The sequence below is a fragment of the Pseudovibrio sp. WM33 genome, from assembly GCF_001623165.1.
Lineage (GTDB): Bacteria > Pseudomonadota > Alphaproteobacteria > Rhizobiales > Stappiaceae > Pseudovibrio.
Genome location: NZ_LMCK01000089.1, coordinates 1 through 57,671, shown reverse-complemented (window position 1 = coordinate 57,671; position 57,671 = coordinate 1). Strand labels below are relative to the sequence as shown.

The window sequence follows — 57,671 nt, the reverse complement described above, 5'->3', positions numbered from 1 at the left end:
TATGACCGGGAAACTGGTTGCCACTTTGCGTCGAAGAAATCGCCGCCTTAACAGCACCGCACTTCTCGTGCCCCAACACCATAATGAGCTGCGTACCCAGCACATCAACACAAAACTCAAGGCTCGCCAGCCCTTCCGGCGTCACAACATTGCCAGCAATACGAACCACAAAAAGATCCCCACGCCCGGTATCAAACGCCAGCTCCGGCGCCACACGGGAATCCGCACAGCCAAGGATCGCCGCAAACGGGTTTTGCCCAACAGCCAGTGCAGCACGGGTACTCTGGAAATCAGCAGGAGTGATATCACCCTCAACATAGCGTTTGTTACCATCCATCAAACGCTTAAGAGCAGCCTCACCACCAATCTCATTCTTAGGAATAGGCGGCTCCTGCGCACTGACAGACGAAACAGCACCAACACCACCCGTTGCCAGAGCAGCACCAAACACACCAGCCGTTTTCAAAAACTTGCGGCGCGCTGGTGATCCAACCAAACCCGCTTTGTCATTACACATCCAACACATAGGCTTCTCCTGGCCAAACAACAAAAGTTGCAGCCAGCCTAAAAGCCCATTCTGGACATTCTGTTGTTGAATTGGATGAAACAGCCCTAAACAAAAAGAACTCGCAATCGCGCCTAAATTTCTCTTTCCAGCCGCGGACCAATTTCTCTGAATTCGTTATTAAGATAAAAACTCAGCGTCGTTTTCCAGGCCGGCTGATGCGGCGCTCCCACTTCCAAATACGGCCAGTCCATCTCCTGCCCCTTCAACACCGCCTGCTGCAGCAGTATCTTACCAACCCCGGCACACCGGCCAGACGGCACAACGTAAAACTCAACAATTTCACCAAACCGGCCACCAGCATAAATGGCCTTCTTTTCCGCCAGTGTAATGAGTCCGAGAAGCTCCCCCTGAGACCGCGCCAGATAAGCCCAATAGCGAGAGCCACCATCCGACAGAATATCCTCAGCCGTCATTTTGAACTGCCCAACATCAAGCTCATCTTCCGGCCAAAGTTCGTTTTCCATCGCAAAGACGAGTTCACCCAAACGATGCGCATCCGCTTCTCTGGCAGGTTCCACTGTAATCTCATCGAATATCACGGACCCATCTCCCTGATCTCAAGTCGCAATGACCAGCCTACCAATTTTTAGAGCGTCGACCCATTCTCAAAACTGGGAGAATTTAGCCGTATAACTCTAATACTGTGAGGCTGCCTGATTATTCCCCTCAACAATGATGAAGCTATACTCGAATGGGTATTCCGACCAATGATAGTAAGGCGCAGCTTCCTTATGGATTTCACTGTTAGGGATCGGCTTGCCTTTAAGCTGCTGATAAAGGGCAGACATGTTCTCAGGGACAGCCTTGGAGTGCCCTTTCCAAAGGATAGCAACCGGATAGGCGTAGTTGATATCGATACCGGAATACTCCGGAATGGTTACTGCCCAACCCGGTTTCAGGTCGCCAATGTTACCCGCAATGCTGTGAGACGTGGTCAGAACACTTCGCACACCATACTGCGCCAGCGTATCAACAATTGCCTGAGAAGGAAGCGCGTGCGCACTTGGCTTCTTAAAACTGCCAAAGGCAAAGTTGAAGGGAATGAGCACAACGATCAGCACTGCCAGCACACTAGCCGTGCCAAGAATGATCTTGGCCTGACGTATTGAGACCTCAGCAAACAGCCACAGCGAAGCAACCAGCGGAGCAAGAAACAGGATTGGTTGAAGCCACCGGTCTTTCACATTGGTCGCACCACTTGCAACAACAGACACAGCAACAATAACCAGCCCAAAGATAACGACAAGCGTGAGAAGCTTGCGAATGGTCTCATTCACATATTGGTCGTGCTGCTCAGCATCCTTCCAATAAAAGCTCGTCGCCCATGCGCAAAAGAACAGGACCACGGCCACAATGACAAACTGCAAAGCTGCATTTATCAGAGAGATAAACCCGGTCAGAAAATGCCGTTCAACCTTTTCGATTCCGAACTTATGGACACGCGCGTAGATGAGGTCCTGGTTCTCAAACATCCAGAAAGCAGGAGGAAGCAAAAGCACGATAGCAACAGCAGCAGAACCAAGAATGTATTTTGAACGTAGAAACTTGCGACCGTCCTCAATGCAAAAACCTGCTGCGATCAAAGCAGCGAGCAAAAACATATAGTTGTATTTGGAAAGCGCACCTGCTGCGATCACAACACCAAACACAACAGCGCGCCACCAACTTGGCTTTTCGATGCAGGTCAGGAAGACATAAACCGTCCACGCAGAACACGCGAACATCAAAACTGAATGGCTCAACGCCCGCTGCGCCTCCCAGGAGATCTGCGGCAGAAAGATAAGTGAGTCCGTCCCGATAGCAGCCAACGTCGGATCAGAGGCCTTCCGCGCTGTGAGCCAAACACCTAGATAGCCAAGAAACAACAAGGTGTTTTTAAGAAGAGCAGTTGCAAAGAGCCCTTCTCCAAACACCCAGAAGAAAGCGATCGTCAGCCAAGTATAAAGTGGTGGCTGCGGGCCATATCCAAGCTGAAAACTCTGAGCTGCAATAATCTGCTCCGCTTCATCCAGGCCCAATACGGGAGACGCAAAATAACGAATAATGGTCTGGACGATGAAGTATCCAGCAAGAAGCCAGACAAAGTGTTTCGCGATGAACGTAGCCCAGTTATCCGAGACTATGGCGCGTTGAAGTTTGGGAAGGAAACCTTGATCTTGCAGCATCTGCACCATGCGCAGCTATCGACGCTTTTGCGCCTTGTTTTCGTTCCCTCCACCATAGCAATTACAACTAAGCATTGGCTTTCAGCTTTAATTAAAACCAGAGGCCAATAAAAAAGCCCTCGCAAGCATAACCTGCGAAGGCTCTGAATTTATAAGAGATGCCGCCCTTTAGTGACGGAAGTGGCGCATTCCAGTAACGACCATTGCCAAGCCAGCTTCATCAGCGGCTTTGATCACTTCATCATCACGCATGGAACCACCTGGCTGAATTACAGCAGTGGCACCAGCCTCAGCAGCAGAAAGCAAACCATCAGCGAACGGGAAGAACGCATCAGAAGCAACCACACAACCTTTAGTCAACGGCTCAGCAAGGCCGGCGGCCTCAGCGGCATCCTCAGCTTTGCGTGCTGCAATGCGAGCGCTGTCAACACGGCTCATTTGCCCTGCTCCGATGCCAACAGTCGCACCATCTTTGACGTAAACAATCGCATTGGATTTCACATGCTTGCCAACACGGAAGGCCATTTTCAGATCAGCCAGTTCCTGATCAGACGGAGCACGCTTTGTCACCACCTTCAGATCCAGATCATCAACAACACCGCTGTCGCGATCCTGAACCAGCAAGCCACCAGAAACAGTCTTCACAAACAGGCCCTTGGCGCGTGGATCAGAAAGACCATTAGTCAGAAGCAAACGCAGGTTCTTTTTCTTCGCAACCAGCTCAATCGCTTCTTCTGTCGCATCAGGAGCGATGATTACCTCAGTGAAGATCTTGGTAATCTCAGAAGCAGCATCCGCATCCAGAGTACCGTTGAGCGCAACAATGCCACCAAACGCAGAAACCGGATCACAAGCCAGCGCTTTCTCGTAGGCTTCCTTCAGCGTAGGCGCCTCTGCAACACCACATGGGTTCGCATGTTTGATGATAGCAACTGCTGCCGTACGAGCCGGATCAAACTCGGAAACAAGCTCAAACGCTGCATCTGTATCATTGATGTTGTTGTAAGAGAGCTGCTTACCCTGTACTTGACGAGCCGTCGCCACACCTGGGCGCTTCTCACCCGTCACGTAAAAGCCAGCTGCCTGATGAGGGTTCTCACCATAGCGCATCACTTCATTCAGCGTACCACCAATCGCGCGATAATCCGGAGCTGCCTCATCAATCTGCTCTGCCATCCAGTTGGAAACAGCAGCATCATAAGCAGCGGTACGAGCAAAAGCCTTCTGCGCCAGCTTCTTACGAAGAGCAATCGGAGACTGACCGTTATGCGTATCCAGCGCCACAACCACAGCAGCATAATCAGCTGGGTCAACAACAGTGGTTACATAGGCATGGTTTTTGGCAGCAGCGCGTGTCATCGCCGGACCACCAATGTCGATATTCTCGACACCGTTTGCGTAGTCAGCACCAGAAGTCACGGTGTCTTCAAATGGGTAAAGGTTCACACAAAGCAGGTCGATACCGATGATACCATGCTCATCCATCGCAGCAACATGCTCAGCATCATCACGAATGCTCAGCAATCCGCCATGCACCATAGGATGAAGCGTCTTAACACGGCCATCCATGATTTCAGGAAAACCAGTAACCTCGGAAATATCTTTAACTGGGAGGCCAGCCTCAGCAATCGTTTTGCGAGTTCCGCCTGTTGAGATCAGCTCAACTCCACGTTCGGAAAGCGCTTTCGCAAACTCAACAAGACCGGTTTTATCGGAGACAGAAAGAAGCGCACGCTTAACCGATACGATTTCAGGTATCGGAACGCCTTTGGAGACAACGGCCATGGGTAAAAGCCTACTCTCTTAGAGAAAATGGAAGGGTTTTGACGCCCGCCAAATAACACTTATTCACAGCTGTGGGAACCCATTTTATGGGGATTGAGAGCGGTTTGACGGGTAACCTTTAGGAGCAGTTTATATCCCCTAAAGGGCAAAGGCACAAATGACGTTAGGTCTTCCGCCGCGCCTTGGCAGAAGCTGTCTTTCTCAACATCCAGGTCACGCTCAACGCTTCTTTCACACCAACCGTAAGAACGATCTGCTGTGTCTGTCGATGACCGAATACGTCTGACAGATAAATTGATTCCTCAATGGAGAACTCAATCCCATCCGCAGAAAACTCCCAAGCTTCACCATCCGCACACCGCAAAACAGCAGCATCACCCAATGGCAACATGGTGCAACTCACTTGTGGATGTAGATGAAAACGGATCGTGACAATCTCTTCCTCTGCCTTGTCAGATGCTGGCTTGAACTGATCAATCCCATCCAGAACGGTTCCATCACGCGACAACGTCAGATCACGTTCATGAACAATACCATAGCGCTCTACATAACCGTCATGACTTGCAATCACACGGTCAGAAAGATCGGTATCCTGTCGCTCCGCTTCAACGTCTTTGGGACCAGACAGGACTGGGTTACCCAGCATCTTATCAAAACGGGAAGACGTCAGAAAACGACAAGAAGATGTATCGCCAATTCCTGCTGTCGAATGCGCAGCAGTTGAACGAGCCACCATCTTCCAGGCAACTTGCTCTCGTGTAGAAACGCCACAGTTCACAACAATACGGTTGCGCTTTGAGGAGAACTCAAAGGAGAGACAACCAGCATGCGTACTGCTGGAGAAGCGCGTTGGCGGCGGTGCTCCCACATCGATCATCACAAGGCTATCACCACCAGTAAGACGCTGATAGCCGGAATGCGGTGCACTAACAGGCGGTGTTCCACGTGCATCATCATAAGCAAGGATGGTCGCGACCACATCACCCGGAGTAGAAGCCATGCCATTGAAGTGAGCAAAGGATCCATCACCATGACGGAAGAAGCGGATCATCGGCATCATGCGGTCAATGGATTCCATCATGACTGGAGACACCGTTTGTCCCTGCATCACGAGCGCCTGGCGGATTGGAAGCAGATCAACAAGGATCTCAATAATCGCACCGGGATGTCGGGAGATATGACCACCATCCGGCAGGATTTGACGCTTCAACTCCTGATCAAGGCGTTTCAGAGCTTGTTTGACGTGACGCCCCTGCCCATCCATGGAAACCGTTGCACAAGCATTCGCCATGGCAACTGTCAGACGCGGCAAGCCATCCGGCGCTTTGTTCATAGTCCGGCGTAGATAACGCACCTGTCGGTACAGCGACCGCATGAAGGCACGATAGAAATCCGCTTCACATCCAGTCAGCAGTAAGGGAGATTGAGCCATCCAGCTCAGCACACGGCGCGCAACAACTTCCTGCTTCCAGCCGCCATCATGCCAGCGACCGCAGGATCTGATCCAGTCCTCAACCAAAGCACGGGCATTTTGCTGTGCCATGTTGGTCTCAGCAGCACGCAAATGGCGAAGCCATGAAAACCCATGCAGCGCTTTTGACCATTGGAGATTCGGCGGCTCAACATCAAACGGAGATTGCCCGCCCACCTCAACCAGATGCCCAGCAAACAGGAACCGGCCTGCATAAATGTCAGCGGCGTTTGTTGCATCTGCAGTGCGCAGATCCTGAGGAGCGATAAGCAGACGCGATGGCGCACTTCCAAACGAGAACACGCGGAACATAGATCCCCCTCGCGCCCAGTTCAGACTGTTTTGAGCCATGTTTTGTGTCAAAAGACTAAGGATTCTAAGTCTTTCAGACACCGTTGCGCCCGTCATACCCCTTCAGCACTCCATTGGAGCGTATCCCCGAAAAGCAGTTTCGGTTTCAGATAAGGATACGCACAAAAACAAAGATTTAGAGCGTGAGCAAGAAAGCGATTTGCAACAACACGCTCTAAACAAACTTAACAAATGGTTTGCGCCCAAGCTCTTTAAATCTCGTTAACCATGCCCACTTTGCGCAAATCCTTGGTGACATTCCACCAGCTCTTTTTAAGAGAGACGCAAACGAGCTGCGAAAAAGCCATCCAAACCGCCAGATGTTTTACCTGAGGATGGGTTCTGGCCTGGCATCGCACGGAAGTCGCCTTGAGAATTAATCGCCTCAGCAACGCCGCCCAGCTCATCAGCTGTTACAGGCACACGCTGCACCTCAGGATGCTCCAGCAACAAGCGCTGAACTTGCAATTCACCCTCTTCCTGTTCCAGCGAACAGGTGCAGTAAACAAGAGTTCCACCCGGCTTCAGCCAACCCAGTGCTTTTTCAAGCAATTCGTACTGTAGGTCAGCAAGCTTGAGCACATCATCTTCACGCTTCAGCCATGCCACATCTGGGTGACGGCGAATGGTACCGGTTGCAGAGCAAGGTGCATCCAGCAGAATTGCGTCAAACAGATCAACCGGCACAAATTCACGAAGATCAGAAACTTCAGTCTCAGCTTCCAAACCAACGCGCTTCAGATTCTGTGTCAGGCGCTGCAAACGACGGGCTGAGATATCGACAGCTGTCACATCAGCACCAGCAGCAGCAAGCTGCATGGTCTTACCACCGGGGGCGGCACACAAATCTGCAACCACTTTGCCTTTGATATCACCCAGCAAGCGGGCTGGAACAGCAGCTGCAGCATCCTGAACCCACCATTTGCCATCTTCAAAGCCTTCCAGCTTTTCAATCGGCCCGTCTGGCTGCAAGCGTACGGAATAACCCAGCTGAACTTCACCACCCAGCTTTTCCGCCCAATCATCACGATCTGCTGGTACGCTCAGGTCCAGATACGGCTCCTGCATATGCGCAGCGGACATCGCACGCGCAGCTTCTTCGCCATAAACTTCACACCAGCGCGCAAACATCCAATCAGGAGCATTCAGCTTCGCAGTATCTTGCTCAGCAATAATCGCTGCACCTTCACGTGTTGCACGGCGCAGAACGGCATTGACGAGGTTTTTATACGGCTTAGCACGTGCATCACGGCCTGCGAGCGTCACAGCCAGAGAAACCGCGGCGTGATCCGGCACGGACATAAAGAACAACTGCGCCATGGCAACATGGAGAATGTCCAGAACGCGACCGGTTTTCTCAGGAATAGGACGGTCAAGGAAGCGATCAACCACATCCTGAATCTGACCACGGCGACGCAGCGCGGTGCCAATAATTGCACGAACAAGCGCCCGATCATTCGGCTCAAGGCGTTTATAGCCCGGATGACCATTGTTCAGGTCAAGCTCACCATCCAGTGGCATGCGCTTGCTCAAAACTTTACCAATCAGATCGGTGGCAGCCTTACGAGCTGCGTAGCCGGGATCTTTAAAGGTGCCCTCTACGCTCTCCGTTTCGGAAGCTCTGTCATTGTCTCTTGGAGTCTTCGGTGCTCCAGAACGCTTTCTCCCCTTGAACTTGGAGTTTCTGTCCTGAGAGGATGTATTCTTACGCTCTGCGCTCATCGTTGATCCATGTATTCCAGAATGTGTCGCCAGACCTTCGGCGCCATCTATTCTTTTAAAGATGCATTCTTGTGTGAAGAGCCTCACTCAGAGGCCAACCGGTTTCATCAGGTTCCACTAGAGTTTCGGCGGATTACTGCCAGTTGTAACCAAAGGAGAACTGTCAAATCCTGCTCGGCTAACCACAGAACCTTTAATATTGCAAAGACAATTTGGGAAGCGCGAATAGTTATTCAGGTAAACACGGTACAATCAACAAAGCAAATGCGAGAGACGGTTCGCATTCGCAGATTTCCCTTGCTTTTAGCCCCATGGCCCTTTGGGCTTCCGAGGTTCATCACGACTAGGTTGGTCATGACCACCACGCTGCCCTGTTTGGCGGGATGCTCCCCATGGGCCACTTGGGCGAAGTGTTTCACGCCGCGGCTGAGCTTGTGACGTCTCGCGCACGTTAAAATGACCACCACCGCCAGAACTACGTGTTTCAGTAAAGCCAGCTTCAGAAGCCATCTGACGAAGCGCCGCAATCCGGTTATCTGTGTTCGGATGTGTCGAGAACAGGTTGTCCATGTTCTGACCGGAAAGCGGATTGATGATGAACATATGCGCCGTTGCAGGGTTATGTTCTGCATCTTCATTCACAACCCGTGCCGCGCCACCAGCAATCTTATGCAAAGCGGAAGCAAGCCAAAGCGGGTTACCACAAATCTGCGCACCCATACGGTCGGCTGCATATTCACGTGTTCTGGAAATCGCCATCTGAACCAAAGCCGCCGCCATTGGTGCAAGGATCATCATCAGGATAGACCCAATCAGACCAAGCGGATTGTTGCGGTTTCCGCCAAAGAAAAGCGCAAAGTTCGCCAGCATGGAGATCGCACCAGCGATCGTCGCAGTAATCGTCATGATCAGCGTGTCACGGTTTTTCACGTGGGCCAACTCGTGCGCCATCACGCCCGCAACTTCTTCTTTGGAAAGAGAGTTCAAAAGACCAGTCGTCGCTGCAACTGCTGCATTCTCAGGGTTTCGGCCTGTCGCAAACGCATTGGGCTGCGGGTTGTTGATCACATAAACCTTCGGCATCGGCAGCTCAGCACGCGCCGCCATAGTACGAACCATACCATAAAGCTCCGGGGCCTGTCGTTCATCCACTTCCTGCGCATGGTGCATGGCCAAAACCATGCGATCCGAATTCCAATAGGAGAAGATGTTCATACCACCGGCGATCAATAGAGCAATCAGCATGCCGGTTTGGCCGCCAAGCATGAAGCCAATACCCATAAACAAAGCGGTCATCGCCGCAAGCAGCATACCGGTCCGTACATAGTTCATGGTTTCAATGCTCCAATCTGTTCTCTTAGTTCGCCAATTCCGTCGGTCATCCACCAATGAACGCAGTGCCCATTGCAAAATACAGGCTCACGCGCCTATATCTAAGCCTACGCGATCATTGTGAAACTACCACTACCAGCTTAAGTGGTAGCTCCAAATGGCAAACGCAAGCTTACAACAGCGATAAGCAGCATCAGCCAACCGGGATTGAAATGGAAAAAGACAACAAATCAGCCGTCGAAAACTTTAAAACACAAGAAGTCGATACGACGGAGCAGATTGAAGAAGCGTCGAAAAAACGCCGGTTTGAAGAACTGCCCCCTGCCGCCCAACGCGCTTTAAAAGAAGCCGAAGAGCGCCGCGCAGAGATCGATGCTGCCCAAAAAGAAATGCCGAAAGAGCTCAATGGTCGCGGTGGTCTAGACCCTGCCCGCTACAGCGACTGGGAAGTCAAAGGCATTACCAGCGATTTTTAGAGCGCAATCGTCAATAATGGTTCCGGCTTTCAGATAAGTACACGCACGGAACCAGCTCTCTAGAAGATCTTAAACCATCGGACGACCGCAAACAGTCCCACACCGATAAAGATCAGAATCCCGCTAACAATACTAAACGCAACCGGATCATGGCTTCCCGGAATGCCGCCCACATTAACGCCGAGTAATCCAGTTACAAAGCTAAGCGGCAGAAACACAACGGCAATTGCCGCCATCATCAGCATATAGCGGTTGGTGTTCTCTGATCGTTTAAACATGATCTGGTCGTGAACTATTTCTGCGCGTTCACGGATAGCATCCATCTCCTCGGCAATTCGAAGGGCTCGGTCACCCGCTTCACGAACGCGGCGTTTGTTGATCCGATTGACCCATTCAAACTTCTCAATTTCAAAATTCCTCAAGATATCCAGATGCGCCAACATGCTGCGTCTAACAATGGTTGCCAACCGACGAACCTGCGCGAGTTCGCTTTCCCAAGGATGATCTCCTGTCTCCAGCACCACATCTTCAAGATGATCGATCCTGTCCTGAAGCACCTCAACCATTTCTTCAGCACGTTCCGCAATCGCCAGCACCAATCGAGCCCAGAATTCTGCCGTACTTTCCGGTGGCACACGGGCCTTGAACCCCTCAACCAAACTTTGAAAAACATCCAGTGGATCGTGCCAGATGCAGATCATCCGCTTAGCATCCACCCAGATCTGGGCACATTCCATGTCGCCGCTTTCCTGTTTCGGCAACTCATTGAAAACGTTGATGGCAATAAACGCCCCTTTTGTACGCACATGGCAATGCGGACGTACCTCTCGGGCCAGAAGACCATCAATATCGTTGTGTTCCAGCCCAATTTCTTCAAGAAACTCGCGGTTCTGAGCGGCAACCCGCTGCAAATAAGCCCAATAAAATTCGTCGGGCTCCAGCTCATAGTCACGTAACTGTTCTAACGTGAGTCTGCGCATGCCTTTTGACTTGGAAAAAACAATGACAAATGAGGAATCCAAATGAATATGGCTCGCCTCAATGTTTTCTGTGGTTTGTGCCATTTCGACAAATCCCGGCCCAAGTTCGATCCTAACTCAGCACACACATCAAAACCCACATTTCTAAAAATCAGATGACAAACCCCAGAAGAAACACCTATTCAGCTTAGCGCACAGTAAATTGGTTAACAGCCAATTTACCAAAAAACACTAGAGTTTTGGTGTTCCGAGCATTTGTTGTAAATCATTCCTGCGAGAATTCTTGTGTCCACGACAGAAATTGAGAAAAAATCTAGCGGAGGAAATCCGTTTCAGCGGCTGAATCAGCAGCTCGCTGGAATCGAACCGGGTCTTGATCCAATTGTCATGACAATCGGTGAACCGCGTCATGAACCTCCAAGCTACGTCATTGAAGTACTTGAAGAAAATCAGAACGGTTTCCGCAAGTATCCTGCAATTCGTGGTACAGATGAATTCCGTGCAGCTGTTGGCAAATGGGTTAAAAACCGTTTTCAACTCTCTGATGCCTTCGATCCGGACAAAAGCGTTATTCCGCTCAACGGCTCTCGCGAAGGACTTGTCTTTGGCTGTGTTTGCGCTCGCGACTATCTGAAGAAAGACGGCAAACCGGCTGTTATTTTGCCGAACCCGTTTTACCAATCCTATGGTGCAGGTGCTCATATTGCGGGTGCTGACGAAATTCTTTTGCCAGAACCAGCAGACGGAATTTTGCCTGATCTGGATGCTATCGATCCAGCTTTGCTCGACCGCACCGTCGCATTCTATTTCGCGTCCCCCGCCAACCCACAAGGCACCGTTGCGCCTATGGAATATTGGCAAAAGCTCATCAAACTGGCACGCAAACACAACTTTCTGCTCTTCGCTGATGAGTGCTATTCTGAGATCTATCGCGACACGCCTCCAACAGGCATTTTGGAGGCTGCAGAAGCTCTTGATGGCACGCTGAAAAATGTCGTGACATTCAACTCACTGTCCAAGCGCTCTAATCTCCCCGGCGCACGCTGTGGCTTTGCTGCCGGAGATCCGGAGTTCATTCAGTTCTTCGCCGATTTCCGCAATGTTGCAGCGCCTCAGGTTCCAATGCCTGTGCAGGCGCTCGCCGTTCGTGCGTTTGGAGATGAAGGACACGTGCTCGAAAACCGCCGCCTCTATAACGAAAAGTACGATGCCGCGGAGGAAATGCTATCTCCTCTATTTGGCTCAGTACGCAAAGATGGCGGCTTTTTCCTCTGGCTGGATGTTTCTCGCTGGGGTTCTGGAACACAGGTCGCTGAAAAGCTCTGGCGCGAAGTGGGCGTGAAGTCCCTCCCAGGAGCTTACATCGCCTCTGATATGCCGGATGGTTCCAACCCCGGTGACAAATATATTCGCCTCGCCCTCGTTGAATCTTTGGAAGTCAGCAAGGAAGCTTTCCGAAGAATTTTGGACTCTCTGGAGTAATTGAATGCGTCAGGCTGCTGCAATGCAACGACCAAAAGCAAACTCTGTTTCACTGGCTGATACAGAGAGCCCGATCAAGCGCTTTATCAAAAGCAACATAATCGTCATTGGTGGCGCGGTGATCCTCGTCATCGGTCTCTGTGTGGCGGCAGCCCTCGCAACATGGTCAACGGACGACCCAAGCTTGAATCACGCAACCAATGCGGAGATTCATAACGCTCTGGGCCAAACAGGAGCCATTGTTGCAGACGTTCTGATGCAGACAATCGGGCTGGCAACAGCTGTATTTCTGGTGCCCATCTTCCTCTGGGGGTGGCGCCTGTCTCTCAAATACACATCCGGAGTCACCCGCAAACGCTTCCTGACATGGCTTGTCGGAACCGTGCTATTTGCAGGTGGTTTAGCGGCGATTCCAATTCCATCAAGCTGGCCACTGCCAACAGGACTTGGCGGTTTCCTTGGCGATTGGATCTTCTCAGTTCCAACCGCAATCCTGCCAGAGCTCTCAACCGGCATGAGAACCCTGACTGGTGCTGTCGGTCTTGGTCTGCCTTCGATTGTGCTATTAGCTTACGCTGCTGGTCTCGTCGGCAAAGACCCAACCCCGGCAGAGTTCACCGAAGACGAAGCCGTTGAAGATGAATACACTCCTCACGAAGCGTTGCCGTTCACGGAAGATTCTGAGGAAGACTATGACGGCGAAAACAACCGCTACTATGCAATCATTGGCGCGCTAAGCCACTGGAAGCTCATGGCAACCAGCGCGATCCAGCGCACGGTCTTCAAGCGTAAGCTGGTCACTGAGCAAAATTGGCAGGAAGAAGATTATGCAGCAGCTCCGCATGATCCAAACCAGCCTCAGCAACCAGAATACTACGAAGAAGAACAGCACGACCAACAGGCAGATCAGCAGTGGGACGAGCACGTAGCTGATGAAGACGAGCCCGCTGAAAAAGACAGCCTAGTCTCTCGTTTAAGACGCAAAGTAGCATCCAAACTCATGCCTGTCGAAGACGATGGCCTCAGCGATTATTATCAGCAGGAAGATCAGGCTGAGCGGTCAGATGTGCAGTTTGACCCGCAACACGACAACACCCAACATTATGCCGCACCAAACGAGCACTATCCTGAAGAACAGTGGGAGCCCGTTCCCGCAGGCGAACCCGTTTATGATGAACAGGGATATGAGCTCGCACCAGAAGAATACCATGAGGGCGAAGACCTTAATCTCGGCCCTCAGCCACATGCACCAATCGGCATTGCAAGCCCTGATGAACAAGAACCGCAAATGCAGGCGGCGCCTCAACAACAGCCACCACGCCCTGCTCCAGGACGCTCTGTACCGCGCCCGTTTGCTCAGGAAAAGAGATCTACTGCAATTATCAAACAGCCACCGTTTGAGTTACCAAGCATTGAGCTTCTCGCTGAGCCTCAAGCCGACGGCAAACAGCGTCTGAGTAAAGACGCGCTTGAGCAAAATGCCCGTATTCTGGAAGGTGTACTGGGTGACTTTGGCGTCCGCGGCGAAATCATCGCAGTTCGTCCGGGGCCTGTTGTAACCCTTTACGAACTGGAGCCGGCACCGGGTATCAAGTCCTCACGCGTCATCGGTCTGGCAGACGACATCGCCCGCTCCATGAGCGCGATCTCTGCACGCGTGGCCGTTATTCCGGGCAAAAACGCCATCGGTATCGAATTGCCAAACGCTAAGCGCGAAACCGTATACCTTCGCGAACTTCTTGATTCTGAGGACTTTGACGCGTCCAAAGCCAAGCTGGCTATGGCACTCGGCAAAACCATTAATGGTGAAGCCGTCATCGCCGACCTTGCCCGCATGCCTCACTTGCTCGTCGCAGGTACCACCGGCTCCGGTAAGTCCGTTTCCGTAAACACCATGATCCTCTCCTTGCTCTACAGGCTCACCCCAGAGCAGTGTAAGATGATCATGATCGATCCAAAGATGCTGGAACTGTCCATTTATGACGGCATCCCGCACCTTCTCACCCCTGTTGTGACCGATCCGAATAAAGCTGTTGTCGCTTTGAAATGGACCGTTCGTGAGATGGAAGATCGCTACAAGAAAATGTCCAAGATGGGCGTGCGCAATATCGACGGGTACAACACCCGCATTGAGCAAGCCATGAAGAAGGGCGAAAGCTTCACCCGAACCGTTCAGACCGGTTTTGACAAAAACACTGGCGAGCCAATCTTCGAAGAAGAAGAACTGCCAATGGAGAAGATGCCGTACATCGTCGTGGTCGTTGATGAGATGGCTGATCTCATGATGGTGGCCGGTAAGGACATTGAAGGCGCAATCCAACGTCTGGCACAGATGGCCCGTGCAGCTGGTATCCACCTGATCATGGCAACCCAGCGTCCATCAGTGGACGTCATCACCGGCACTATTAAAGCCAACTTCCCAACCCGTATTTCGTTCCAGGTGACGTCTAAGATCGACAGTCGCACAATCCTTGGCGAAATGGGCGCAGAACAGCTGCTTGGCATGGGTGACATGCTTTACATGGCAGCAGGCGGTAGAACACAACGTGTTCACGGTCCATTCGTCGCTGATGATGAAGTGGAAGACATCGTTTCACACCTCAAAGAGCAAGGCACACCAACTTATCTCTCTGACGTGACTGAAGACGCCGAGTCTGAAGGCGGTTACGATGCCCTGACGCAAGGCTCCGGCAACGCAACCAACGACCTGTTCGATCAGGCCGTCGCAATCGTCGCCAGAGACCGCAAAGCATCGACCTCCTACATTCAGCGCCGCCTCTCAATCGGTTACAACCGTGCAGCTTCTCTTATTGAGCGCATGGAGCAGGAAGGCATGATCAGCCCAGCGAACCATGCCGGTAAGCGTGAAATCCTGCTTCCAGAAAACGGCGAACAGTTCTGATACCTCTCTTACAGCAGTCTGCCTACAGCCAATCACGAGGAGACTGCTGTAAAACACTCCCGAAAAGTTGATCAGTCATTTCGGAGATCTCTAGGCGAATTTATGGAATTTGAGGCATATGCCCCATCTTCGCCTTATGGTAACGATAGCCTATCAGAATGAGGGTTCACAAATAACCGCAAGCTGGATTTAGAGAAGAGTTAATCAACTCGCTTTACGGTTGTTCTACGAGTTTTGACAGCGGAGTTATATTTATGATTGCATCTCAGGCGATCTCTTTTGGTAGGATTTGCAAAAGCCTCGCAATTGCAGCAGCGCTTTTTATTGGTTCTGTCCCACTAACTGCGGAACACTCCGCCGCTCAAACAGCCCAGCAAGCGCAGCCAGTCGCGCTGACCAACGTGCAAGCCATTGACGCCGTTAGCAAGTATTTCAATTCCGTCCGCAATATGCACGGCAAGTTCGTGCAGTTTGGCCCAACCGGCGGACGTGTAGAAGGGCAGTTCTTCATCAGCCGTCCGGGCAAAGTCCGCTTCTACTACAACAAGCCTTCTACACTCGACATCATTGCTGACGGCAGCATGGTTTCAGTGAAGGACCGTAAGTTGCAGACACAGGACATCTGGCCGCTTTCACAGACACCTCTGCGCTTCCTGCTGGCTGATAAAATCGACCTTAAGACAGACGCCAATGTAACCAACGTGGTTGTTGAGCCAGATCTCATCACAATCGCGATCGACGACAAAACCCGTTTCACATCTGGCCGCCTGACGCTGATTTTCGACGCAAGAAACTACAAGCTCAAGCAATGGACCGTACGCGACGCACAGGGATACGACACTTCTGTTGCTATCTATGACGTGACTGAAAACGGCGCCACTAACCCGGATTTGTTCAAGATCGATTACATCGCGAACTCCCGTCAAAGACGCGGTAACAACTAAAGCTTTGCTACAAAAACTGATGTATGAAGAGGAGTGCTTCGGCGCTCCTTTTTTATTAGCTTGAGAATTTGAATGCAGTTTATCCCTGTTTCGCCTGACCTCCCGAACCTTCCTCTTGCCCCACGCTTGCTTGCGGAGTTGTGTCAGGAGAAAGGCATCAAACTCGCCCTCGACAGCGAATTCTTCTATTTCGGTTACATAGAAGCAGGCAGCGGCATGCGTTTCCCCATCAAGGGCGGAGCCTTCGCACTTAACAGTTATGCCGCTGGAGAAGCCGCACGAGACAAGGACTTTTGCGGTCGCCTCTTGCAGGATGCCGGTCTACCAACCCCTGACTTCAAGCTCATTCATTCAGACAAAGCCATCAGGCAACTCAGCACCGCCAACCCACATGTCGCCAAAAGCCTGAACACGCTCACAGAAGCAGGCGACATCGCCCAGTCACTCGGCTATCCGGTTTTCATCAAACCCAATGAAGGTACCCAAGGCGTCGGTGTTCAAAAAATCTCCGAGGAGGCGGAACTCAACGCCCACCTGACAAACGCTTTACGATCCAACGACCGCATGCTGGTTCAGGAAGCTGTTTCAGGCCGTGACTATCGTGTGATTGTGCTTGATGGAACCATTCTGGCAATCATAGAACGGCGCCCTCTCTCCCTCATCGGAAACGGCTCCCACCCTATCGCAGAACTCTTGGCTAAGAAGATCAAAACCCTCACCACCAGAAGCGGTGGCTACAAGGTTGAAAGTGAAGACCCGCGCATCCTCAAAGCCATTCAGGAAGCAGGCTACAATCTGGCAACCGTCCTCCATAACGGAGAACTCCTACAGCTCCTCTCCAACGCCAACCTCTCAACCGGTGGTGAAGCGGTCGACGTCACCGACCTCGCGTCGCAAGGCTTCAAAGATCTGGCAGTAGAAGCAGCACGTGTATGCGGCTTGCGCTATGCAGGCGTCGACATCCTTTGCGATGACCTCAGCAAAGACAACGCACCAGCAAACGTCTTGGAACTGAACGCAGGCCCCGGCCTCACCAACTTCTGGCAGGCTTCCCCAAACCATCATCATCGCATTCGAGCGGTCTATCGGGGGGTTTTAGAGGCCATGCTGGAAAGCGCTTAACAGCAACCCAAAAGCAAAATGGCGGGAAATTCCCGCCACTTCCAACATCAATCAAAGACGTGTCTTACCAAGCACCAAGCTTGGTCTCTGGCGTGTACTTCTCACCATCAACATGTTTGACCACAGCCTGACCACAAATGGTAAGGCCCTGAGTTGCGTCATAAGTCATGGTTGGAGAGCCCTGCAGTTCCCAACCTTTGTTGAGCGCTTCAGTGACGCGGTGACAAAACTTTGCAGAATCCGGTTCGGTAATGAGGCGGTAAAGGCGCATGTTTATTCCTTTAAATTCTTCTGGTGTGGGCGGGAACCTACCAGCCACACCTATCTGATACCAGAGGTTAAAACGTGCACAGAGTTCAAATTTACGCGTTCACGTGCCGCTTGATAGCCTCAGCAATCGCAACCGTTTTGCGGCCAATATCTGCATGCAGACGCTCAACCATTTTGCCATCAACCTGCACGGCGCCTTTGCTCTGGTTTTCTGGCAGCTCAAACTCGGCAATCATCTTCTTCGCCCACTCAACATCCGCCTTACTCGGCGCAAAGGCAGTGTTGCAAGGCCCAAGCTGCTTCGGATGGATCAACGTTTTGCCATCCAGCCCCATCTCTGCCCCCTGCTTACATTCTTCTGCAAAGCCCTCAAGGTCAGAGAAGTTGTTATAAACGCCATCCAGAATATCCGCGCCACCAACACGCGCTATCGCCAGGAGGGTCATCAGCCAAGGCATCAAAACAGCACGTCCCGGTAGGATCTTTGCACCACTCTCCTTGCTCAGATCATTGGTGCCGATGATGAACACGTCCAGACGGTTATGTGGGTCCTTGGCAGCCTCAGCAATCTCGGAGGCATTGAGGATCGCACCCGGGGTCTCAAGCATCGCCCAGATGCGAACACTATCAGCACCCTGCTCAGTCAGATAATCCGCAACAGGCTGAATATCAGCAAGGCTCTCCACCTTCGGCAAAAGCACAGCATCCGGTTTGGCAGCAACAGCTGCTCTCAGGTCTTCCTGGCCCCAGAGGGTCTTCATCCCATTGATACGAATAACAAGCTCACGATGCCCGTAACCGCCACCAGCGACAGCCTCACACACTTGGGTGCGCGCCATCTCTTTGGCATCAGGCGCAACAGCGTCTTCAAGGTCCAGCAGCAGCACATCCACATCCAGCCCTTTGGCCTTTTCCAGTACCCGTGCGTTTGAGCCCGGCATGTAAAGCGCACTGCGACGCGGTCTGATACTGTGAACTTGCTCTGAGCTAGACATGACACTTCCTGTTGCGTTGCAAAATCAGGCTGAGTTTAGAGGCCTCAACCCGCCTTCACTACTCACCATTCGTGCTATTTACGAGTTTTGAACCGTCAAACACTAGGTCTTTGGCCGCAATAATAGCACCGATGAAAAACAAGCCAGCCTTAGGAATTAGGCATCCCACAAAATTCCAAGCCCTATGAGACTTTCACACCTTGATTTTAAGGGATTTTTGGGGTCACTCTATAACGCAAAATCAAACGAAGGAACGGGAAGAGGTATAATGGCTGATCTTTCTTTTAGAGCCTTAAAACCCGGTGACGCGCCAGACTTGGCCCCTCTCATTGCAGAGAATGCGCAAGCTCTTAAGCGCGGTGCTCCACGTCGCCCGGACGAAGTCTTTTCCGAGCGCCTGCTCGAAGACAAGTCCATCGAAATCATTGGTGCATTCGAAGGTGAGACACTGGTTGGCTTTGCTGCTTTCTTTGACATTCCAGACCTGATCTCTGGCCTGCGCATTGGCCAGTTGGATGATATCTACGTCGTACAGAACCATCGCCAAACCGGCATCGGTCGCACTCTCGTGGAAGAAATCTCCAGGATCGGCAAGGAACGTGATTGGCTTCATGTCCGCTGGCTGGTGCCAAACAAAAATAAGGTCGACAACAGCCTCTTTGAAAATCTGGCAGAACCAGACGACAAAGACAGCTTCATCGTCCCGATTGACCGTCTGGCTCTCGCATAAACCAAAAGCGGCTCTTACGAGCCGCTTTCTTTTATGATCAACTGAGGCACAGGCCCCAGATCAAAGAACGCAATACGAGCACGCCCATTCTCAATGGTCACTGGGATCTTGAGCGTCGGCACACCATTTACCGCACTTCCCTGCCCAATACTCATCGCAGTCTTTTGCAGCGTTTCAAGCATCTTGGAGCCTTGTGGGAACAGTGGCCGCAACACATCCTCCAACTGATGAATACCAGTGATCACCAGCGGCAGCGTTCCATTCAAACGCCCCTGACGGTCAATCACCAGATCACCACCCGTATTGACGGAAAACTCACCGCTTTTCAGCTGCAAGCTGGAGAGGTTGACCTTTAATTCTTCATCAACCATCAAATCAGCAATATTGCGAACTTTGCCGTCCAGAAGCTTCGAGCCCTCCGGCAACTGAATAACAAGGCTGATATCCAACGGCACATCATCAGACACTTTACCCGCTGTCAGGCCATTGACCTGCACAGCCAGATCAAGCGCGTCCTCATTGCCTTCAACGCGGCGCATATGCGCTTCTGTCCGCTCAGCATTCAACTCAACGGACTGCTCGCCAATGGTGTAAGTCAGCTTCGGCTCTTTAAAGACAGCGTCAATTTTGGCAGGCTTACTGTTTTCAGCCACCACGCTCGCCTGAGCAGTTTTCCAATGCGCTGAGTATGCAGGTCCCTGTTGACCAAAGTTCGCCTCGGCAGGACCGGTCGCCTCAAAGATCACATGGGTCGGGTTATAAGCCAGCGCTACACCACGTAACTCATTGATAAAATACCACTCTCCGTTCTTATCCATGCGGAACGGGGTACAGGTCAGTTCAAATCGGAACGGGTAACCACCAAGTTGCTGGTCACCACATTTAAGACCTCCGCCGTCTGCTTCCGCAACCTTTACACCATTGCGTAAAACATCAGAAACAATACCGCGCCCAACTGCCCAATAGGCGGACCACCCGCCAATGATCAAGGCGACAAGGATCGCCAAAACGAAATACGCAGACTTTCTTGGAGGCCGGGATACTTTTGGTTCAGTCATCTACTCTCCGTTACCCTCACACAGTGCTGTGAGTTGCATGCTGATTACGAGCCTGATAGGCGTGTCATTCAAAGAATTCTACGAGAAAATAGTTATGCGAGATTTATGGATATTTGGCTACGGCTCACTAATTTGGCGCCCTGGCTTTACTTTCGAGCAAGCAGTCCCCGCAATCTTGCATGGCGTTCATAGAACTCTTTGTGTGTATTCATGGGTTCATCGTGGGACTCAAGACAACCCTGGACTGGTATTTGGGCTGGATAAAGGCGGTGCTTGCATCGGCATGGCATTCAGGGTCTCACCAGAAAACTGGCAGCACACACTTGGGTACCTCCGCGAACGTGAACAGCAAACCATGGTGTATCTGGAAACACACCGCCGTGTCCGTTTGCTGGACGAGGAAGGCACCAAAGTTCGTGCAGTCACATTCGTTGCAGACCAGAAACACGAGCAATATGCAGGTGCGTTACCGCTAAAAGACCAATTGCAGATTGTAAAGGGGGCTGTGGGTCAGTCTGGCGCAAATCCGGAGTATGTACTCAACACTCACGCGCATATGAAGGAAATGGGTATTAAAGACCAGAACGTAGAATGGCTGGCACGACAACTCTCGATATAACTTCAGGTTTCGACTACTCGTCTTCCTGCTTGATATAAGAAAAGATCCCCGTACACAGATCATTGTGAGCGCGATCCCTCTCCGCGCTGTCTTCTGCCAGAAGATGTACGTATGCACCCTGCGAAGGTTTCAGCGCAGGCATTGGGGTCTTTTCATTCGACATACCCAAAAACCCGAGCCAGACAACGGCTTCGCTCTTCTTGTCTGTGATCAGAACAAGGTTCTCCGCATAGTCAGAAACTTCTTCCGGAGAGATCCGGGTAAAGAGGTAACGATGCCCGGATGCACCAGACCAGTATTTGAACTGGCTACCAGCACCTAGCTCCTCTGACACACGTGGAGACCTGCCACTTGGCAAGCGATCATCAAACAATGAGTACTGCAACGCACTCTCCTGATTTCTCCTGCTATTTCCCATAGTACTTTATAGAACAAACTGCGAACATGTTACAAGTTAAGCCAGAGCATTGTCAAAAAAAGAAGCCGCCTTTAAGGCAAAGGCGACCTTCTTCCTTTGAAACATCTGATTTCCACGCAAAATCTTTATTTTTTCTTATATTCTGCCTGCAGTACACGAGCTTCTTTGATGATAATGTTATCCGGCGTATCTTTTTCCGCTTCATCAAGCAAACGTTCAGAGGCAGTCTCGATCCGCTCCTGCAAAAGCTTGAAGAATTCCTCCGGTGGCAAGCCCGGCTGAATAGGCTCAAGGATCTCTGCTTTGATCGTGCCAGGGAAACGGAAGAACCGGCGACGCGGCCAATAAACACCTGAGTTAAGAGCAATCGGAACAATAGGGCAGTTCAGCGTTTTATAAAGGTGCACGATACCATATTTGTATTGTGGCTCAGCACCAGCTGGACGGCGTGTTCCTTCTGGGTAAATGATGATATTGCGGTTTTCCGCAATAGCCTCAGCAGCTCTCTTACCCATGGCAGCAAGGGCCTTGCCCTTTTTACCGCGATCAACAGGGATCTGGCGGAACTTCATCAGATACCATCCGAAGAATGGCACCCAGCGCAACTCACGCTTCAGGATAAACGTTGGCTGACGATAATACTCAGCAAGCGCAAACGTTTCCCATGCAGACTGGTGCTTGGAAACGATGACACAGCCCGTATCTGGCAGGTTTTCGAGGCCTGTGATCTCGGATTTTACACCACCAACCCAACGCAACAAAAACTTCTCTACACGGCACCAGAATGGCAGCAACCACCAGCAATACCGGACAGGAAGAATAAACAAAAACATACACGCGATCATAATGATCAGGGTGCTGATGTAAAAAAGCACGTTAAAAAGAACGGAACGCAGGACGAGCATAGGACCTTCACAACCATTTCCACCCAGCACTATGCCAAGGTGAATTCAGATTTCATCTTACGAAATTAAGAGGAGTGTCTTACAGGGAATACAGCGTCCAGCTCAACTCGCAGCCGAACGAGGATATACTTCACATATTCGCGGAGGAGAAGCTTTGTTATCGAAGAACTTTCATACCAACGCTCTAAATCCAGCTCTTTATGGTAGACAGGGCTTGGGTAAAGCTCAGCATCCGGCAGGCGAACTTGCAATTCGGCCAACGCTCTAGGCATGTGATAGGCACTGGTAACGACCAACAGTGAGCTGAACTGATTTTTTCGCACCCAGTTCGCCGTTTCCTCGGCATTCCCGATGGTATTGAGCGCTTTTCGGTCCAGATCAACGCAGCAATCAAACAACCACATCCGTTTGGAATTAAGCCGCGCAATCTGCTTTGCACTGGTTGATGGGTGAACGCCAGAGATCAAAAGACGCTTCGCGCTTCCCACTTCCAGAAGATCCAGACTTTGCGAAATCCGGTCTCGACCACCAGTCAAAACAACAATGCCATCAGCATGTTTGGGTACAACAGCCTGCACGGCGGGCTGCAAAACTTCCACAAACCACAAGAAGCCAGCTGCAAAAACGACAGAGCAAATCAGAAACAACAAAAAGAAGAAACGGATACTGCACCGGACAAACGACTTCCGGCCAGAGCGTTTATCAACGCTGGCTGGTACCGGCTCTTGCTCACCGGGTGCTTTAAATTTAGCCGCTGTGTCGCGCGTATTCAAAGAATGCTCCATGATGCCGCTACAATGCTTATAGCCACAAACCTGAACGAATATTTTCCTGACTACATATCAGAACTGGCGAAAATGGGAAGAAAACGACACTTAATCCATATTTGCCAAATGTCTGTGGACAGCCAGACGAGACGTCAGAGCGGTTAAGACCGCAACAAGCACCACAACCGCAACAATTCCAACGTACCCGATCACACCCACCTGCACCGTCCCAAACAAGGCCTGAACCTGATTACCGCTGACGGAAGTAATGTCCGAACTGCCAAAGAAACCGATGACCAGAAAGCTCAGTGCGGCAATCGTACCGCCGATGACCCCGCCTTTAAGCCCTAACACCAGGAAGTGACGCTGAAACTCGGAGGCAATAAAGCTAACTTCCGCACCAACAAAGTGCAGCACTTCAACCACATCCTTGTTGCCGGACATAGCAGCCTGCGTCGCAAAAATGACGGAGAGCACCATGGAAAACAGAACAAGCACCAGGATACCAAAACCTACAAGCACAGCGGTATTCGCCATCGCAGAAAGCTGGCGATTCCAGACACGGTGATCATCTACTGAGGCTGCACGAATATCCTGCTCAATCTTTGCCTTCATATCTGCCAGATTAAGCAACTCAGGATCATCTATTTCCACCAGAACCAGACGCGGAACCGGAAGCTCTTCCAGTTCAAGCCCGGCCCCAAGCCAGGGCTGAAGCAATCCCTTGGTTTCCTCATCAGAGAGCGCACGCGCATCCCCGACACCGGGAAACTCGCGAACAAGAGCCAACGTGCGATCAATCTCCTGCTGCATGTTCACGCCATCCGCAGGACGGATCTGCACAGTGACCTCGCGCACCAGATCATTGGTCCAGTCATTCGCCGCATCATTGACGATGGCAACAAACCCAACGGTCAGGCAGGCCAGAAAACTCATGATCGCCACAACAAGCATCAAGGCCTGACCGGAGATCGCCTGCGGCGGTACAATCGGAGCAGGCCTCGCTTTGAGCTTGAATCGCAAACCAGAAGGTTTTGCACCCGCCGCTTTTTTGACCGGGCGACCACCCTTGCCTTTTGGCGGTCCTTTCCGCGGTCTGCTAGGCCTTTTTTGTCCAGCAGGCGCGCGTTTTGGCCCCGACTTCGGGCCAGACATTGGCGGTTCTCGTCTTTGCTGAGTATCAGTCATGAACAGCCAACCGCCCGTCGTTGAGGATAAGATGCCGAGCTTCCACTTGCTCCAGCAAATGGAAATCATGGGTTGCGATCACCACGGAAGTGCCAAGCCGGTTCAGCTCAATGAACAAACGCAACAAACGGCGGGCAAGCGGAGGATCCACGTTACCTGTCGGCTCATCCGCAAGCAAAACTTCAGGCCGCGTGATCAACGCCCGCGCAATAGCAGCGCGCTGCTTCTCACCACCGGAAAGAACAGGCGGCAGCACATGCATACGGTCACCAAGTCCCACCCACTTCAGCAAATCAATCACATCAGGACGGTACTCTGCCTCTGATTTCCCCGCAACACGGTGCGGCAGAGCCACATTCTCGTAGGTGGTCAGGTGATCCAGCAACCGGAAATCCTGAAACACCACACCAATCCGGCGGCGCATGGACGGCAGCTCAGCCTTTGCGATCTTGGTGGTGTCTTTGCCAAAAACAGAAATCAACCCGCGAGTGGGGCGCATAGAAAGGAATAACAGGCGCAGCAAACTGGTTTTGCCCGCACCTGAAGGACCAGTGAGAAACTGAAAAGATTGCGGCTCAATGGAAAAGGTCAAATCCCGAAGTACTTCAGTGCCCATGCCATACCGAAGTCCCACATTCTCAAAGCGTATCACCGAAAATTCCCCTAGCAGACGTGAGGTTTCGCCTTATCAGAAAAATGAGGCCAAACTCGTGCAAATCACTCTAAAAAATAATTTTCTCGCGTTCAATTTTTGACTGAACTTACCCCTGCAAATTTATGCGAGCCTGTTCCTTTGGATATCCCTCGAATAAATTAACACTTCATTAAGGATATAGAGGTCCTCATACTTCAGATAAAATAAATTCTAGTCACTCAACCTGACGTGAAGCACCTGTATTTAGGCTAGTCAAAGCCTACGCAGTTGAGTACTTGTGAGTATATTGCATATTTGGTGGCTCTGAGACGTGTTCCCGACAGCCTTCTTCGGCTCTCAAAGAGGAATACGCTAGAAAATGAAGGATTTAAGCGGCTTGTCCATTCCTTTTAAAGGCCAACCGCTTTTGGACCACGCTCGATGAAAATTATCTGCCCTCAATGTAATACTGCCTACGAGATCCCAACGGACAAAATTGGGGAGACTGGCCGCAAAGTAAAATGCGCCAGCTGCAATCATATCTGGCAGGTTACACCAGAGGTAGAGGACGATTGGGCCGCTGCACTCGATGCTAAGCCCGAAGTACACAACAATTCAACACCCGATGACGACCGCAAAGAGCCCTCGTTCTCTGAAAGTTTGGATGAAAACGATTGGGCTGGTCTCGGCGATAAAGCAGATCGTCACGAAGCATTTTCAGAAGAAGACCTTGTAGGAAAACCCAAGGAAGAACCTTCAGATTCAAGCGGTTCTATGGACAAGGACACCGGCACTCAGTCCAGTGACAAGGCCAGCAACTCCTATGAGGCACCAGAAGAACCAACGGGTTCTGAAGAGGATAAACCCGACGATAAAATGAAATCTGAAGGCGCCTCTCAAAAGTCCAACCGAAGATCTAGAAAAAAAACCAAGTCATCCCGCAAATCAGGTGTTATAAGCGCGAAAGGCCTGCTGGGCGCAAGTCTTCTTGCTGCTTCACTCGCACTCTGTTTTTCAGCTGTGCACTACCGTGAATCAATCGTAAGAACCTTCCCCGATTTGGCTGGTCTTTACCAGTTGGCTGGTATGACCGTAAATCTGCGTGGTCTTGTATTTAAGGATCTGAGAACATTTCGTGAGGTGGACGACGGTTCCGTCGTGCTTGTGGTGGAAGGTTCTGTAGAAAATATTACAAGAAGCGAGACGTATATTCCGGCGATTAAGCTGGCGTTGCGCTCACTGGACACGCAAGAGATACACTCCTGGATTGTTGAGCCAAGAGAAGACTGGCTTGCACCAGGTGATAAAACCCGGTTCAGAGCTCGGCTAAACAATCCGCCAGAGCGAGCCGCCGACATTCAATTGCGCTTTGTTGAGCGCCAAAAGAAAAGAGCGAGCATTAGATGACCGGTAACCCGGAAATCCGCGTGCTGTTTGATGAAGAAGCAATCGCGGCACGCGTAAAAGCCGTCGCAGAAGCTATCTCACAGGACAAGCCTCACAATCTCCTCGTAGTAGCGGTCTTGAAAGGAAGCTTCATTTTTGCAGCTGACCTTGCCCGTGCTTTGCACAGAGCAGGTTCCGTTCCGGAAATGGAATTTTTACACCTTTCAAGTTATGGAAGTGGAACGGTGTCGTCAGGAGAGGTAAAAGTCCTCCGCGATATCGAAAGCGACGTGACCGGAAGAGACGTCATCTTGGTCGATGATATTCTTGAATCCGGCCGCACTCTGAAGTTTGCACGCGACATGATCGCCGAACGTGGAGCCAAGTCTGTCCGGATTGCTGCACTCCTGGACAAACCGAACCACAGAAAAGCCGATGTTAAATCGGATTATACGGGCTTTGATTGTCCGGATAAATTCGTCGTCGGCTACGGCATGGACATGGGGCATGCATGGAGACAGTTGCCATTCATCGGCTACGTGCCGCAGGAAGGTGACGACTAACTAGGGGGGCTATAATGGCTCACATACTTCTGACGGAAGACGATGATGCAGTCCGCGCCTTTGTAAAACGTGCATTGGAGCTGGACGGGCACAAAGTGACCGCCGTAGAAGATGGCGCCGAAGCCGCTCTTGTACTGCTGCAACAGCAGGGCAGGTTTGACCTTCTGCTCTCCGACATCAGAATGCCGGAGATGGATGGTATCGAACTTGCGATGCAAAGTAGCGCTCGCTATCCGGGCCTGCCAATCCTTTTGATGACCGGTTACGCAGACCAGCGTGAACGCTCTGAAGAAGTCGGTAAATGCGTGAAGGACGTTCTGACAAAACCATTTTCACTGGTGGAAGTCAGAAAAGCCGTCACCACTGCCTTGGCAGAAGAAGAAGGCTCTCAGCAAACCGCGTTTGCTTAAAGCCCTTCCCCAATAAAGTTTCAAGAAACGCGATCCCTCCTCTGAGCGGTCGCGTTTTGTTTTTTCAGTCTCAAGCGCCAAACCTAAATCCAACACGCTGTACAAAATCAGGGTTTCCTGATCTTCTATGCGCATATTTCATTGTTGGTTTTGAGTGAGCTTTCCCATGGAACAAGAGACTTCTGCCCTTCAACAAGCAATGATGCGCTTGGAAGACCCGGCAGCGCCCCTTCCTCCTGTAGCAAAGTACTATGCAGCCAGCCGAATATATACAGCGGTAGAAAGCTGTTTCGCGCATTGGGAAAACATCCCGGAAACCAGCAACGCAGATCTCTACTTTCGCTATCTAGGTGCATTGGAAGACGTCGAAGATCGCCGTGGCTTCCTGCTCGCAACGCAGAGCTATCTGGCTCGCCTTGAGAACGCGCATACTCACTTCATTGATTTCACACTCTTGCAAAACTCAGGCTTCGGGTTCTGGGCACGCCCCCTACCCGTATCAGCCTCAAAGCGCGCATGGACTGTTTGTGGCTCAACCCGCAAAGACATCAAAACCGGAGACATCATTGAGCAGGTCAACGACCTTCCTGCTGATGAGTTCTTTGCGAGGTACACAAAGCTTGTCAGCGCCTCAAGGCCAGAAGCGGCAGAACGCAACCTGCTGCTATTCAATAGCTTTCTTTTGCCAAACCAACTCAAGATCACTCTTCACGACGGGCAAAGCCTGCAGATCACCCGCGCAGGACACAAGCATCCGCTTTCATATCTCAAAGCATTTGAACTCGACACGTCGGGAAAGCATCCACGCCTGATCATCCGCAGCTTCTCAAAACCAGAGTACGAGGAACAAGCTCTCGCCTTCCTAAGCCAGATCGACAATCAGTCCCCACTCATCCTTGACTTACGTGGCAATGGCGGCGGCAACACACCCATGAAGCTCATGAAAAAACTCTGCCTGGAGCCGATCGCAATCTGGATGGAACGAACACCTCAGATCACCGGACTGGAGAAAGCTGAACAAGGCGTGGCTGCATGGCAAAACGGAGAACTCTCCGCACATCACACCCAGCCCAACGCTGAAACAACAGCAATGCATCTCCTCACAAATGGTGAAACTTTCCCCGCCAGTGCCACACCGTTTCGAGGAAAGCTGATTATTCTGATTGATGTTGGCAGCGGCTCAGCAACCGAAGATCTCTTGATACCTCTAAAACATTCCGGACGCGCAACAATCGTAGGCGAAGCATCCGCAGGTTCAACCGGACAACCCTATTTTGAGGCACCTCTGCCCAAAACACAGCTCACAATCTCGGCAAAGCGTACTGATTTTCCAGATGGGACAAGGTTTGAAGGAGTTGGGATACATCCGGATTATCCGGTTATGCCAACGCCAGAAGACATCCGCCAAGGCAACGACCCCGCCCTCACACTTGCACAGCAACTGCTCAGGCAAGCCGTGACCAGCTAAGCCAATCTCTAACGCCCTCATCCAGCTTCGGTTTCGCAGCCGGTGCCTGCGGACCTTTAATCAGCCGCCTTATCAGACGGGCGCTTTTCATAAAATTCCAGCGTGTGCAGGCTCATATCCGCATATTCAAAAAGCATGTTGCAGGAGAATCCGCGACGGATCAGAACATAAAGCCCCTCAAGGATCATCACATAGAAGATCAGAAGCTTCTCAATATCATCAGGGTCTTTAAGTTCACTCTTCAGATCCATGAATTTCAGGCGAAAATGCTTCACACCCTCCTGATAATACATCGCAAACTTCGCCAGCAGCTCCTCGTCAAACAACGCCATACTGTCGAGCACACAAAACTTATCGCCGTGCTTGCTTTCACGATGACCGACACAGATATCGATGAACTCATATAGCACCGCTTCGATAGCCGAATGCAGATTGGAGTGCAGCGAAATCGTGCTTTTCAGCTCCGCAAAAATGCTGTTGAGCCACCACAGCAAAACCGCAGCGCAGAAGTCCTGCTTAGTCGTGAAGTGTTCTTCCACATACGCCCGATGCGGTCCACAGGCCTCATAGAAGTCTTCCATGGAACAGGCTTGCAGCCCCTTAAGCACAAACACCCTGATGCAGTCATCCATCACCTCTTCGATGATGTGTGACAGAACTTCAGGTTTGTTTGGATCTGTCTGGCTCATGGCGAAAGTATAGGAGCTAAAGCGGGCACGACAATGAAGGAGCTGCCAAATGGCAAAGAAAACTGGAAGGACCGACATCGCGATCAATCTAGTTTTCTAACTCTTCATTAAAGCATCCTGAATCCGCAAATCAGTAGCGCTTCATCAACCGTTCCAGATACTCCAGCTCAAGTTGCGGACGATCGGGATCGGAAAGCCGGCGACGCAGCTCTTCCAAAATGCGCCGCGCGCGCTGAACCTCAATCTCATCAGGCACTTTCACCTGACTGCCAAACTCCGGCCCCTCAACACGGCGCATACGACCAAGCGGGTCCTCGTTCAGCGGAGAGTTGGTTGCTTGCCCTTGCCCACCAGCTTGACCAGCCAGTTGCTCTGCAAGCTGCTGAGCGCCTTTGCGCAAGGATTCCAAAGCCTGACTCTGCTCAGACACAGCCTCATCTGCCTGTTGCGCTCCAAGTGCGTCACCAGCATCCTCCATGGAGTTACCAGCACTATCCAGATCCTTGCTCGGCTTGGCTCCGTTGTTCGCCATGCTGTCGAGCAGCTTCTGCAGGTCGTCAGAGAGATTGCGTTGCTGCTTCTGCAACTCGCGGAAGGCCTGCTGAGCCTCCTCATTGCTCATCTCACCACCCTGACCACGCTTATCCTGCTGGTCATTGCGCTGGCCGGGACGGCGCTGCTGGCTGTCCGGATCAAACTGGTGCGTTTCATCCATCAGGTTGCGCTGCTTCTGGATCATCTCACCAAGATCTTCCAGGGCCTGCAACATCTCTTGTTGCTGCTGGCTTGGCGCTTGCTGTTGCTGCTGCGCGTTCTGCATGTTCTCCAGCATCTGCTGCATCTGCGCCAACAACTCACGGGCAGCCTCCAAAGAACCGGTTTTCGCCAGCTCTTCCATGCGGCGCAGCATGTCATCCAGGTCCCGAGGGGTAATCTGTTGAGAGTTCTCATCCATCGGCATCTGACCAAGCTGCTGAGGGTTCTCGCGCATCTGCTGGGCCATGGATTTCAGATAATCATCCAGCGCCTTACGCAGATCACTCATCAGCTCAGCAATTTCCTGCTCCGAAGCCCCCTGTTCCAATGCCCTCCGCAATGCCTCCTGCGCCTCACGCAAAGCCCGCTCGGCAGCAGATAAACCACCATCCTCAATCGTCAGCGCCACGTTCCACAGCACGTCCAGCATGTCTGTCAGCTGCTCATCCGTATTGGCTGCCACCAACTCGGCATAAGCAAAGCGCAACGGCAGGTAGGACCCTGCATCATCGATGAACCGCTCCGGCGCAATCATCAGCATATCCAGCGCATCCACCACCTGCGGATAGCTCTCAACGTTCATTGCGAGATTACGGCGTTGCTCAACAACCGCCCGCGCCAAAGGTTTATTGAACCGGCGCTCCGGAAGCTGGATATAAACGGGCTGCGAGCGTCCCTCTTGCTCAGCCTCATCACGAGCCACAAGCACAAGAGCCACCTCAGAACCTGCCCATGGATGGGCCGTCAAATCCTGAAAGGTCTGCGCGACAGCCATCTTGGAATCTTTGGGCGGCAAACTCAGGTTAAACCGTGGCGCCTCCACGAGAGATCGTCCCGTCCTACCCTCATCCCCGCGCTGAACCTGCTCCATAATAGCTTCAGCAGAAACCACGCGGTAATCATCCTGCACCAGATAAGTCAGCTTGAGACTGCCGGAAAGCTGCTCTTCTGGGTCATCAAACAAACGAATGCGGGGCGGCAAATCAGGGCGAATAGCAATCTTCCAGGAATATTTCGGAGAGTCATTTTGAAGAATTTGCAAGCGTCCGCTTGAGTTCAACGGAAAGCGCCATTCGGTGGTTTTCAGCTCTGCAGAGCTTTCACCAGCTCCTGGCTGAACACGTTCCGGTTCCAAAACCTCTTGTCCGCGGCGCGAAAAATAAACAACGGAGAATTCACCTGTGCCCTGCGCCCGCACCAGCACCTCACTGCCACTGGCAATCGAGAGCGCATCCCGGGAATCCCGCAGTTGATTGGCATCCCCGCTGAGGAAAACAGGAGCCTCACCCGTGTAAGCTGGTGGAGTAACCCACGCATCAATGCGAGCAGTTAAAACACTTCCCACACCCTGAGACTGGAACGGTGCCAAAAGGCTGGACCACCGGTTCGCATCCGAAACGGAATACCCCACCACAAGCAACATAACGGCGAAAACACGCAGGGCATAAGGATCTTTGGCAAACCCACGCGGATTAACGCCCCCAACACGCAGGTTTTTAAGCCGCTCTCGCAATCGCTTTTGGTGAGCAGACCAAAGCGCAAGCGCCTCTTCGTCATCCATCCCGGTCGCCTGCTCATCCTTGTAAGAGAGCAAAGGTCGGTGCGGCAGATCACTGGCAAGCTCCACCTTGCGCAGCCCCTCCGCTTCATCGGGAAGCTTCAGGCGTAAAAGCGGGTAACAACTCCAAATGAAAACAGCGAGAAACAGGATTGATCCCACCGCAGAGCCATAAAACCCAAGCAGCTGCCACAATCCTAAAAAGCTGACAGCTACATACAGGCAGGCCACAATAAGCGGCACCTGAATGGCGGGCCAAAATCGCTCCCAAAACAAATAAAGCTGCGCTTTAAAAGCCAGCCTTTTCAATCGGTAGGATAATCTTTGAGAAAACAGGGACTGCCACAGGTCAAATAGCCCTGCCCCTTCGCCATAACGCGTCTTATGCTCTCGCAATTCGCTTGCAGAAGCTATGGCATTCTTTAGGTTTTTATTGCCGCCATTCTCATTCTGATGGGTCACAAAGGCCTCGCTAATCGCCGCCTGCTTTTTCTTTTGAGCATACGGCGATTAACGTAGATCAGCAATCTGGCAAACCTAAGGGGCTTTCAAACAGAGTTAAGCCTTTTCAACCCAGTTCGGCACAACGTCTTGATTTAGTAACTCATCGTAGCTCGGACGCTGACGGATGATCGCAAACTTGTCGCCATCAACCAAAACTTCAGGCACCAGAAGACGCGTGTTGTAAGTGCTGGATTGGGTCGCGCCATAAGCACCAGCAGAGTAAACGGCCAGCAGGTCGCCTTCCTCAAATTTCGGCATTTCACGGTCGCGAGCCAGATAATCACCAGTCTCACAAACAGGGCCAACAATGTCCGCCATCATCTGCTCACCGTTCTGGCGTTCTTCACTTACTGCACCAATATCATGGTGCGCTTCGTAAAGGGTTGGGCGGATCAGATCGTTCATCGCGGCATCCACGATGACGAAGTTCTTCGCTTCACCTTCTTTACGGTAGATCGTTTCGGTAACGAGAATACCTGCATTACCAGCAATCAAACGACCAGGTTCGGTAATCAGCGTCACGCCAAGGCGCTCAATTTGTTTACGAACAACCTTCGCATATTCAGTAGGCAGAGGCGCTTCAATTCCGCTTCCGTAAGGAATGCCAAGACCACCACCCACATCAAGGTGGTCAATCTCAATGCCGTCTTCCTTCAGCATGCCAATCAGCACACCAAGGCGTTCCAAAGCATCATCAAAAGGCCCAAGCTCAGTGATCTGAGAGCCGATATGCATATCCATGCCGATGATTTTCAAGCCTGGAAGCTCAGAGGCTTCCTTGTAAACCGCACGAGCCTGATCCCAGGCAATGCCAAACTTGTTCGCAGCCAGACCTGTAGAGATCTTGGCGTGGGTCTTTGCATCCACATCCGGGTTGATGCGCAGAGAAATCGGCGCAGTCTTACCCATCTCGGAAGCAACAGCAGAAAGCCGCTTCAGCTCAGGTTCGGATTCTACATTGAAGCACAGGATGCCAGCATCCAGCGCAAAACGCATTTCCTGACGGGTTTTGCCAACGCCGGAGAACACAATCTTGTTTGCAGGAATGCCCGCTTTCAGTGCACGGCGCAGTTCCCCTTCAGAAACAACATCCGCACCAGCGCCAAGTTTCGCCAGTACTGTCAGAATGGCGATGTTGGAATTCGCCTTCATTGCATAACAGGTCAGATGATCTATTCCATCAAACGCACCGTCAAAAACCTTGAAGTGACGTTCAAATGTTGCGCGGGAGTAGCAGTAAAATGGTGTTCCAACTTCCGCTGCAATTTCGCTCAGCGCAACATCTTCAGCGTGAAGCACGCCATCCTTAAACTCAAAGTAATGCAATGTAGGTCCTCTACGCTGGCTCTGCCCCGGTGGGCTTAGCGAACCAGTCTAAAAATTGAAGTCGGGATCATCCTCATCCGCACCAATCAACGGATCCAGAAACAGACTTTCGTCCTTATCTCCAGGGATCTCTGGTACAGGAGCATCGTTCAGGGGTGGCGGTGCACCATCTGCAGTCGCCCGAGCTTGGCTTGGCGTTTCCAAACTGCCTTTACGCCCACAAGCGGAAACACTCAGACCGAGTGCAACAATTGTGAGGCCAATCAAAAGCTTGGAACTACGGCTTTTTGTAATGTCTTTCATGCCTTGCGAGCTCATGTTTTCTCTGCTCCAATCTGGATGATCTTACCAAACCAGAAATTCGACCTAAGGACTGACTCGGGCGAACCCGAGCCTACTCTCAGTTTTATTTCTGCACCGTAACAACGATGACTGCAAGATCATCCGAAGAACAGACTTACTTTTCCGTCTTCTGCTCACGCTCAAGCTGCTTAAGCCAACGGCGGGATTGCTTACGCACATTCACCGGGCTTGTGCCACCATAAGAGACACGGCTGCGAACAGATTTATCAACGGAAAGAACGCTGTAGACATCATCCGTGATCTTCGGTTCAACGCTCTGCATCTCTTCCAATGTCAGGCGATGCAGGTCTACACCTTTATCGACAGCCATCTTAACAAGTGCACCAGTCACATGGTGAGCATCACGGAATGGCATGCCAACTACACGCACGCACCAGTCAGCCAGATCAGTCGCGGTGGAATAACCGGAACCGGCAGCTTTCTTCAGCGTTTTCACATTCGGCTCAAGGTCACGCATCATGCCAGTCATGGCTGCCAGAGCCAGAGACAGGTTCGGCAAAGCGTCAAACGCCTGCTCTTTGTCTTCCTGCATGTCCTTGGAGTAGGTCAGCGGCAAACCCTTCATCATCACGAGAAGAGAGTTCAACGCGCCATAAATACGGCCAGTCTTCGCACGGATCAGCTCAGCTGCATCCGGGTTCTTCTTCTGCGGCATGATGGAAGAACCGGTCGAAAACTTGTCGGAAAGCTTGATGAAGCCGAACTGGGCAGAACACCAGATCACAATCTCTTCTGCCAGACGAGACAAGTGCATCGCACAGATGGAAGCATCCGCCAACGCCTCAATGGCAAAGTCACGATCGGAAACGCCATCAAGAGAGTTCGCTGTCGGGCGATCAAACCCAAGCGAAGCCGCAGTCATCTCACGGTCAATAGGGAAAGATGTACCAGCAAGTGCAGCACAGCCAAGTGGGCTCTCATTCATACGCGCGCGCGCGTCCTGAAGACGGGAGCGATCACGAGAGAACATCTCGACATAAGCCATCAGATGGTGACCGAAAGTCACCGGCTGCGCGGACTGAAGGTGTGTAAAGCCCGGCATCACAACCGCTGCATGCTCTTCTGCTTTTTCAGCAAGAGCCTGCATCAGGTCGGTCACCTGTGCCTCAAGATCGTCCAAAGAGTCGCGTACCCAAAGACGAAAATCTGTGGCAACCTGGTCGTTACGTGAACGAGCTGTGTGAAGACGGCCAGCGGTCGGGCCAATCAATTCAGCCAGACGCGCTTCGATATTCATGTGAATGTCTTCAAGCGCACGAGAGAAGGTAAAGGTGCCCTCTTCGATCTCTGACAGAATTGTGTCTAGACCCTGAGCTATCTTTTCGGCATCTTCTGCGCTAACGATGCCCTGTGCAGCCAACATGCTAACATGAGCCTTGGACCCGGCTATGTCTTGTCGATAGAGCTTGCGATCAAAATCAATGGAAGCATTGATCTCTTCCATGATTGCATCTGGCCCTTCCGCAAAACGGCCCCCCCACATGCGGTTGCTCATGTCTAGCCTCATTATGATTTGGGTTTAATATGAAGAAACTGACAGTTACCGGAAAGTTCGGCCTCGGAAAAGGGCTTATTGCAGCATTAGCTGGATTTGTCGTCGTAGGCGGAGCTGTATGGGCGCTTAATCAGCAAAAAAGTGAGGATCCACAAGCCCTCGCCTGCTCTTCTTCAATGAATACCGCAAAAAATCTCAAGGGTTTGACCACAGGCGAAGTGGCCGCTTTCCTGCCTGCTGAGAAGCCGTTGAATCTCTCTGAGCTGAAATTCAACGATGCTGACGGCAACTTCATCACCATGGCAGACCTGAAAGGCACCAAATTACTCAACCTTTGGGCCACATGGTGCGCTCCGTGCCGCAAAGAAATGCCGCATCTGGACAAACTGCAGCGTGAAGCAGGCAGCGAAGAGTTCAACGTCATCGCCGTTAACATGGACCGTGGTGAAAACAATCCAAAGCCGCTGAAGTTCCTGAGCGATATCGGCGTGAAGGATCTGGCGTACTTCTCAGACCACACCATGGACACCTTCAACAACCTGCGCACCAAAGGCAAAGCCCCTGGCCTGCCAAGCACAATCATGATCGGTGAAGACGGCTGCGAAATCGGCACCATGTTCGGCCCCGCCGACTGGGCAGCCCCAGAAGCCTTCGCATTGGTCAACGCCGCGCTGGCTGGACAGAAAAAGGTGCAGTGAATTGAAATTCACGTAGCGGCTACTTAGATACATCTCAAAATCCATTTATCAATTTGAGATATTTATTATGCGCTACGCTGGAAATGTAATCTGGTTTGTCCTTGGAGGCTGGTACCTGGCCCTGATGTGGCTTGTGTACGGCCTCCTGTTCGCACTCACAATCATTGGCCTCCCTTACACACGAGCAGCCTGGGAAATGGCCAAATTATCGGCATGGCCCTTTGGCAAGGATATTGTGCACATAAGAGATCTGGATAACAAAGGTGCAACGCCAACCACTGTCTTAACAGGGGCCCTGGGTTTCATCTTCAACATCCTATGGCTACCGTTTGGCCTCTCGCTGTTCCTAGGCTATGTGATATCCGGCATTCTCACCTGCCTGACAATCATAGGCATTCCCTTTGGCCTTCAGTCCTTCAAACTCGCAGCAATTTCCTTCTGGCCCGTCGGACGCCGTGTTGTAACGACCCAAACAGCGGACTTGGCACGCCAATACAAAGCCAGAGAAACCCTAAACAGCTACAGATATTAGAGAAACCGGCACAGCGTGCCCTAACTCACATTGGTCGTATCAGTCGCGCACACCCTCAACCGATGCCCGTCAGGATCGGTCGCAACAAACGTGTAGCCAAAGTCCAGATCAGTGGGCTCCAGAACGATCGGAATGCCCTTCTCTTTCCAGAGACTGTAAACCTGATCAACCTCTTCCCGGCTCACATCACTCAGTGACAGTTCAAAGCCGCCAAAGGACGGTTGAGGTTTCGGGTCAATCCCCTGCGCAGACTGCAAGCCAAGTGTGACGTCGTCTCCCAAAGAAAACAGCGAAAATTCCTGAAACCTCTCAATCGGGCTGCTTTGCAGAACGTCCGCATAAAACTTGGTGCTTTTCTCCACGTCTTCGACATAGAGAATAACGCTATTCGGTTTAAACATGCTCACACCCCGTTATCTTGCAAGTCAAAGAAACAAACAGATTGCTGCAATCTCAGAATAGCCCTCGCACCAAGCAATATCTTTGATCTTACCCCTTACCCGGCACAGGACGCTCTCGCATCCGCATGAGGCCTTCTTGGGCTGCAGAGGCGACCAGAACACCATCACGCGTATAAAGGCTACCACGGCTAAAGCCACGGCCACCAGCTGTGCGCGGACTATCCTGCGTGTAAAGCAACCACTCATCAAAGCGGAAGTCACTGTGGAACCACATCGCGTGGTCTAGGCTCGCCACCTGAAGGTTTGGCACAAACACATTGATGCCATGCGGGAACAGTGCTGTATCCAGAAGCGTCATGTCAGAGGCATAGGCCAGCACACACTGGTGGATACGTGGATCATCCGGCAACCTTGAAGCCGCCCGCACCCAAACATGCTGAACCGGCTCTTGCTTCTTCCGAGAAAAATATTGCCCCAAATCCAATGGGCGCAACTCAATCGGGCGTTCCCGCTTCCAGTATTTCTGCACGGGCTCCGGTGCTTTTGAGATCAGCTCATCAGAAATTTCAGAGATCGGCATCAGATCTTCCGGCATCGGTACATCCGGCATATCAATCTGATGTTCCATACCGCTTTCAACGCGTTGGAATGAGGCAGACATAGCGAAGATCGCATGACCATGCTGGATCGCCACAACACGCCGTGTTGTAAAGCTGCCACCATCACGAATACGGTCCACCTCATAGATAATTGGCACCTTCGGATCGCCTGGACGCAGAAAATACCCATGCAGCGAATTGACCTGACGTTCTGCGCCAACCGTTCGGGAGGCAGCAACAAGGGCCTGACCAATCACCTGTCCACCAAAAACACGCTGCCACCCGCTTTGTGGGCTTGTGCCACGAAACAGATTTTCCTCTAATTTCTCCAGATCCAAAAGGTCCAGCAGATTTTCAACAGCCTTCGTCATTACAGACAAACCTATTTTTGTAGTGATTTCGATTGCATGTGAGTAGTGTGGCGCTATATCGGTAGTGTCAACGGTTAATTGGGCTAACTGAGCGATTACAGGGAAGAGTTCTATGAGCAAGAAACAGACCGCCACTGAAGACCTTTATGACGTCACCATTGGCGGCGGCGGGTATGTTGGACTGTCGCTTGCACTCGCTTTGAAGCAATCAGAACCGTCCATGAAAATCGCGCTCGTAGACCTGCGTCCACGCTCAGCGATCGAGAACGATCCACGTTCCTCGGCCATCGCGGCAGGCGCCGTGCGCATGCTCGATCAACTCGGCATCTGGTACAAGCTTGAAGATGAATCCCAGCCGATTACAGAAATGATCGTCACAGACAGCAAGCTGCACGACAGCGTGCGCCCAATCTTCCTGACATTTGCAGGCGATGTTGATGACGGCGAACCATTTGCCCACATGGTTCAGAACAATCATATGGTCGGCGCATTGCATGATGCAGCCACAGATGCAGGCGTTGACATCTTCGCGCCCGACAGTGTCAAAGACTTTGCAGTAGAGCCAGCCCACGTCAACATCACACTCGGCAGCGGCAAAACCATCCAGTCGCGTTTGATCGTGGCTGCTGATGGCGTGCGCTCCAAACTCCGCGACCTCGCAGGCATCCAATGCAATCGCTGGAGCTACAATCAAAGCGGCATCGTCACCACAATCGCACATGAACGCCCACACAATGGCCGTGCAGAAGAGCACTTCCTGCCCTCCGGTCCGTTCGCGATCCTGCCACTGAAAGGCAACCGCTCCTCCATCGTCTGGACTGAAAAGACGGCAGAAGCCAACCGCTTGGTCAATGGCGATGAGTTCACCTTTGAAATCGAACTGGAACGCCGCTTCGGTCATCATCTGGGTGAACTTAAACTTGACGGACCCCGCGCTACGTTTCCTCTGAACCTCGTGCTGGCGCGCTCTTTCGTCTCCAACCGCTTCGCGCTGGCAGGCGATGCTGCCCACGGCATCCACCCAATTGCTGGCCAGGGTCTCAACTTCGGCTTCAAGGACGTTGCAGCCCTTTCAGAGGTGCTTGTAGACGCCCACCGTCTCGGCCTCGATCTCGGTGCAGCACACATTCTGGAGCGCTACCAGAGCTGGCGCCGCTTCGACACATGGCAGATGGGCATGACCACTGATGTGCTGAACCGCCTGTTCTCCAACAACATCGACCCAGTCCGCGCCGTCCGCGATCTTGGCCTCGGCCTTGTTGAGCGCATGCCGTTCCTGAAAAAGCACTTCATCGGCGAAGCAGCAGGCCTGGCCGGCCCTTCCCCAAAACTTCTCCTCGGCAATCCGCTGTAGGTCAAATCAGGTACACGTGTGAAAGACAAACGCTCCATCCTCATCACCGGATGTTCAACCGGCATTGGTTACTCTGCTGCACACATTTTGAGAGAGAGAGGATGGCAGGTCTTTCCCACCTGTCGCAAACCAGAGGATGCAGAACGCCTGCGCTCGGAAGGCTTTGACGCATTCCATCTGGATTATTGCCAAACCGAATCTATTCAGGCCGCCGTTGAGTCAGTTCTGGCAATCACAGGCGGACACCTTGATGCCCTCTTCAACAACGGCGCTTACGGCCTGCCCGGCGCCATCGAAGATCTACCCACGGATGCCCTGCGCCGTCAGTTCGAAACCAACTTCTTCGGCTGGCACGAACTCACCCGCCTTGTCATTCCGGTGATGCGCAACCAGGGCCATGGCCGCATCGTGCAGTGCTCATCCATTCTCGGCCTCGTCGCCATGGACTATCGCGGCGCCTACAACGCCACCAAGTTCGCACTGGAAGGCTACACCGACACCCTGCGGCTGGAACTGCATGGCTCAGGCATACAGGTTTCCTTGATCGAACCGGGTCCGATTCAATCCGAGTTCTCAAAAACTGCCGTCAAAATGTTCTATGAGGAAATAGGAGAGGATACCAAGAACGCCTCCCACTTCCGCGAAAGCTACAACCGCCGCCTTTCCATGCTCGCTAAAGGCGGCACCACAAAATTCAAGCTCCAACCCGACGCTGTCGTTAGCAAACTAACCCATGCCATTGAAGCGCCCAAGGCTAAGGCACGTTATTACGTAACCGTTCCAACCCACATCATGGGCACTTTGCGACGCATCTTGCCAACCTCAATGATCGATATGATCCTGAGAAGGTCTGCAAAGTCGGAAGAGTAAGTGAACGAAACACCACGAATTTCCTCAAATCAAACTCCAGTGCCCCGTATTGCGCGCACTCGGGATTTATAACCCCAGCAAAAGAGTTACCCCATGGCACTATTTCATCCTGACAATTGCACAATGAGTGAGCGACATAAGAAAATTTATGCGTATTGCGAGCTCGCCTATACTGCTGTTGATTTCTCTGCAGCGGCCTTGTTTGTCGTTGGCAGCATTCTCTTCTTTAAAGAGGCAACCACTTATGTGGGAACTTGGCTGTTTCTGATCGGATCAATTTTATTCGGGCTCCGCCCAACAATTAAGCTCTTTCGGGAAATTGCATATATCCGCCTTGGAAAATATGAGGGCCTACCTGAAGGCACTGAGAATAATACGGGTTGGCTAAACCCCGATATGAAGTGAACCTAACCAACACGTTCGCCAACGATCAATCACAGGGCGAAATTTTAACGCAGCCGAGTTCAAATGACCTTCTTACTAGTGTTCCATGTTCTATTAGTTTTGACGTTTACAATCCGAATTCTGCTGCGAGATGATTTGTCACCACCGGTTCGCCTCGCCTGGTTCATTGTTCTGAACGTGCTGCCCTATGTCGGCATCGCCATTTACTTCCTCTTCGGAGAAACTGATCTTGGCCATCGCGCAGACAAACGCCACAAAGAGATTTTTGATGACATCCATGAAAACGCTAAGCAATTCATGGGCACGCCAGCTGATGTCGATCAGCTAATCAACCCGGAATACCGCAACAGCTTCCATTATGCTGGTTCAATAAACGGCTTTTATCCAGTTGCTGGAAACAACGCCACACTCATGGAAGATGCCACGGCTACCCGCGACAGCTTGATAGCAGATATCGATGCCGCGCAGGACTATGTGCATGTTCTCTATTACATCTGGCTAAATGACCACACGGGCACAGCACTCGCCGACGCTTTGATCAGAGCAACCCAGCGAGGGGTCGTATGCCGCGCGATGGCAGATGGTCTCGGCTCACACCAGCTCATAAAATCACAGCTATGGGAGCAGATGAAAGAGGCAGGCGTTCAACTAGCTGTCGCCCTGCCGCTGGACAAACCAGTACGAACGCTCCTGACCAGCAGACTGGACCTGCGCAACCACCGTAAAATCACGATTATCGACGGGAAAGTCACTTACTGTGGAAGTAGAAACTCAGCTGATCCGGAATTTCTGGTCAAAGCAAAATACGCTCCCTGGGTCGACATTATGCTACGTCTGACAGGGCCCATTGTGACGCAAAATCAGCTTCTGTTCATAAGCGATTGGATGCAGGCAACAGGCGAAAAGCTAAATGACTTTGAGTTGAAGTCAGAACCGGCACAAGAAGGGTTCCCGGCACAGGTGATGGGCGATGGCCCAACGGAACGCAAAGGAGCAACGCCTCAGCTCTTTGCCTGCCTTATTGCAACCGCCCGCTTCGAACTCACACTATCGACGCCCTACTTTGTCCCCGATGAAACTGTTCTGGAAGCCTTACGCGCAGCGGCTTATCGAGGCGTAAAAGTCACCTTAATTTTCCCGAAGGTCAACGACAGCTGGATCGTGGCAGCTGCAAGTCGCAGCCACTATTTCAAGCTTCTAGAGGCCGGTTGTGATCTTTTTGAATTCAAAGGCGGTCTATTGCACGCCAAGACACTCACAATGGATAACAAGATCACTTTGATCGGCTCTTCCAATCTGGATTTGCGAAGCTTTGACCTAAACTACGAAAACAACATTCTGTTGCAGGACAAGGCAATAACGAACGCTGTTCTGGGCCGACAACAGCAATACCTCGACAGTTCAGATCAGGTCTTTTTTGAAACTGTTTCCAGTTGGTCATACCTCAAGCGAATAAAAAACAACATCATCGCAACAGTCAGCCCGATCTTGTAGGACTGCTGCTAACCTGTACAAAGCTAAATGCAATCGCGATCTGGGCTCTCACCTTTTCAATAAGGTTGTTTGAGACGGGACTACGACTGTCCAATCCTAAAATTGCAATCTCTGTTATTGTTTGAAACCTTGCAGGTTCGGGAGAAATCTACAAAGTCGAAGGAATGACTAAGTCATTCCCACACACTCAAACGATCTGTTTTTTTCTGAAAGGCTGAAGCAAATGACTGCGTTCGTGCTTGCAAAAGCAATAGCCGCCCTTCAGGGCTACGTGTGTAGACAAGTTGCGAAGGCCCGATATACCGCTCCCAGCGCTTAGCAAAGAACTCGGCATTCTTCTTTTTTTGACCAATAGAATTTGGAACTGGGTGATAATCCACGCGAGATATGCCACCAAGCCTGGAAGAGCGCACAAGCAAATATCGCGGATTTTCAGTGGGGCCTAAAACTTCTCCCATTGCCTCCAAAAAGAGACGTCTCTCCGCAGGCGTCGCCCCATCCAACCGACAATAAACAACGCCCATTTTGTTTTGCGTGGACTGAATACGGAGGTTTTGAGTGCTTGTTTTTATATGCTCCATGAATTGAAGGGTTTCTAAAACGCTCCACCCTACTTGCGTGATAGATTTCTCTAAAGAACTGTTTCGAAGATATAGTCGAAAAATCTTGAAAGCCTTTGGTGCGATCATAACCGCAGCTACACCAGCACCGACCAGAATCCAAATTGCCAATGTCTCAACACCACGAACACCAGACAATATCTGCGCAATGGCAAGAGCGGCGGTTATAAGGCCTGTCATAATTAAGTATTGGATGGTTTCAAAAAACACGAAACCTTGGGGCGCGTAGTTTGAACCAACATTTTCACGCATTTCCGGTTTCGGGCTGGAACCATGCAATCCGTTGCTCCATGTGTGGCTCAGAGCGTTCCTCACTTTAGCCCGCGCTAACATGCTTTGATTAAGGCTCTCTACACCAGCACCCGTCCATTTAGTGCCAGCAAGAGCAAGCCGCTTGGAACCGTTTTCTATTGTGAAGGGCGCATCATAAGAAACGCCCTCAAATGCAAGAAACCGCCTTTGCAGCATCCTCACATCATCTCCAACATCCTGTTGAACGTCATCGAACGGATCAAAGATCTCTCGCCTCGATGTCTCTTTCGTAAAAACTGATTTCAGCTTTTCATCTAATCGCTCAATATCAACTGATGCGAGATGCCAGATATTGGCTGTTTTATTGGGTTTACTCGGATCAATACGAATAGCCCTGCCACGCATCTGATTAGAAAGCATGTAAGAGCCAACATAACTGGCTAGAATGAGGGTGTTTACGGAGGGCGCATCCCAACCCTCCCCAAGCAATGCCTGCGTTCCAACCAAGGCAGTAATTCCGCCAGCATTGAACACCTCAGTTATCAAGTGAACGATGCTTTGCTTTTGCTCTCCCTTGATATGAACGCGGACGAAATTCTTATCATGAGCTAGGTCAGAAAGCCGAATATGGCTATTATCAATGTGATTATCTCTCACCACTTGGTCAAAGATGCCAAGAGCATCTTTGGGAAGAATAATCAGAGATCCGGTCAGCACACCAAGTTTGACACCAGCGATGCTTTCGCGGCGGAGATGCTCAAAAATTGGGGCCACACCGATTTTATTAAGCGGGCCTAATTCATCCGTACCAGAAGGCAATTCGGCCTCTCGAATATAGTCCGCAAGAACCACCATGCGTAGATCATCACCAAGTTGCTTGGCTTCCATTCGAGTGATCGTAGCTATGCTCTTCAGCTTGCCAGTGCTGCTGGCTAGTATTTTTTTGATTTCCTTGGTGTCTTCAAGGTTTATTCTGCGCCGCTCAATAGCTCCTATTCGCTTAAGTTCGCGGCGAACAGCACCCAGAGTGTCATCAAATTCGGAGAAGTCATCAACATAGGAGTAAAGAACCCCACTCAGCAATACTTCAAGCCACTTGGGATCAACACCCGGAACCTCAGCCGCCCTGACTCCTAAAATGTCTAGAGCGTAATCAGGCGGAGCAAAGCCAAGCGAATTGAGAAATATAATTATCGAGGAGAAGAACTGCGGATCATCAAGAATGTCTTTAACGTGTCTCTGCGTATCACGAACCCAAGGGTGCGCAGAAAGGGCATCTAGAAAGCGCTTATTCTCCGAGAGCTTCTTAAGAAATCCTGCGGTGTTCTTTTTGAATTCCCATAGTTTCTGGTGCTCATCCTTTGTCGGAAGAGAAAAATGAACATAATCTTGATGCGGACATAAATCACCGCGTTGCACCAACTCAGGCACCGAAATCTCAGCATCTATTGGGCCGCACAACTCCTCGTACTTCTGCCACTCTTTAAAGTCGACATCATACGGAGGAGAAGCGGTCAATGCGACGGTTTTGGGCTTCACTAAGCCAGCTTTCAGCTTGATGAGCGCCTTCCACCATTCATTCCGTAGATGATGCGCTTCATCCAGCACGAGCACATTCACATTTTGCTCAGCAAGCAGTGCAATTACATCAACTGACTTAGACTGGGTTACCCTTGGCTGATCTTCTGCTTCATCTTCTGCGTCTTGAAGCTCTTCGTCGACGTCCTCATTCGAGAATGCAGCATGAAGAGCCTGATAGGTGATCACAGTCAGAAATTTTGGTTTTCTGATGTCTTTTGATATCCAATCAGGCCGCTCTTCATCCTCTGGCAAAAACAAGGATGTGAGGCGTTCTATCCATTGATTGCGGATCGTAATCGTCGGGGCAAGAATTAACGCAGGCTGGCCTACTCGCCTCATGACCTCCAATCCAAGAATAGTCTTCCCTGATCCTGGAGCTGCAACAATATGCAAGTGGTCATCATCCAGATGGGTATCTAACTCAGCGAGAACGCGCTCTTGATACTCTCTCCAGGACGCTTGGAAACTCAAATTATCAAATGTCATTTAACTGGTTGATTTCTCGTCTAAAAATCGTCGATTGATGCTATCATCATCACAAAACTGCATATAAGAACTAAATAATCTTCAGAGACAGTGGCACAAGTTCAACACGTGCACGCACATAAGAAACCCCTGATTTTTCAAAAGCTTCTCCCTCTGTGCTGAAACCGAGGCGCTGGTAGAAAGCAACAGCATCTTCTCTTGCGTCGCACCAGATGTAATCCGCTTTTTGCAAGTCAGGCTGGTTTGCTGCAAACCGTATGAGGTTGCTTCCGATGCCGCGCCCTTGCTTATCCGGCAACACCGCCAGTTTTCGCAGTCTCACAGAGGGCAGATCGAAGAAGAAAGACCCAACACCAATCAGGTTTTCTTCTTCAAATGCTCCAATATGAAGGGCCTGGTGATCTTCTGGAACCATGACCCGCTCTATCGGCGAGTCTGGCCAGAGCACTTGCTGACGTAGTTTGTATGTCAACGTTGCAGGAATGCTCCGAAAACTAATCTCTAGTTCTCTCATACTTCCCCTCACCGCTTAATCAAGGACCGGCTCATCAGCAAGCTCAGCACAAGTGCCGGTAACATCAGCATAAAGCCGCCCTGGATACCGAGGTGATCAGCGGCATAGCCGATGACGAGTGGACCGACAAGGAAACCGCCGAGAGCAATCTGCGTCATCAAGCCCACATTGACAGCAGCAGAGCGGCCCGGTTTTTCAGCAGCAGCCGTAACAGCCAGCGGAAAGCCACCAGAAACGCCCAGCCCGACCAGACCGAAACCAAGCAATGACACCGCATAGTTTGGCGAAATCACCAGAATTCCGACGCCAATGAGAGCAAGGATAACAATCCCAGCAGCTGCGATCTGAACGTCAACACGAGATCGCAACCAGTCTCCGGTTAAGCGCCCGAATGTCACCATCAGAGCAAAAGCGCTATAGGCAATACCTGCGTAACCAGCAGATAGATCAAACAGATCAGTCACATAAATCGCAGACCAATCAGCAATCGCACCCTCTGTCATTGTGATGCCAAACGCAAAGAAGCACACCGCAATCAGCGCCCCACTCGGCATCTGGAAACCACTCTCGGACTTCTCTGCAATATCTGGCTCTCGGCCTTCTGTCAGGCTGTAGGAGGTAAACAGCGCTGGTAATAGCGCCATACCACTTGCCATGAGAATGCTTTCAGATGGCCCGTAACCAACCCAGGAAAAGCCCGAGCTGATCAGACTTCCCACCAGCACACCAAGGCTCCACAAGCCATGACAACCCGACATAATGAGCTGCCCGCTCTTCCGCTCGGTCTTATCCGCAATCACGTTCATGCACAGTTCCACAAACGCCAATGCACTGCCAACAACTGCCAAATAAACAAACAGCTGCAGAATGGATTCGGCATACGTCGGCAATGGCATCAGACAGATGAACGCAAACAGGCCCGCGATCAAAAGCTGGCGCGCTCCAAACTTCTCCGTTAGTCGCCCGGCAAACATCAGCATGAACAGCAGCCCAACCGGCATTCCGACAAGAGCAAGGGCAAACTCCCCTTCACTCACCTGAAGTCTTTGCTGAATTTCTGCGATGCGTGGAAACCAGGCGCCAAGCGCGATGGGTTGAAGAAAGAAGACGCCGCGAATAAGATTCACATCGCGCGCACCAAGGACTGCTTGTTGTGTCATGGAAAAAGCTTTGAAGAGAGAAAAACGACCTATTAAATATCTAGCGTGATATTTTAGAAAAATGCAAGCTGTGTAGAGCACCTAATACAACACAACGCCGTTTGCTGACGTAACAACGCAAATCAACGCGGAATATGCGCAAAAAACGCAATTCTGCGCAAAACCTTTCAAAAGGAATTTCCGTGCCCCTTAGCGACACCACAAAAGCCAAGTTAAAGAACAGAGTTGTCTGGAGTCGCCTCGTTGGATGGGGACTTTTGTGTTATGCAACAGCAGCTTACGGCGGCATCGTTACTGCACCGGCCATCCCCGAATGGTACGCCTCTCTCAACAAACCATCCTTCAATCCCCCTGATTGGATTTTTGCGCCGGTCTGGTCCGTTCTTTACGCACTTCTTGGCATCAGCATCTGGCTGGCCACTGAATTTCAACAGACTGGCACCAACGAGGCAGCCAAACCACCTTCGAAAACCAGCATTCAGCTAACTTTCGTTATAGTGTTGTTTTTAAATGGCATTTGGTCCTGGGCATTCTTCGGACAGCAAAACCCTGCACTTGGCCTTATTGTCCTTATCATCTTGCTCGCGCTAAGTTTTTTCACTTTCCGCCTATTTTATAGAGCGCAAATCTTTGCAGCGTGGCTATATCTGCCCTATCTCCTTTGGGTTAGCTTTGCAGCCGTCCTGAATGCCTCTATTGTGGTTCTGAATTAATCCAACACCTCAATCGAGACTTTTATTATTGGAGATTTTGATGAGCGGTATTGTTGCCACTCTAGTTCCTATTGCTCTATTCGCCGTCGCTCTGGTCCTCGCCCTCGGCCTTTGGAACATGATGCGCGGTGGAGATCCAAACCGTTCGCAAAAGCTTATGAGATATCGTGTTCTGTTGCAGTTCGCAGCTATCATATTGATTATGCTTTCCGTTTACTTCGCAAGCACATCCTGATTTTGGTTTGAAACTGGTAGAAAATGGTCACTCTCAATAAGATCTATACAAAAACTGGCGACGACGGCACCACTGCACTTGGCAGCGGAGAGCGCAGGCAAAAGCATGATCTGCGCATTGAGGCCTACGGAACCGTTGATGAAACCAACTCAGTCGTCGGCATAGTCCGCCTGCACGCATCCAAAGAGATGCCAGTGCTGGATGAGCTGCTTGGCCGTATTCAGAATGACTTGTTTGATCTCGGCGCCGATCTGGCAACACCAGACACCGGCGAAGACCTCGGATACGAACCTCTGCGCATCACAGTTAATCAGGTAAGCGCTCTGGAAGACGCAATCGACCAGATGAACGTTGAGCTTACACCGTTGAAATCATTTGTATTACCGGGTGGTACACCGTTGGCAACGCACTTGCATCAAGCCAGAACCGTCTCTCGCCGCGCTGAGCGCCTCGTTGCTGCGCTCTCTCAAAAAGAGAAGGTCAACAAGCAAGCCCTGCAGTACCTCAACCGCCTCTCCGACCTCTTCTTTGTTGCATCTCGCTATGCAAATTTGAAGGGCGAAGGCGACGTTTTGTGGGTAGCGGGCAAAAACAGATAGCGATTTTTTGATGAAAAAATCGACCAAAGGTACCTGACGAATAGGTAAACTATCAACACTTATGGACAACTATCTTCACCTTAAGACCACTTGGCCTTATACATTGGTTGAAACCCAATACCTATTTACCCTAGGCGATCGTTGACAGCCCCAAAATTGCTCAGTACGGTCGCCGCAAATGTAATGCAATTTGCATTCCCTTTTGGCTCTGGTAGCCCGGCGGAAGCTGTGTCTTATCAACTTGGTGGCGACGCATACTCCCCTGCATTTCTAGTGGAGGTTCTAGGAACATGAAAATTCTCGTGCCCGTAAAACGGGTCGTTGACTATAACGTAAAAGTTCGCGTGAAAGCGGATGGCTCCGGCGTTGAACTCGCAAACGTCAAAATGTCCATGAACCCCTTCGACGAAATCGCCGTTGAAGAGGCTCTTCGCCTGAAAGAAGCTGGTAAAGCAACAGAAATCATTGTTGTTTCCATCGGCCCTAAGCAGGCGACTGAAACGATCCGCACCGGCCTCGCAATGGGCGCTGACCGCGGTATTCTCGTTCAGACCGACGACATCGCCGAGCCTCTCGCAGTAGCTAAGGTTCTCAAAGGCATCGTTGACGAAGAAGAGCCAGGTCTCGTTATCCTCGGCAAACAGGCGATCGATGACGACTGCAACCAGACTGGTCAGATGCTTGCTGCACTTCTGGGCTGGGCACAGGGCACATTCGCTTCTAAGGTTGACCTTGGCGATAACACAGTAGACGTCACCCGCGAAATCGACGGTGGTCTGCAGACTGTTAAGCTGAACATGCCAGCGATTGTCACCACTGACCTGCGTTTGAACGAGCCTCGCTACGCTTCTCTGCCAAACATCATGAAGGCAAAGAAAAAGCCGATTGCTGAGAAAACACTGGCGGACTATGGCGTAGACGCTACACCTCGCCTCAAGGTTCTCAACACTGCTGAGCCTGATGCACGCAAGGCAGGCGTTAAGGTCGCTTCCGTTGATGAGCTGGTAGACAAGCTCAAAAACGAAGCTGGCGTTCTTTAAGATAGGTCAAGAGGAGTTAGCATTATGACCACGCTTCTTGTGGCTGAACATTCCAATTCTGCTTTGAACGAAGCAACGGCTAAGGCACTGACAGCAGCTGTAGAAATGGGCGGCGACGTTCATATTCTCGTTGCTGGTAAAGACTGTGGCGCAGCAGCTGAAGCTGCTTCCAAACTGTCTGGCGTTGCTAAAGTTCTTGTTGCTGACGACGCAGCATATGAGCACCAGCTTGCTGAACCAGTTGGCGATCTGATTGTTGCACTTGCTGCTGATTATGATGCTGTTGTTGCTGCTGCGACAACCAATGGCAAAAACACTCTGCCACGCGTTGCTGCTAAGCTCGACGTGATGCAGATCTCTGAAATCATTGCCGTTGAATCTGCAGACACGTTCAAGCGTCCAATCTACGCAGGTAACGCAATTCAGACTGTACAGTCTGTTGATGCGAAGAAGGTTCTGACTGTTCGTACAGCATCCTTCGCCGCAACTGCTGAAGGCGGCTCTGCTCCGGTTGAAGCTGCTGCAGCTTCTGCTGATCCGGCAATTTCCTCCTTCGTGGGTGAAGAAATCGCAGCTTCTGATCGTCCGGAACTCGCAGGCGCTAAGATCATCATCTCAGGTGGTCGTGCTCTCGGTTCCGAAGAGAAGTTCAACGAAGTCATCACCCCTGTTGCTGACAAGCTCGGCGCAGCAATCGGTGCATCCCGTGCAGCTGTTGATGCTGGTTACGCACCAAACGATTGGCAGGTTGGCCAGACCGGTAAGGTTGTTGCACCTGATCTTTACATCGCTTGCGGCATTTCCGGTGCAATTCAGCACCTTGCAGGCATGAAAGATTCCAAGATCATCGTCGCGATTAACAAGGACGAAGAAGCACCAATCTTCCAGGTTGCTGATTACGGACTTGTCGCAGACCTGTTCGAGGCTCTTCCTGAACTGGAAAAAGCCCTCTAATCATATTTGATTAGCTTTTCAGGAACCCCGGGATGTTAATATTTCATTCTGGGGTTCTTGCTGTTTGAGGCAAGACTTGCGATGTATGTTGTTACGAGAACGTCAAAGCACGTTTAATCGATGCTTGTAAGAATTTGGATCTGACAATGGTGGTCGAAGTAAAGAAAGTCGGTGTTATTGGCGCCGGTCAAATGGGCAATGGCATCGCACACGTAAGTGCTTTGGCAGGATACGATGTCGTGCTTCACGATATCGATCAGGATCGTATCGACAGAGGCCTGGCCAGCATCAATGGCAATATGGCACGTCAGATCTCAAAGGGCACGATCACTGAAGAAGATCGCGACCTCGCTCTTACCCGTATCAAGACATCTGACGATGTTAAATCCCTAAGCGATGCAGACCTCGTTGTTGAAGCTGTGAGTGAAAACGAGCAGGTCAAACGCAAGGTTTATCAAAGTGTTTGCCCAATTCTGAAGCCTGATGCCATCCTTGGCACAAACACTTCGTCTATTTCCATCACGCGTCTGGCATCTGCTACAGACCGTCCGGAAAAATTCATCGGTATCCACTTCATGAATCCGGTTCCGCTTATGGAACTCGTTGAGCTTGTTCGTGGCATTGCAACCAGCGATGAAACCTTTGAACTTTCCAAGGGCTACACCCTTGGCTTGCATAAGACGATTGCAGTTTCAGAAGACTTCCCAGCATTTATGGTGAACCGTATTCTGCTGCCAATGATCAACGAAGCGATCTACACACTCTATGAAGGTGTAGGTTCCGTTGAAGCAATCGACACAGCAATGCGCCTGGGTGCAAATCACCCGATGGGCCCGCTGCAACTGGCTGATTTCATTGGTCTGGATATCTGTCTGTCCATCATGCAAGTGCTGTACGAAGGCCTCGCAGACAGCAAATACCGCCCATGCCCACTACTCGTGAAGTACGTTGAGGCAGGCTGGCTTGGACGCAAAACTCAGCGTGGTTTCTATGACTACCGCGGTGAGGTTCCAGTCCCTACGCGCTAAAGCGTTTATAAGACACACAAAAGCCCGCCACTTGAGCGGGCTTTTTTATTGCTGCGGTTCAGCTGGTTACTTAAACGTACCGCTGAATCCACCAATGGAAAGTGGATTATCCATCATCGCAGTGCGGTCAGGCGTGTCGGCAGCAACACCACCAGTGAATGCATCAAACATCTTCTTCACAAAGCCCTCAGAAAGGCCTTTGGTAATGAAGACGAGCCGCGTTCTCTGATCCGCATCAGGCCATTCTGCAAGCCGTGCAGGTGGATGGAAGACATGCTGCACCCCATGGATCACCAAAGGCTGATCCGGGTGTTCTACAGTCTTTATAATCCCCTTAACGCGCAAAAGCTTAGGGCCATGTGCAGAGCGCAGTAGATCTAGGAACATCTCCAGTGCAGCATTGGGGATCGCGCTGTCAGTCTCAAGCGTAAAGGCGCGAACATCTTTACCATGGCGGTTTGGGTCGTGATGGTGATGGTGTCCATGATGATTATGCGAAGCGTGCTCATCTTTGTACGCCTCTTCCCTCAACCACTTCTGAACATCTGGGATTTTGCTCTCAGGATTGTACAGTCCGCAATTGATGAGAGCAGCAGCCGTTGCAGAGCCATCTTGAGCATTGAGCACAGTTGCGCCAGGGTTCAGATGCTTCAGCTCAGCCAGTAAATTATCAGAAGGCTCCTGCAAATCCGTCTTCGTCATCACGACACGATCAGCAACAGCAACTTGTTTGACTGCTTCCTCATGAGAATGGATCGTATCCAGACCGTTGACGGAATCGACTAATGTCACCACGCCATCAAGCCGATATCTCATGACCAAATACGGATGCAGCATCACAGTGTGCAACACAGGCGCTGGGTCGGCCAAACCGGTTGTTTCAATAATCACACGGTCGATTTTCTTCATGCGGCCATTGTCGATACGGCGCAGAATATCTTCCAGCGTGTTGATGAGATCACCACGGATAGTGCAGCACAAACAACCAGATGATAGCTCTATAATCCCATCATCAATGGTATCTACGAGCAAATGATCCAAACCGATCTCACCAAACTCATTGATGATGACCGCTGTATTTTCCAACACTGGCTCTTTGAGAATTCGATTAAGAAGCGTTGTTTTACCTGCTCCCAGAAAGCCAGTAATGACGCTCATTGGGATCGGGGTTGGCGGGCTCCGCCTCTCTTGGGTACTAGCCATAATTCTGCACTGCCTGTAGCTACGGTGACTGCGTTTTACCGAAGGCAGACGTATTAGCATAGAGCCCACCCGGGCTGCCAAACAAATCTCGTTTAGAAGTCGATTTCAAAGGCCGCAAAGAAGCCCCCTTGCCCACAGGCACATTAAGTTGCTGAATGCCTCCAATCGGTGCAGGCTCCGAACCCTTTCGCGAACCTGGTTTCGGCATTGGCAAAGGCACTGCATTTCCAAGCTTTTTAAGCGCGACAACAGGGTGCTCATTGCCAATACGCACAGTCACGGGTGCATATGACTTCAACTGTGGGCCCAGAATTTCTTCATAGACCAAACCCCAGTTCACTTTCTTCTTGGAAAGACGAATAGATTTGCCGCGTGGGCTCGGACTGGCCGCATCAGCATAAGCCATCATGCTGGCAGAGCCACGTTTTGTCCCAAAGCGATCAACGAGCTGTTGAGCCGTTGGCTTAGCATTGCGCTTACAGTAGTGGTCTTTTGGTGGGTTGATATTCCCACTCCCACGGAACGCCGTAATCTTGGTTCCTGCTGTCTTCTTGAAACCATTATCAATGAGTTTCTTTGCAAACGCTGAACGCTCCAGGCTGGAAGCAGCCCCCAGAACAACAGCGATAACTGTTCTTCCATTGCGTGTTGCAGAAGTCGCTACATTGAAACCGGAATTACAAATATACCCAGTTTTCAAGCCATTAGCGCCAGCAGTACGCAGAAGAAAGTCTCTGTTTCCAGACCGAAATGTCCTTCGGCCAAATCGAATTCCCGGGTGACTCATATAAGAACGATACTGCGGAAACTGGTTCCACAGAGCACTTGCAAGCAGCGCCATATCACGTGCGGATGAAACCTGACGATTATCTGGTAGCCCGTGAGGATTGACAAAATTAGTATGCGTCATCCCCAGCCGACGCGCAGTCGCATTCATCTGGCTGATAAAGCTTTCTTCAGTGCCACCTACCCGTTCAGCAACAGCTACTGCAATATCATTGGCTGACTTTACGAGGATCATTTTCAAGGCATTGTCGAGCGTGATTGTTGTCCCGACTTTGAAGCCCATCTTACTCGGTGGTTGATTGAGTGCGTTTTGAGAGACCATCACCATATCGCTCATGGCCATCTCACCCTGAGAGATACTCTTAAAGGCGATATAGGCGGTCATCATCTTTGTTAGGGAAGCTGGGTACCAACGGTCGAAAGCGCCGTTCTGCTCCAAAACGCGACCATTGTCGGCATCCATCAACAGCCATGCAGCAACATCTGCACGAGCATTTGTCAGCACGGAGGCCAAAGCTATTGCAAAAACAGCAAAAAATCGAAGCTTCTGGGCAATCCAATTAACCGAAAAATTCACGATCTTACCGCTCCACGCCTACCAGTTTATGCAGCAAACAACCATTGCATAGCTGTCTTCGATAGCTCAGTTGCTAGTTTAGTTTCATGAACAGCCCAAGCTACCGTTAGGTAATACAGTAGGGGTAAACAATAAAAACTATGTCACCAGACACCGGCAATAAAGATTGGTGTCTCTCCCGAAATATTGGGGTCACAATATCAGTAAAAGCCCGCCATTTCCAAACATTTCAGGACATTCTCTTGCAATGGTTATTTTGTGAAATCAAACTAACAAAGAGACACTGTCGCAATCACCCCTTCAGTTGTAAGGGGCTCTTCTTTTTACTCACCTCAGCGTCGATCAACTTTGCCTATTTAAAGCTGCGCACCTTGTAATCTGAAAGCTTATCCTCAAGTCGCAGTCATTCTTGCTTTTCTTTTTCACCGTCAACGCAGATGATCGGATCCAAGAGGAGGATCTTATGTACAAAGTTATTGGCCACCCGCAATCAAGAACCATGCGGGTACTCTGGTTATTGGAAGAACTGAATTTGCCTTATGAGGTCGTGCCCAACAAACCTCATCAGGAAGATGTTTATGCCGTAAATCCATCAGGCAAGATTCCTGCCCTGATCGTTGACGGAGAAACCATTTACGATTCAACGGCAATCTGTACTTATTTAGCAGACAAACATTCCAGCCTGTCATTCCCATCAGGAACTTTAGATCGCGCCCGGCAGGATAGTTTTACAAACTTCGCCCTTGATGAAATGGACTCCATTCTCTGGATGGCTGCAAAACACTCATTTATTCACCCTGAAGACCAACGCGTACCAGACATTAAACCTGCTTGCCGATTTGAATGGAACAAATCGATGAAGCTGCTTGAGAAACGCCTTGGCGAAAACACTTGGGTGACGGGCGAAACTTTCACAATTGCTGATATCATCATCGGCCATTGTGCAGTCTGGGCTAAAATCTCCAAGTTTGAATGGCCAGAAGGACCTGTCAGCGAATATTTTTCAAGGGCTTTAAGTCGACCAGCTCTTGCAAAGGCTAATGAAAAAGCTACGGCAATGCAATAACCTGCTGAAGTAGGAGGGTGGCCCAGCCCACCCTCTCCCACCATTTCAGCGCGATTAGAAATTGAGTAGCACTTGAAGCTACCAAATAATTTCAATACATTTTTTTGAATAATAAATACTCAAGTCATGTGCACACCATATCTTTAACAGGGTGTATTGATATGATTGAAGGAATTTACTTACCAGGTGTGCTTGCTGCGGGAATCGCTTCATATATTTTTGGTTCTATTTGGTACTATGTGCTTTCATATTCCTGGATGAATGCTATTGGCATATCAGAAGAAGACGTTCAAATGTCTCCTTTCACTTACGTCATTACTTTTCTCTGCGAAATGATCATGGCTTTCGTCCTTGCCGGAATTCTCGTCTACTCAGGCTCAGTCACCATTGCCAGTGGCGTGACTGCAGCAATCGTAATCTGGGGCGGCTTTGTACTCACAGGCCTGATCGTCAATCACAAATTCCAACGAGCCTCATGGATGCTTACGCTCATCGATGCAGGCCATTGGCTCGGTGTTTTGATGGTTCAAGGCATGGTTTATGCGCAGATATCTGGTTAATTCCGGATACCTAGACATCTCGTATCGCTGAATTTTCGTAGGCCAAACGAACCTAGAGACAAAGGGACCTACGAAAGTTCGAAGCATATTCGCTAGACGCCCCAACGGCAGCTGCCCATAATACGCCACAGGAGTTGGGTATGTGATTACCCGTGGAGGAAATGGGGAGATTGACCATGACTGGTGATGTATATCCAGTACCGGCTGAGATTGCCGAAAACGCCCTGCTCAACAACGAGCAGTACTTGGAAATGTACAAGAAGTCCGTTGAAGATCCCGACGGGTTCTGGGGAGAGCACGGAAAACGGATTGACTGGATTAAGCCTTATTCCAAGGTCAAAAACACGTCCTACGACTACCACAATGTTTCCATCAAATGGTTTGAAGACGGCACGCTGAACGTAGCAGCCAACTGCATTGACCGTCATCTGGCAGAGCGCGGCGATCAGCCAGCAATAATCTGGGAGGGTGATGAGCCGGATCAAAGCAAGACAATCACTTACAAGCAACTGTCTGAAGAAGTGAACCGTTTTGCAAACGTCATGCTTGCAAATGGCGTGCAAAAAGGCGATCGTGTCACTGTCTACATGCCAATGATCCCTGAAGCAGCCTACGCAATGCTCGCGTGTGCCCGTATTGGCGCAGTTCACTCTGTTGTGTTCGGCGGTTTCTCACCTGACAGCTTGGCCGGACGTATCGAAGACTGCAAATCACGCTTTGTCATCACAGCTGACGAAGGTGTCCGCGGTGGCAGAACAGTACCTTTGAAAGAAAACACTGACCGCGCAATCGAAAAATGCGGCAATGTCGACAAGGTCTTCGTTGTGAAACGCACCGGTGGCAACGTCAATATGATGGAAGGCCGCGATCTCTGGTATCACGAAGAAACCGAAAAAGCTTCTGCAGATTGCCCTCCAGCAGAGATGAACGCGGAAGATCCGCTCTTCATTCTCTACACCTCTGGCTCAACAGGCCAGCCAAAAGGTGTGATGCACACGTCTGGTGGTTACCTCGTTTATGCCTCCATGACGCATGAATACGTTTTTGACTACCACCCAGGCGAAGTCTATTGGTGTACGGCTGATGTTGGTTGGGTCACAGGCCACAGCTATATCCTCTACGGCCCACTCGCTAACGGTGCAACAACGCTGATGTTTGAGGGGGTTCCAACCTACCCGACAGCAGGTCGTTTCTGGGAAGTTTGTGACAAACACAACGTCAACATCTTCTACACCGCCCCAACCGCAATTCGCGCATTGATGGGCGCAGGTGATGAATATGTAACCAACACATCCCGCAAATCATTGCGCGTTCTAGGATCCGTAGGCGAACCAATTAATCCAGAAGCATGGTTATGGTACAACAACATTGTCGGCGAACAGCGCTGCCCAATCGTTGATACCTGGTGGCAAACCGAAACCGGCGGTATCTTGATCACACCACTACCAGGTGCAACAGATCTCAAGCCAGGCTCCGCAACACGCCCATTCTTCGGCATTCAACCAGCCATTGTTGACGCAGAAGGCAACTTCCAGGAAGGCGCAACTGAGGGCAACCTCGTCATAACGGACAGCTGGCCAGGCCAAATGCGAACCGTCTATGGAGACCATGAGCGCTTCGTCCAAACATACTTCGCGACCTACAAAGGTTTCTACTTTACTGGCGATGGCTGTCGTCGTGACGAAGATGGCTACTACTGGATCACAGGCCGGGTTGATGACGTGATCAACGTATCTGGGCACCGTATGGGGACCGCTGAAGTTGAAAGCGCCCTCGTCGCCCATCCAGAGGTCTCAGAAGCTGCAGTAGTTGGTTATCCGCATGACGTGAAGGGACAAGGCATCTACGCCTATGTAACCCTCATGGAGGGCTTGGAGCCTTCTGAAGAACTGAAGAAGAAACTGGTCAAGCATGTCCGCGCTGAAATCGGCCCAATTGCCTCCCCAGATCTCATCCAGTTCGCCCCGGGCCTGCCAAAGACCCGCAGTGGTAAAATCATGCGCCGCATCCTCCGCAAAATCGCAGAGGACAGCTTCGACAACCTCGGCGACACTTCAACCCTAGCCGACCCAACCGTCGTAGGCGACCTAATCGACAACCGCCAAAACAAAGCTGAAACTGTATAAGTAAAGCTAATTGAGAGCAGCCCAGAACACAAAACCCCGCCGATA

At 51.0% G+C, this 57,671-nt stretch carries 54 protein-coding genes (1 of these 54 running past the window's edge); 26 read left to right on the top strand and 28 right to left on the bottom strand.

Annotated features, from left to right (window positions below; all coding sequences use genetic code 11):
• The 7 genes from PsWM33_RS15420 to htpX form a co-directional block, all read right to left on the bottom strand.
• A protein-coding gene (locus PsWM33_RS15420) for a carbonic anhydrase (protein WP_244276704.1) crosses the window boundary here: on the bottom strand, positions 1-526 show its 5' portion. The gene continues 218 nt to the left of window position 1, outside the view; only the first 526 of its 744 coding nucleotides appear in the window; it begins with the start codon at positions 524-526; its stop codon lies beyond the left edge, outside the window.
• A 113-nt stretch (positions 527-639) separates the two neighbouring features.
• Entirely contained in the window at positions 640-1,107 is a 468-nt protein-coding gene (locus PsWM33_RS15415) for a GNAT family N-acetyltransferase (RefSeq protein WP_208994579.1), read from the bottom strand.
• A 96-nt stretch (positions 1,108-1,203) separates the two neighbouring features.
• Positions 1,204-2,733: an ArnT family glycosyltransferase gene (locus tag PsWM33_RS15410; protein ID WP_063300820.1), complete on the bottom strand. Its 1,530-nt coding sequence runs from the start codon at positions 2,731-2,733 to the stop codon at positions 1,204-1,206.
• 168 nt (positions 2,734-2,901) lie between these two features.
• A complete protein-coding gene (gene purH, locus PsWM33_RS15405) occupies positions 2,902-4,518 on the bottom strand; it encodes a bifunctional phosphoribosylaminoimidazolecarboxamide formyltransferase/IMP cyclohydrolase (RefSeq protein WP_063300812.1) in 1,617 nt (538 codons plus the stop codon).
• Positions 4,519-4,681: 163 nt separating this feature from the next.
• Positions 4,682-6,340: a heparinase II/III family protein gene (locus tag PsWM33_RS15400; RefSeq protein ID WP_063294572.1), complete on the bottom strand. Its 1,659-nt coding sequence runs from the start codon at positions 6,338-6,340 to the stop codon at positions 4,682-4,684.
• 273 nt (positions 6,341-6,613) lie between these two features.
• Positions 6,614-8,062 carry a 16S rRNA (cytosine(967)-C(5))-methyltransferase RsmB gene (gene rsmB / locus PsWM33_RS15390; protein ID WP_082827026.1) on the bottom strand — a complete coding sequence of 483 codons (1,449 nt, stop codon included), beginning with the start codon at positions 8,060-8,062 and terminating at the stop codon, positions 6,614-6,616.
• A gap of 303 nt (positions 8,063-8,365) precedes the next feature.
• A complete protein-coding gene (htpX, locus tag PsWM33_RS15385; protein WP_063300811.1) occupies positions 8,366-9,394 on the bottom strand; it encodes a zinc metalloprotease HtpX in 1,029 nt (342 codons plus the stop codon).
• Positions 9,395-9,606: 212 nt separating this feature from the next.
• Here htpX and PsWM33_RS15380 point away from each other — a divergent pair, with 212 nt between their 5' ends.
• The gene (locus tag PsWM33_RS15380) at positions 9,607-9,870 is read left to right on the top strand and encodes a DUF1674 domain-containing protein (protein ID WP_063294575.1); all 264 of its coding nucleotides are present in this window, start codon (positions 9,607-9,609) and stop codon (positions 9,868-9,870) included.
• A 59-nt stretch (positions 9,871-9,929) separates the two neighbouring features.
• On the opposite strand, the gene PsWM33_RS15375 is transcribed toward PsWM33_RS15380, so the two are convergent.
• Positions 9,930-10,934 carry a CorA family divalent cation transporter gene (locus PsWM33_RS15375; RefSeq protein WP_063300810.1) on the bottom strand — a complete coding sequence of 335 codons (1,005 nt, stop codon included), beginning with the start codon at positions 10,932-10,934 and terminating at the stop codon, positions 9,930-9,932.
• Between the two features lie 201 nt (positions 10,935-11,135).
• On the opposite strand from PsWM33_RS15375, the gene PsWM33_RS15370 reads away from it, so the two are divergent.
• The 4 genes from PsWM33_RS15370 to PsWM33_RS15355 all read left to right on the top strand — a co-directional run bounded on the left by PsWM33_RS15370 (position 11,136) and on the right by PsWM33_RS15355 (position 17,300).
• The gene (locus tag PsWM33_RS15370; protein WP_063300809.1) at positions 11,136-12,332 is read left to right on the top strand and encodes an aminotransferase class I/II-fold pyridoxal phosphate-dependent enzyme; all 1,197 of its coding nucleotides are present in this window, start codon (positions 11,136-11,138) and stop codon (positions 12,330-12,332) included.
• 4 nt (positions 12,333-12,336) lie between these two features.
• The gene (locus tag PsWM33_RS15365) at positions 12,337-15,234 is read left to right on the top strand and encodes a DNA translocase FtsK (protein ID WP_063300808.1); all 2,898 of its coding nucleotides are present in this window, start codon (positions 12,337-12,339) and stop codon (positions 15,232-15,234) included.
• Between the two features lie 254 nt (positions 15,235-15,488).
• Positions 15,489-16,178, top strand: a complete 690-nt coding sequence (locus PsWM33_RS15360) for an outer-membrane lipoprotein carrier protein LolA (protein ID WP_063300807.1) — start codon at positions 15,489-15,491, stop codon at positions 16,176-16,178.
• A gap of 72 nt (positions 16,179-16,250) precedes the next feature.
• Complete coding sequence (locus PsWM33_RS15355; protein WP_063300806.1) at positions 16,251-17,300, top strand: ATP-binding protein; 1,050 nt, start codon at positions 16,251-16,253, stop codon at positions 17,298-17,300.
• A 64-nt stretch (positions 17,301-17,364) separates the two neighbouring features.
• Here the strand turns inward: PsWM33_RS15355 and PsWM33_RS15350 are convergent, their stop codons facing one another.
• Both PsWM33_RS15350 and PsWM33_RS15345 read right to left on the bottom strand, forming a co-directional pair.
• On the bottom strand, positions 17,365-17,571 hold the full coding sequence (locus PsWM33_RS15350; RefSeq protein WP_057464660.1) for a DUF1737 domain-containing protein: 207 nt from the start codon (positions 17,569-17,571) through the stop codon (positions 17,365-17,367).
• 91 nt (positions 17,572-17,662) lie between these two features.
• The gene (locus PsWM33_RS15345; protein ID WP_063294580.1) at positions 17,663-18,565 is read right to left on the bottom strand and encodes an HpcH/HpaI aldolase/citrate lyase family protein; all 903 of its coding nucleotides are present in this window, start codon (positions 18,563-18,565) and stop codon (positions 17,663-17,665) included.
• Positions 18,566-18,833: 268 nt separating this feature from the next.
• Here PsWM33_RS15345 and PsWM33_RS15340 point away from each other — a divergent pair, with 268 nt between their 5' ends.
• Entirely contained in the window at positions 18,834-19,295 is a 462-nt protein-coding gene (locus tag PsWM33_RS15340) for a GNAT family N-acetyltransferase (RefSeq protein ID WP_063294581.1), read from the top strand.
• 14 nt (positions 19,296-19,309) lie between these two features.
• On the opposite strand, the gene PsWM33_RS15335 is transcribed toward PsWM33_RS15340, so the two are convergent.
• Positions 19,310-20,353, bottom strand: a complete 1,044-nt coding sequence (locus PsWM33_RS15335; protein ID WP_063294582.1) for a DUF2125 domain-containing protein — start codon at positions 20,351-20,353, stop codon at positions 19,310-19,312.
• On the opposite strand from PsWM33_RS15335, the gene PsWM33_RS26835 reads away from it, so the two are divergent.
• Positions 20,277-20,972 carry a gamma-glutamylcyclotransferase gene (locus PsWM33_RS26835; RefSeq protein WP_342585933.1) on the top strand — a complete coding sequence of 232 codons (696 nt, stop codon included), beginning with the start codon at positions 20,277-20,279 and terminating at the stop codon, positions 20,970-20,972. The two genes, PsWM33_RS15335 and PsWM33_RS26835, sit on opposite strands and share 77 nt — an antisense overlap.
• A 13-nt stretch (positions 20,973-20,985) precedes the next feature.
• On the opposite strand, the gene PsWM33_RS15325 is transcribed toward PsWM33_RS26835, so the two are convergent.
• The 5 genes from PsWM33_RS15325 to ftsE all read right to left on the bottom strand — a co-directional run bounded on the left by PsWM33_RS15325 (position 20,986) and on the right by ftsE (position 24,902).
• Positions 20,986-21,357, bottom strand: a complete 372-nt coding sequence (locus tag PsWM33_RS15325; protein WP_208994578.1) for a hypothetical protein — start codon at positions 21,355-21,357, stop codon at positions 20,986-20,988.
• 158 nt (positions 21,358-21,515) lie between these two features.
• On the bottom strand, positions 21,516-22,295 hold the full coding sequence (locus PsWM33_RS15320) for a lysophospholipid acyltransferase family protein (RefSeq protein WP_063294583.1): 780 nt from the start codon (positions 22,293-22,295) through the stop codon (positions 21,516-21,518).
• A 65-nt stretch (positions 22,296-22,360) separates the two neighbouring features.
• Positions 22,361-23,068 (bottom strand): YdcF family protein, encoded by a 708-nt coding sequence (locus tag PsWM33_RS15315; RefSeq protein ID WP_208991618.1) that lies wholly within the window; start codon positions 23,066-23,068, stop codon positions 22,361-22,363.
• Between the two features lie 102 nt (positions 23,069-23,170).
• Positions 23,171-24,250, bottom strand: coding sequence for a cell division protein FtsX (locus PsWM33_RS15310; RefSeq protein ID WP_208994577.1), 1,080 nt, complete (start codon positions 24,248-24,250; stop codon positions 23,171-23,173).
• Positions 24,243-24,902 carry a cell division ATP-binding protein FtsE gene (gene ftsE, locus PsWM33_RS15305; RefSeq protein WP_057464653.1) on the bottom strand — a complete coding sequence of 220 codons (660 nt, stop codon included), beginning with the start codon at positions 24,900-24,902 and terminating at the stop codon, positions 24,243-24,245. The genes PsWM33_RS15310 and ftsE overlap by 8 nt, the downstream gene beginning before the upstream one ends.
• A gap of 423 nt (positions 24,903-25,325) precedes the next feature.
• On the opposite strand from ftsE, the gene PsWM33_RS15300 reads away from it, so the two are divergent.
• From PsWM33_RS15300 to PsWM33_RS15285, 4 genes are all read left to right on the top strand, one after another.
• On the top strand, positions 25,326-26,291 hold the full coding sequence (locus tag PsWM33_RS15300; protein WP_063300804.1) for a zinc-ribbon domain-containing protein: 966 nt from the start codon (positions 25,326-25,328) through the stop codon (positions 26,289-26,291).
• Positions 26,288-26,833: a hypoxanthine phosphoribosyltransferase gene (gene hpt, locus PsWM33_RS15295; protein ID WP_057464651.1), complete on the top strand. Its 546-nt coding sequence runs from the start codon at positions 26,288-26,290 to the stop codon at positions 26,831-26,833. The genes PsWM33_RS15300 and hpt overlap by 4 nt, the downstream gene beginning before the upstream one ends.
• 14 nt (positions 26,834-26,847) lie before the next feature.
• On the top strand, positions 26,848-27,243 hold the full coding sequence (locus tag PsWM33_RS15290; protein ID WP_063286186.1) for a response regulator: 396 nt from the start codon (positions 26,848-26,850) through the stop codon (positions 27,241-27,243).
• A 166-nt stretch (positions 27,244-27,409) separates the two neighbouring features.
• Positions 27,410-28,711, top strand: coding sequence for a S41 family peptidase (locus PsWM33_RS15285; RefSeq protein ID WP_063300803.1), 1,302 nt, complete (start codon positions 27,410-27,412; stop codon positions 28,709-28,711).
• A gap of 56 nt (positions 28,712-28,767) precedes the next feature.
• Here PsWM33_RS15285 and PsWM33_RS15280 read toward each other — a convergent pair whose 3' ends face one another.
• The 5 genes from PsWM33_RS15280 to argH all read right to left on the bottom strand — a co-directional run bounded on the left by PsWM33_RS15280 (position 28,768) and on the right by argH (position 35,402).
• Entirely contained in the window at positions 28,768-29,478 is a 711-nt protein-coding gene (locus PsWM33_RS15280) for a TetR/AcrR family transcriptional regulator (RefSeq protein ID WP_208994576.1), read from the bottom strand.
• A gap of 52 nt (positions 29,479-29,530) precedes the next feature.
• Positions 29,531-32,176: a TIGR02302 family protein gene (locus PsWM33_RS15275; protein WP_063300802.1), complete on the bottom strand. Its 2,646-nt coding sequence runs from the start codon at positions 32,174-32,176 to the stop codon at positions 29,531-29,533.
• 96 nt (positions 32,177-32,272) lie between these two features.
• Positions 32,273-33,544, bottom strand: a complete 1,272-nt coding sequence (gene lysA, locus PsWM33_RS15270; RefSeq protein WP_063300801.1) for a diaminopimelate decarboxylase — start codon at positions 33,542-33,544, stop codon at positions 32,273-32,275.
• A 48-nt stretch (positions 33,545-33,592) separates the two neighbouring features.
• Positions 33,593-33,862 (bottom strand): LPS translocon maturation chaperone LptM, encoded by a 270-nt coding sequence (lptM, locus tag PsWM33_RS15265; protein WP_057464646.1) that lies wholly within the window; start codon positions 33,860-33,862, stop codon positions 33,593-33,595.
• A 139-nt stretch (positions 33,863-34,001) separates the two neighbouring features.
• Positions 34,002-35,402 (bottom strand): argininosuccinate lyase, encoded by a 1,401-nt coding sequence (gene argH / locus PsWM33_RS15260; protein ID WP_063286190.1) that lies wholly within the window; start codon positions 35,400-35,402, stop codon positions 34,002-34,004.
• A 29-nt stretch (positions 35,403-35,431) separates the two neighbouring features.
• Between argH and tlpA the strand changes: the two genes are divergently transcribed.
• Complete coding sequence (gene tlpA / locus PsWM33_RS15255) at positions 35,432-36,100, top strand: thiol:disulfide interchange protein TlpA (RefSeq protein ID WP_057464644.1); 669 nt, start codon at positions 35,432-35,434, stop codon at positions 36,098-36,100.
• A gap of 67 nt (positions 36,101-36,167) precedes the next feature.
• Complete coding sequence (locus PsWM33_RS15250; protein WP_063300800.1) at positions 36,168-36,632, top strand: YccF family protein; 465 nt, start codon at positions 36,168-36,170, stop codon at positions 36,630-36,632.
• Positions 36,633-36,652: 20 nt separating this feature from the next.
• Here PsWM33_RS15250 and PsWM33_RS15245 read toward each other — a convergent pair whose 3' ends face one another.
• Both PsWM33_RS15245 and tesB read right to left on the bottom strand, forming a co-directional pair.
• Entirely contained in the window at positions 36,653-37,033 is a 381-nt protein-coding gene (locus tag PsWM33_RS15245) for a VOC family protein (RefSeq protein ID WP_063300799.1), read from the bottom strand.
• Between the two features lie 88 nt (positions 37,034-37,121).
• Positions 37,122-38,003, bottom strand: a complete 882-nt coding sequence (gene tesB / locus PsWM33_RS15240; RefSeq protein ID WP_063300798.1) for an acyl-CoA thioesterase II — start codon at positions 38,001-38,003, stop codon at positions 37,122-37,124.
• Between the two features lie 112 nt (positions 38,004-38,115).
• Here tesB and PsWM33_RS15235 point away from each other — a divergent pair, with 112 nt between their 5' ends.
• From PsWM33_RS15235 to cls, 4 genes are all read left to right on the top strand, one after another.
• A complete protein-coding gene (locus tag PsWM33_RS15235) occupies positions 38,116-39,357 on the top strand; it encodes a ubiquinone biosynthesis hydroxylase (protein WP_063300797.1) in 1,242 nt (413 codons plus the stop codon).
• An 18-nt stretch (positions 39,358-39,375) separates the two neighbouring features.
• Positions 39,376-40,227 (top strand): SDR family oxidoreductase, encoded by an 852-nt coding sequence (locus PsWM33_RS15230; protein WP_063300796.1) that lies wholly within the window; start codon positions 39,376-39,378, stop codon positions 40,225-40,227.
• 93 nt (positions 40,228-40,320) lie between these two features.
• Positions 40,321-40,632 carry a YrhK family protein gene (locus PsWM33_RS15225; RefSeq protein ID WP_063300795.1) on the top strand — a complete coding sequence of 104 codons (312 nt, stop codon included), beginning with the start codon at positions 40,321-40,323 and terminating at the stop codon, positions 40,630-40,632.
• A gap of 63 nt (positions 40,633-40,695) precedes the next feature.
• Positions 40,696-42,126 carry a cardiolipin synthase gene (cls, locus tag PsWM33_RS15220; RefSeq protein WP_063300794.1) on the top strand — a complete coding sequence of 477 codons (1,431 nt, stop codon included), beginning with the start codon at positions 40,696-40,698 and terminating at the stop codon, positions 42,124-42,126.
• A 173-nt stretch (positions 42,127-42,299) separates the two neighbouring features.
• On the opposite strand, the gene PsWM33_RS15215 is transcribed toward cls, so the two are convergent.
• From PsWM33_RS15215 to PsWM33_RS15205, 3 genes are all read right to left on the bottom strand, one after another.
• Positions 42,300-45,065 (bottom strand): DEAD/DEAH box helicase, encoded by a 2,766-nt coding sequence (locus tag PsWM33_RS15215; RefSeq protein ID WP_063300793.1) that lies wholly within the window; start codon positions 45,063-45,065, stop codon positions 42,300-42,302.
• A 70-nt stretch (positions 45,066-45,135) separates the two neighbouring features.
• Entirely contained in the window at positions 45,136-45,579 is a 444-nt protein-coding gene (locus PsWM33_RS15210; protein ID WP_063300792.1) for a GNAT family N-acetyltransferase, read from the bottom strand.
• Between the two features lie 8 nt (positions 45,580-45,587).
• Entirely contained in the window at positions 45,588-46,739 is a 1,152-nt protein-coding gene (locus PsWM33_RS15205; RefSeq protein ID WP_063300791.1) for an MFS transporter, read from the bottom strand.
• A 182-nt stretch (positions 46,740-46,921) separates the two neighbouring features.
• On the opposite strand from PsWM33_RS15205, the gene PsWM33_RS15200 reads away from it, so the two are divergent.
• The 6 genes from PsWM33_RS15200 (at position 46,922) to PsWM33_RS15175 (ending at position 51,308) form a co-directional block, all read left to right on the top strand.
• A complete protein-coding gene (locus PsWM33_RS15200) occupies positions 46,922-47,452 on the top strand; it encodes a TspO/MBR family protein (protein WP_208994575.1) in 531 nt (176 codons plus the stop codon).
• Between the two features lie 40 nt (positions 47,453-47,492).
• Positions 47,493-47,687, top strand: coding sequence for a twin transmembrane helix small protein (locus PsWM33_RS15195; RefSeq protein WP_063286199.1), 195 nt, complete (start codon positions 47,493-47,495; stop codon positions 47,685-47,687).
• A 23-nt stretch (positions 47,688-47,710) separates the two neighbouring features.
• Positions 47,711-48,286 (top strand): cob(I)yrinic acid a,c-diamide adenosyltransferase, encoded by a 576-nt coding sequence (locus PsWM33_RS15190; RefSeq protein ID WP_063300790.1) that lies wholly within the window; start codon positions 47,711-47,713, stop codon positions 48,284-48,286.
• Between the two features lie 290 nt (positions 48,287-48,576).
• Complete coding sequence (locus PsWM33_RS15185) at positions 48,577-49,326, top strand: electron transfer flavoprotein subunit beta/FixA family protein (protein WP_057464633.1); 750 nt, start codon at positions 48,577-48,579, stop codon at positions 49,324-49,326.
• Positions 49,327-49,350: 24 nt separating this feature from the next.
• Positions 49,351-50,280: an electron transfer flavoprotein subunit alpha/FixB family protein gene (locus PsWM33_RS15180; protein ID WP_057464632.1), complete on the top strand. Its 930-nt coding sequence runs from the start codon at positions 49,351-49,353 to the stop codon at positions 50,278-50,280.
• 146 nt (positions 50,281-50,426) lie between these two features.
• Positions 50,427-51,308: a 3-hydroxybutyryl-CoA dehydrogenase gene (locus PsWM33_RS15175; protein WP_057464631.1), complete on the top strand. Its 882-nt coding sequence runs from the start codon at positions 50,427-50,429 to the stop codon at positions 51,306-51,308.
• A 66-nt stretch (positions 51,309-51,374) separates the two neighbouring features.
• Here PsWM33_RS15175 and PsWM33_RS15170 read toward each other — a convergent pair whose 3' ends face one another.
• Both PsWM33_RS15170 and PsWM33_RS15165 read right to left on the bottom strand, forming a co-directional pair.
• Positions 51,375-52,466, bottom strand: coding sequence for a CobW family GTP-binding protein (locus PsWM33_RS15170; RefSeq protein WP_082827025.1), 1,092 nt, complete (start codon positions 52,464-52,466; stop codon positions 51,375-51,377).
• Positions 52,467-52,530: 64 nt separating this feature from the next.
• Positions 52,531-53,874, bottom strand: a complete 1,344-nt coding sequence (locus PsWM33_RS15165; protein ID WP_063300788.1) for a D-alanyl-D-alanine carboxypeptidase family protein — start codon at positions 53,872-53,874, stop codon at positions 52,531-52,533.
• A 463-nt stretch (positions 53,875-54,337) separates the two neighbouring features.
• Between PsWM33_RS15165 and PsWM33_RS15160 the strand changes: the two genes are divergently transcribed.
• The 3 genes from PsWM33_RS15160 (at position 54,338) to acs (ending at position 57,626) form a co-directional block, all read left to right on the top strand.
• The gene (locus PsWM33_RS15160) at positions 54,338-54,940 is read left to right on the top strand and encodes a glutathione S-transferase family protein (RefSeq protein WP_063300815.1); all 603 of its coding nucleotides are present in this window, start codon (positions 54,338-54,340) and stop codon (positions 54,938-54,940) included.
• 161 nt (positions 54,941-55,101) lie between these two features.
• On the top strand, positions 55,102-55,500 hold the full coding sequence (locus PsWM33_RS15155; RefSeq protein WP_082827024.1) for a DUF1761 domain-containing protein: 399 nt from the start codon (positions 55,102-55,104) through the stop codon (positions 55,498-55,500).
• Between the two features lie 176 nt (positions 55,501-55,676).
• Entirely contained in the window at positions 55,677-57,626 is a 1,950-nt protein-coding gene (acs, locus tag PsWM33_RS15150; RefSeq protein ID WP_063300787.1) for an acetate--CoA ligase, read from the top strand.
• Positions 57,627-57,671: the final 45 nt, after the last annotated feature.

Coding starts and splice junctions, on each gene's coding strand:
- PsWM33_RS15410 (WP_063300820.1), bottom strand. CDS start 2,733: ATGCTGCAAGATCAAGGTTTCCTTCCCAAACTTCAACGCGCCATAGTC.
- purH (WP_063300812.1), bottom strand. CDS start 4,518: ATGGCCGTTGTCTCCAAAGGCGTTCCGATACCTGAAATCGTATCGGTT.
- PsWM33_RS15400 (WP_063294572.1), bottom strand. CDS start 6,340: ATGGCTCAAAACAGTCTGAACTGGGCGCGAGGGGGATCTATGTTCCGC.
- rsmB (WP_082827026.1), bottom strand. CDS start 8,062: ATGAGCGCAGAGCGTAAGAATACATCCTCTCAGGACAGAAACTCCAAG.
- htpX (WP_063300811.1), bottom strand. CDS start 9,394: ATGAACTATGTACGGACCGGTATGCTGCTTGCGGCGATGACCGCTTTG.
- PsWM33_RS15380 (WP_063294575.1), top strand. CDS start 9,607: ATGGAAAAAGACAACAAATCAGCCGTCGAAAACTTTAAAACACAAGAA.
- PsWM33_RS15375 (WP_063300810.1), bottom strand. CDS start 10,934: ATGGCACAAACCACAGAAAACATTGAGGCGAGCCATATTCATTTGGAT.
- PsWM33_RS15365 (WP_063300808.1), top strand. CDS start 12,337: ATGCGTCAGGCTGCTGCAATGCAACGACCAAAAGCAAACTCTGTTTCA.
- PsWM33_RS15360 (WP_063300807.1), top strand. CDS start 15,489: ATGATTGCATCTCAGGCGATCTCTTTTGGTAGGATTTGCAAAAGCCTC.
- PsWM33_RS15355 (WP_063300806.1), top strand. CDS start 16,251: ATGCAGTTTATCCCTGTTTCGCCTGACCTCCCGAACCTTCCTCTTGCC.
- PsWM33_RS15350 (WP_057464660.1), bottom strand. CDS start 17,571: ATGCGCCTTTACCGCCTCATTACCGAACCGGATTCTGCAAAGTTTTGT.
- PsWM33_RS15345 (WP_063294580.1), bottom strand. CDS start 18,565: ATGTCTAGCTCAGAGCAAGTTCACAGTATCAGACCGCGTCGCAGTGCG.
- PsWM33_RS15340 (WP_063294581.1), top strand. CDS start 18,834: ATGGCTGATCTTTCTTTTAGAGCCTTAAAACCCGGTGACGCGCCAGAC.
- PsWM33_RS26835 (WP_342585933.1), top strand. CDS start 20,277: ATGATCAAGGCGACAAGGATCGCCAAAACGAAATACGCAGACTTTCTT.
- PsWM33_RS15335 (WP_063294582.1), bottom strand. CDS start 20,353: ATGACTGAACCAAAAGTATCCCGGCCTCCAAGAAAGTCTGCGTATTTC.
- PsWM33_RS15320 (WP_063294583.1), bottom strand. CDS start 22,295: ATGCTCGTCCTGCGTTCCGTTCTTTTTAACGTGCTTTTTTACATCAGC.
- PsWM33_RS15310 (WP_208994577.1), bottom strand. CDS start 24,250: ATGACTGATACTCAGCAAAGACGAGAACCGCCAATGTCTGGCCCGAAG.
- PsWM33_RS15300 (WP_063300804.1), top strand. CDS start 25,326: ATGAAAATTATCTGCCCTCAATGTAATACTGCCTACGAGATCCCAACG.
- hpt (WP_057464651.1), top strand. CDS start 26,288: ATGACCGGTAACCCGGAAATCCGCGTGCTGTTTGATGAAGAAGCAATC.
- PsWM33_RS15290 (WP_063286186.1), top strand. CDS start 26,848: ATGGCTCACATACTTCTGACGGAAGACGATGATGCAGTCCGCGCCTTT.
- PsWM33_RS15285 (WP_063300803.1), top strand. CDS start 27,410: ATGGAACAAGAGACTTCTGCCCTTCAACAAGCAATGATGCGCTTGGAA.
- PsWM33_RS15280 (WP_208994576.1), bottom strand. CDS start 29,478: ATGTCGGTCCTTCCAGTTTTCTTTGCCATTTGGCAGCTCCTTCATTGT.
- lptM (WP_057464646.1), bottom strand. CDS start 33,862: ATGAGCTCGCAAGGCATGAAAGACATTACAAAAAGCCGTAGTTCCAAG.
- argH (WP_063286190.1), bottom strand. CDS start 35,402: ATGAGCAACCGCATGTGGGGGGGCCGTTTTGCGGAAGGGCCAGATGCA.
- tlpA (WP_057464644.1), top strand. CDS start 35,432: ATGAAGAAACTGACAGTTACCGGAAAGTTCGGCCTCGGAAAAGGGCTT.
- PsWM33_RS15250 (WP_063300800.1), top strand. CDS start 36,168: ATGCGCTACGCTGGAAATGTAATCTGGTTTGTCCTTGGAGGCTGGTAC.
- PsWM33_RS15245 (WP_063300799.1), bottom strand. CDS start 37,033: ATGTTTAAACCGAATAGCGTTATTCTCTATGTCGAAGACGTGGAGAAA.
- tesB (WP_063300798.1), bottom strand. CDS start 38,003: ATGACGAAGGCTGTTGAAAATCTGCTGGACCTTTTGGATCTGGAGAAA.
- PsWM33_RS15235 (WP_063300797.1), top strand. CDS start 38,116: ATGAGCAAGAAACAGACCGCCACTGAAGACCTTTATGACGTCACCATT.
- PsWM33_RS15225 (WP_063300795.1), top strand. CDS start 40,321: ATGGCACTATTTCATCCTGACAATTGCACAATGAGTGAGCGACATAAG.
- cls (WP_063300794.1), top strand. CDS start 40,696: ATGACCTTCTTACTAGTGTTCCATGTTCTATTAGTTTTGACGTTTACA.
- PsWM33_RS15215 (WP_063300793.1), bottom strand. CDS start 45,065: ATGACATTTGATAATTTGAGTTTCCAAGCGTCCTGGAGAGAGTATCAA.
- PsWM33_RS15210 (WP_063300792.1), bottom strand. CDS start 45,579: ATGAGAGAACTAGAGATTAGTTTTCGGAGCATTCCTGCAACGTTGACA.
- PsWM33_RS15205 (WP_063300791.1), bottom strand. CDS start 46,739: ATGACACAACAAGCAGTCCTTGGTGCGCGCGATGTGAATCTTATTCGC.
- PsWM33_RS15195 (WP_063286199.1), top strand. CDS start 47,493: ATGAGCGGTATTGTTGCCACTCTAGTTCCTATTGCTCTATTCGCCGTC.
- PsWM33_RS15190 (WP_063300790.1), top strand. CDS start 47,711: ATGGTCACTCTCAATAAGATCTATACAAAAACTGGCGACGACGGCACC.
- PsWM33_RS15185 (WP_057464633.1), top strand. CDS start 48,577: ATGAAAATTCTCGTGCCCGTAAAACGGGTCGTTGACTATAACGTAAAA.
- PsWM33_RS15180 (WP_057464632.1), top strand. CDS start 49,351: ATGACCACGCTTCTTGTGGCTGAACATTCCAATTCTGCTTTGAACGAA.
- PsWM33_RS15175 (WP_057464631.1), top strand. CDS start 50,427: ATGGTGGTCGAAGTAAAGAAAGTCGGTGTTATTGGCGCCGGTCAAATG.
- PsWM33_RS15170 (WP_082827025.1), bottom strand. CDS start 52,466: ATGAGCGTCATTACTGGCTTTCTGGGAGCAGGTAAAACAACGCTTCTT.
- PsWM33_RS15160 (WP_063300815.1), top strand. CDS start 54,338: ATGTACAAAGTTATTGGCCACCCGCAATCAAGAACCATGCGGGTACTC.
- PsWM33_RS15155 (WP_082827024.1), top strand. CDS start 55,102: ATGATTGAAGGAATTTACTTACCAGGTGTGCTTGCTGCGGGAATCGCT.
- acs (WP_063300787.1), top strand. CDS start 55,677: ATGACTGGTGATGTATATCCAGTACCGGCTGAGATTGCCGAAAACGCC.